At 49.9% G+C, this 57,671-nt stretch carries 41 protein-coding genes (1 of these 41 running past the window's edge); 20 read left to right on the top strand and 21 right to left on the bottom strand.

Annotation, left to right across the window (positions count from 1 at the left end; translation table 11 throughout):
* On the bottom strand, nucleotides 1-442 hold the 5' portion of the coding sequence (locus IYN85_RS17425; protein ID WP_196160215.1) for an SCP2 domain-containing protein. It extends 116 nt beyond the left edge of the window; 442 of the gene's 558 nt are visible here — the first part of the coding sequence; the start codon lies at nucleotides 440-442; its stop codon lies off the left edge, out of view.
* 126 nt (nucleotides 443-568) lie between these two features.
* Between IYN85_RS17425 and IYN85_RS17420 the strand changes: the two genes are divergently transcribed.
* Nucleotides 569-1,564, top strand: coding sequence for a peptidase U32 family protein (locus IYN85_RS17420; RefSeq protein WP_196160214.1), 996 nt, complete (start codon nucleotides 569-571; stop codon nucleotides 1,562-1,564).
* A 21-nt stretch (nucleotides 1,565-1,585) separates the two neighbouring features.
* The gene (locus IYN85_RS17415; RefSeq protein WP_196160213.1) at nucleotides 1,586-2,464 is read left to right on the top strand and encodes a U32 family peptidase; all 879 of its coding nucleotides are present in this window, start codon (nucleotides 1,586-1,588) and stop codon (nucleotides 2,462-2,464) included.
* A 664-nt stretch (nucleotides 2,465-3,128) separates the two neighbouring features.
* Here IYN85_RS17415 and IYN85_RS17410 read toward each other — a convergent pair.
* Nucleotides 3,129-6,383 (bottom strand): S8 family serine peptidase, encoded by a 3,255-nt coding sequence (locus tag IYN85_RS17410; RefSeq protein WP_196160212.1) that lies wholly within the window; start codon nucleotides 6,381-6,383, stop codon nucleotides 3,129-3,131.
* Nucleotides 6,384-6,848: 465 nt separating this feature from the next.
* Between IYN85_RS17410 and IYN85_RS17405 the strand changes: the two genes are divergently transcribed.
* Nucleotides 6,849-7,142, top strand: a complete 294-nt coding sequence (locus IYN85_RS17405; RefSeq protein ID WP_196160211.1) for a flagellar basal body P-ring protein FlgI — start codon at nucleotides 6,849-6,851, stop codon at nucleotides 7,140-7,142.
* 83 nt (nucleotides 7,143-7,225) lie between these two features.
* Here IYN85_RS17405 and IYN85_RS17400 read toward each other — a convergent pair whose 3' ends face one another.
* The 9 genes from IYN85_RS17400 to IYN85_RS17360 form a co-directional block, all read right to left on the bottom strand.
* Nucleotides 7,226-8,479: a 2-oxo acid dehydrogenase subunit E2 gene (locus IYN85_RS17400; protein ID WP_196160210.1), complete on the bottom strand. Its 1,254-nt coding sequence runs from the start codon at nucleotides 8,477-8,479 to the stop codon at nucleotides 7,226-7,228.
* Between the two features lie 74 nt (nucleotides 8,480-8,553).
* Nucleotides 8,554-9,531 carry an alpha-ketoacid dehydrogenase subunit beta gene (locus IYN85_RS17395; protein WP_196160209.1) on the bottom strand — a complete coding sequence of 326 codons (978 nt, stop codon included), beginning with the start codon at nucleotides 9,529-9,531 and terminating at the stop codon, nucleotides 8,554-8,556.
* Nucleotides 9,528-10,697 (bottom strand): thiamine pyrophosphate-dependent dehydrogenase E1 component subunit alpha, encoded by a 1,170-nt coding sequence (locus IYN85_RS17390; RefSeq protein ID WP_196160208.1) that lies wholly within the window; start codon nucleotides 10,695-10,697, stop codon nucleotides 9,528-9,530. The genes IYN85_RS17395 and IYN85_RS17390 overlap by 4 nt, the downstream gene beginning before the upstream one ends.
* Before the next feature lie 108 nt (nucleotides 10,698-10,805).
* Entirely contained in the window at nucleotides 10,806-11,711 is a 906-nt protein-coding gene (locus IYN85_RS17385) for a hydroxymethylglutaryl-CoA lyase (protein WP_196160207.1), read from the bottom strand.
* A complete protein-coding gene (locus IYN85_RS17380) occupies nucleotides 11,704-13,686 on the bottom strand; it encodes a biotin carboxylase N-terminal domain-containing protein (RefSeq protein ID WP_196160206.1) in 1,983 nt (660 codons plus the stop codon). Before IYN85_RS17380 ends, IYN85_RS17385 begins: the two co-directional genes overlap by 8 nt.
* The gene (locus tag IYN85_RS17375; RefSeq protein ID WP_196160205.1) at nucleotides 13,686-14,468 is read right to left on the bottom strand and encodes an enoyl-CoA hydratase/isomerase family protein; all 783 of its coding nucleotides are present in this window, start codon (nucleotides 14,466-14,468) and stop codon (nucleotides 13,686-13,688) included. The genes IYN85_RS17380 and IYN85_RS17375 overlap by 1 nt, the downstream gene beginning before the upstream one ends.
* 90 nt (nucleotides 14,469-14,558) lie before the next feature.
* Nucleotides 14,559-16,163 carry a carboxyl transferase domain-containing protein gene (locus IYN85_RS17370; RefSeq protein ID WP_196160204.1) on the bottom strand — a complete coding sequence of 535 codons (1,605 nt, stop codon included), beginning with the start codon at nucleotides 16,161-16,163 and terminating at the stop codon, nucleotides 14,559-14,561.
* The gene (locus tag IYN85_RS17365) at nucleotides 16,160-17,305 is read right to left on the bottom strand and encodes an acyl-CoA dehydrogenase family protein (RefSeq protein WP_196160203.1); all 1,146 of its coding nucleotides are present in this window, start codon (nucleotides 17,303-17,305) and stop codon (nucleotides 16,160-16,162) included. The genes IYN85_RS17370 and IYN85_RS17365 overlap by 4 nt, the downstream gene beginning before the upstream one ends.
* An 82-nt stretch (nucleotides 17,306-17,387) precedes the next feature.
* A complete protein-coding gene (locus tag IYN85_RS17360; RefSeq protein ID WP_196160524.1) occupies nucleotides 17,388-18,545 on the bottom strand; it encodes an isovaleryl-CoA dehydrogenase in 1,158 nt (385 codons plus the stop codon).
* Nucleotides 18,546-18,890: 345 nt separating this feature from the next.
* Between IYN85_RS17360 and cysK the strand changes: the two genes are divergently transcribed.
* The 3 genes from cysK (at nucleotide 18,891) to IYN85_RS17345 (ending at nucleotide 22,477) form a co-directional block, all read left to right on the top strand.
* Entirely contained in the window at nucleotides 18,891-19,826 is a 936-nt protein-coding gene (cysK, locus tag IYN85_RS17355) for a cysteine synthase A (protein ID WP_196160202.1), read from the top strand.
* 348 nt (nucleotides 19,827-20,174) lie between these two features.
* Entirely contained in the window at nucleotides 20,175-21,260 is a 1,086-nt protein-coding gene (locus IYN85_RS17350) for a hypothetical protein (RefSeq protein ID WP_196160201.1), read from the top strand.
* A 107-nt stretch (nucleotides 21,261-21,367) separates the two neighbouring features.
* Nucleotides 21,368-22,477 carry a hypothetical protein gene (locus IYN85_RS17345; RefSeq protein ID WP_196160200.1) on the top strand — a complete coding sequence of 370 codons (1,110 nt, stop codon included), beginning with the start codon at nucleotides 21,368-21,370 and terminating at the stop codon, nucleotides 22,475-22,477.
* Nucleotides 22,478-22,520: 43 nt separating this feature from the next.
* Here the strand turns inward: IYN85_RS17345 and IYN85_RS17340 are convergent, their stop codons facing one another.
* The 4 genes from IYN85_RS17340 to IYN85_RS17325 all read right to left on the bottom strand — a co-directional run bounded on the left by IYN85_RS17340 (nucleotide 22,521) and on the right by IYN85_RS17325 (nucleotide 28,786).
* On the bottom strand, nucleotides 22,521-22,946 hold the full coding sequence (locus IYN85_RS17340; RefSeq protein ID WP_196160199.1) for a DUF4124 domain-containing protein: 426 nt from the start codon (nucleotides 22,944-22,946) through the stop codon (nucleotides 22,521-22,523).
* An 88-nt stretch (nucleotides 22,947-23,034) separates the two neighbouring features.
* Nucleotides 23,035-23,457, bottom strand: a complete 423-nt coding sequence (locus IYN85_RS17335; RefSeq protein WP_230390830.1) for a hypothetical protein — start codon at nucleotides 23,455-23,457, stop codon at nucleotides 23,035-23,037.
* A gap of 54 nt (nucleotides 23,458-23,511) precedes the next feature.
* Nucleotides 23,512-26,580 carry an Ig-like domain-containing protein gene (locus tag IYN85_RS17330; RefSeq protein ID WP_196160198.1) on the bottom strand — a complete coding sequence of 1,023 codons (3,069 nt, stop codon included), beginning with the start codon at nucleotides 26,578-26,580 and terminating at the stop codon, nucleotides 23,512-23,514.
* A gap of 172 nt (nucleotides 26,581-26,752) precedes the next feature.
* Nucleotides 26,753-28,786, bottom strand: coding sequence for a hypothetical protein (locus IYN85_RS17325; RefSeq protein WP_196160197.1), 2,034 nt, complete (start codon nucleotides 28,784-28,786; stop codon nucleotides 26,753-26,755).
* Here IYN85_RS17325 and IYN85_RS26185 point away from each other — a divergent pair.
* The 6 genes from IYN85_RS26185 (at nucleotide 28,785) to IYN85_RS17300 (ending at nucleotide 37,584) form a co-directional block, all read left to right on the top strand.
* Nucleotides 28,785-28,916: a hypothetical protein gene (locus tag IYN85_RS26185; RefSeq protein WP_255533766.1), complete on the top strand. Its 132-nt coding sequence runs from the start codon at nucleotides 28,785-28,787 to the stop codon at nucleotides 28,914-28,916. The genes IYN85_RS17325 and IYN85_RS26185 overlap by 2 nt on opposite strands.
* Nucleotides 28,917-29,295: 379 nt before the next feature.
* Nucleotides 29,296-31,212, top strand: coding sequence for a diguanylate cyclase (locus IYN85_RS17320; RefSeq protein WP_196160196.1), 1,917 nt, complete (start codon nucleotides 29,296-29,298; stop codon nucleotides 31,210-31,212).
* 374 nt (nucleotides 31,213-31,586) lie between these two features.
* Complete coding sequence (locus tag IYN85_RS17315; protein ID WP_196160195.1) at nucleotides 31,587-33,734, top strand: cellulase family glycosylhydrolase; 2,148 nt, start codon at nucleotides 31,587-31,589, stop codon at nucleotides 33,732-33,734.
* Between the two features lie 254 nt (nucleotides 33,735-33,988).
* A complete protein-coding gene (locus tag IYN85_RS17310; RefSeq protein ID WP_230390829.1) occupies nucleotides 33,989-35,761 on the top strand; it encodes a carbohydrate-binding protein in 1,773 nt (590 codons plus the stop codon).
* 45 nt (nucleotides 35,762-35,806) lie between these two features.
* Complete coding sequence (locus IYN85_RS17305; protein WP_196160194.1) at nucleotides 35,807-36,592, top strand: peptidylprolyl isomerase; 786 nt, start codon at nucleotides 35,807-35,809, stop codon at nucleotides 36,590-36,592.
* Nucleotides 36,589-37,584 (top strand): HupE/UreJ family protein, encoded by a 996-nt coding sequence (locus IYN85_RS17300; RefSeq protein WP_196160193.1) that lies wholly within the window; start codon nucleotides 36,589-36,591, stop codon nucleotides 37,582-37,584. The genes IYN85_RS17305 and IYN85_RS17300 overlap by 4 nt, the downstream gene beginning before the upstream one ends.
* A 9-nt stretch (nucleotides 37,585-37,593) precedes the next feature.
* Here the strand turns inward: IYN85_RS17300 and IYN85_RS17295 are convergent, their stop codons facing one another.
* The gene (locus IYN85_RS17295) at nucleotides 37,594-38,652 is read right to left on the bottom strand and encodes a hypothetical protein (protein ID WP_196160192.1); all 1,059 of its coding nucleotides are present in this window, start codon (nucleotides 38,650-38,652) and stop codon (nucleotides 37,594-37,596) included.
* Between the two features lie 232 nt (nucleotides 38,653-38,884).
* Between IYN85_RS17295 and IYN85_RS17290 the strand changes: the two genes are divergently transcribed.
* A complete protein-coding gene (locus IYN85_RS17290) occupies nucleotides 38,885-39,781 on the top strand; it encodes a hypothetical protein (RefSeq protein WP_196160191.1) in 897 nt (298 codons plus the stop codon).
* Nucleotides 39,782-39,837: 56 nt separating this feature from the next.
* Here IYN85_RS17290 and IYN85_RS17285 read toward each other — a convergent pair whose 3' ends face one another.
* On the bottom strand, nucleotides 39,838-41,223 hold the full coding sequence (locus IYN85_RS17285) for a response regulator (protein WP_196160190.1): 1,386 nt from the start codon (nucleotides 41,221-41,223) through the stop codon (nucleotides 39,838-39,840).
* Nucleotides 41,224-41,619: 396 nt separating this feature from the next.
* On the opposite strand from IYN85_RS17285, the gene IYN85_RS17280 reads away from it, so the two are divergent.
* The 7 genes from IYN85_RS17280 (at nucleotide 41,620) to IYN85_RS17250 (ending at nucleotide 53,082) form a co-directional block, all read left to right on the top strand.
* Complete coding sequence (locus IYN85_RS17280; protein WP_196160189.1) at nucleotides 41,620-44,079, top strand: acyl-CoA dehydrogenase; 2,460 nt, start codon at nucleotides 41,620-41,622, stop codon at nucleotides 44,077-44,079.
* 861 nt (nucleotides 44,080-44,940) lie between these two features.
* Complete coding sequence (locus IYN85_RS17275) at nucleotides 44,941-47,067, top strand: choice-of-anchor B family protein (protein ID WP_196160188.1); 2,127 nt, start codon at nucleotides 44,941-44,943, stop codon at nucleotides 47,065-47,067.
* A gap of 87 nt (nucleotides 47,068-47,154) precedes the next feature.
* The gene (locus IYN85_RS17270) at nucleotides 47,155-48,078 is read left to right on the top strand and encodes a FixH family protein (protein ID WP_196160187.1); all 924 of its coding nucleotides are present in this window, start codon (nucleotides 47,155-47,157) and stop codon (nucleotides 48,076-48,078) included.
* 13 nt (nucleotides 48,079-48,091) lie between these two features.
* Nucleotides 48,092-49,336: a cytochrome-c peroxidase gene (locus IYN85_RS17265; RefSeq protein ID WP_196160186.1), complete on the top strand. Its 1,245-nt coding sequence runs from the start codon at nucleotides 48,092-48,094 to the stop codon at nucleotides 49,334-49,336.
* Nucleotides 49,337-49,744: 408 nt separating this feature from the next.
* Complete coding sequence (locus tag IYN85_RS17260; RefSeq protein WP_196160185.1) at nucleotides 49,745-50,203, top strand: hypothetical protein; 459 nt, start codon at nucleotides 49,745-49,747, stop codon at nucleotides 50,201-50,203.
* Nucleotides 50,204-50,261: 58 nt separating this feature from the next.
* Nucleotides 50,262-50,807, top strand: coding sequence for a hypothetical protein (locus tag IYN85_RS17255; RefSeq protein WP_196160184.1), 546 nt, complete (start codon nucleotides 50,262-50,264; stop codon nucleotides 50,805-50,807).
* 685 nt (nucleotides 50,808-51,492) lie between these two features.
* Nucleotides 51,493-53,082: an endonuclease gene (locus IYN85_RS17250; protein WP_196160183.1), complete on the top strand. Its 1,590-nt coding sequence runs from the start codon at nucleotides 51,493-51,495 to the stop codon at nucleotides 53,080-53,082.
* 360 nt (nucleotides 53,083-53,442) lie between these two features.
* Here IYN85_RS17250 and IYN85_RS17245 read toward each other — a convergent pair whose 3' ends face one another.
* The 4 genes from IYN85_RS17245 to IYN85_RS26475 all read right to left on the bottom strand — a co-directional run bounded on the left by IYN85_RS17245 (nucleotide 53,443) and on the right by IYN85_RS26475 (nucleotide 57,587).
* Nucleotides 53,443-54,441, bottom strand: a complete 999-nt coding sequence (locus tag IYN85_RS17245; RefSeq protein WP_196160182.1) for a transposase — start codon at nucleotides 54,439-54,441, stop codon at nucleotides 53,443-53,445.
* An 881-nt stretch (nucleotides 54,442-55,322) separates the two neighbouring features.
* Entirely contained in the window at nucleotides 55,323-55,619 is a 297-nt protein-coding gene (locus IYN85_RS17240) for a hypothetical protein (protein WP_196160181.1), read from the bottom strand.
* Nucleotides 55,616-56,488 carry an RHS repeat domain-containing protein gene (locus tag IYN85_RS17235; RefSeq protein ID WP_196160180.1) on the bottom strand — a complete coding sequence of 291 codons (873 nt, stop codon included), beginning with the start codon at nucleotides 56,486-56,488 and terminating at the stop codon, nucleotides 55,616-55,618. Before IYN85_RS17235 ends, IYN85_RS17240 begins: the two co-directional genes overlap by 4 nt.
* Before the next feature lie 13 nt (nucleotides 56,489-56,501).
* The gene (locus IYN85_RS26475) at nucleotides 56,502-57,587 is read right to left on the bottom strand and encodes a calcium-binding protein (RefSeq protein ID WP_196160179.1); all 1,086 of its coding nucleotides are present in this window, start codon (nucleotides 57,585-57,587) and stop codon (nucleotides 56,502-56,504) included.
* Between the last annotated feature and the right edge of the window lie 84 nt (nucleotides 57,588-57,671).

The following is a 57,671-nucleotide window of genomic DNA, read 5'->3' as shown; positions in this document are numbered from 1 at the left end:
CGACATCGCCTTCGATGGCAAGTTGGCGTTGAAAAAATAACGTATCAGGATCCGTCGTTTGACTGATTAATGCCAGAAAGGCTGGCACGGTCGCCCGAATAGTGACATCCGCCAGGCGGTCAGGGTGAACACTTAAACGTGCACCATCAAAACAGATATGCCATGCAAGATCGCGTTCTTTCAGAGCAATAGCACAACAATGATCTGCCAGAAAATCCAGCTCACCGTTGTCAATCAAGCCACGCATAGCATGATTCAAGATCGGCTCCAGCGCATTGGCCTGCAGGGAGTCGGGCACAAATCCTAACGCCATTGCCCCTCCCGTGGCCATTCGCTCAACTGGTCTCAGACTTTGGCTAAGTTTTCGGGTCGGCTCCTGTAGCGTGCCCCTCAGCCGATTGAATAGACTCTTATCTGGTCCATCTTGGTTAAAAGCTGTCATGTGCTCATCCGTATCGGTCTTTTGGCAGACCCTACCGGATTTGCGAAGAATGTTATTGACGGTTATCAAGTCGGTATCCCCATGACCTCGATACACTCGTGCTTTTTCAGACATAACGAGAAAAACATGGAATTAGTGTGTCCGGCAGGTAGCCTGAATGCGTTTAAAGCGGCCGTGGAGAACGGGGCAGATGCCGTCTATATGGGGTTTAAAGATGAAACCAACGCCCGCTACTTTGCGGGTCTGAATTTCAACGATAAAACAGCACTGAAAGCTCTTTCTGTGGCCCGGGACAAGGGCGTTAAACTATTTGTCGCGATCAATACGTTCGCCAATCAACAACATTGGCGGAAATGGCAACAGGCGGCCGATACCGCCGCCGAATTCGGAGCAGATGCTATTATCGCCGCAGACACCGCCGTTCTCGATTATGTCAGCCAAAAATATCCTCAGCAGCCTCTGCATCTTTCCGTTCAGGCTTCCGCCACCAACGCCAGTGCCCTGGCCTTTTACAAACGGCACTTCAATATTCGCCGAGCAGTCTTACCACGAGTGCTTTCCCTGCCTCAGGTAGAAGCATTGTCAAAATCCAGTCCGGTTGAACTTGAAGTCTTCGCTTTCGGCAGCCTTTGTGTCATGGCAGAAGGGCGTTGTTACCTCAGTTCATATCTGACGGGAGAATCACCCAACACGGTTGGCGCCTGTTCACCGGCGAAATTTGTGGAATGGCAAACAGAGGGCGATTTCCTCAACGCTCGCTTGAATGGCGCATTGATAGATCGCTATACCAGTGGAGAAACAGCAGGTTACCCCACACTTTGCAAAGGCCGTTTCCAGGCGCTCGGCAAACAGTTCCACGCACTCGAAGAGCCGACCAGTCTCAACACAATGGACATTTTACCCCGGCTGCATCAGGCCGGCGTGAAAGCTCTTAAAATTGAAGGCCGACAACGCAGCCCAGCTTATGTGGCAAAGGTTGTTAAGGTTTGGCGGCAGGCGATTGACCACTACCTGGACAATCAAGCAGCTTTCCAGATTGACCCACGATGGCAGGCGCAGCTTATGGACGTTTCGGAAGGCGCGCAGACCACCATTGGTGCCTACGAACGCGATTGGCAATAGCCGAACAGAGGAGCTTAACCAATGAACATTACCCTGGGGCCGATTCCCTTCTACTGGCCAAAACAAAACGTGATCGATTTTTATGAAGCCGCGCAAGATTGGCCTGTCGACCGCATCATTTTGGGCGAAACCGTCTGCTCTAAGCGACGAGAAATGCGCTTGAACGACTGGCTGGAGGTCGCACGAAAGTTGCAGGCCACCGGCAAGGAAGTTGCTCTCAGCACGTTGGCATTGCTGGAGGCTGAGTCGGAATTGAAAGCCTTGGCCAGCATCTGCGCACAGGATGAGTTTGTCGTGGAAGCCAACGACCTAGCGGCAGTTGAACTACTGTTTAACGCAGGCAAACCCTTCCTTGCCGGTCCTTACCTGAATATCTACAACCCGAAAACCCTCGAACTATTATGCAAAGATGGCTTGCGCAGCTGGACCTTGCCAGTTGAACTCAGTCAGGTGGAACTGGCTGATATGCTTGCGGCGATCCAGAACATGAACCTACATGTCAATACCGAGGTCATGGTACATGGCTACTTACCGCTCGCGCTTTCTGCGCGTTGTTTTACCGCCAGAGCACTCGACCGACCAAAGGACGAATGCAAACGCATTTGCATAGACTACCCCACCGGTATTCCAGTCGACAGCCAGGAACATCAACGTTTATTTACCATGAATGGTATTCAGACCCTGTCCGGGGACATTTTGGATTTGCGCCGTGAGTTACCCGCTATTCAAACGATGGGCGTTAGTTCTGTCCGTATAGTACCCAGCCAATATGATATGGCCAACATCATCAGTGCCTATGCTTCAGCCATCAAAGGCGACCTGATAACCGATATGCCGCCGTCGTCGGCCAGCTACTGCAATGGCTACTGGTATGGCGATGCGGGCATGGCCCACTGGTAGAACCACGCGGAATAGCGATGTGCGACCCCGGTGGTGCAAAGAACTCCATCGAGTACGAGGCCCGTGTTGAAACACAGGCCTCGTTCAACCCGTTACCTGAACAGACAAAGGTAATGCGAATTAAACAGAGTTGCCTTAACTGGTGATCCCCGCCACACCCTGAATCTGAAACCAACGATGCACTGACCGGGAGAAAGACGGTTACACACAGTTTCTGTGGATAACTTGTTGGATAAACTTTTAAGAAGTGCCTCCAAGCCAGTAAATATCAGCCTTGCAGCGATTGCATCAAAAACAATCAACAACAATCAATTCCAGAAAAATGAAATAAAATCAATCACTTAGAGTGCATATTTAATAAGAAATGAACGCCAGCAAGACTAACTGATTGATATTTGATCAGCACAAACCATGCGGTGGACAATTTCATCTTGAAACAGCTTGAAACCCCCTGTTTTTATCGACAAATATGAAAATCAACCTTTTTTAACACTTTTTGAACGTTAACAACCGAGCTTTGCAATCGGCAGGTTAAAATCTTGCGCCAGTTGTGCATACGCCAAGTCACTCTCGCTTGTCATCTGATCTTAGGCCCGCATCCTCAAAACCCAGGCATAAAAAAGGCCGCATATGCGGCCTTTAAAGGAAGTTAGGTTAGGTTTGCTTATTGGCGAACCAGGTCAACCTGAACTGTTCCCAGATTACCTGGGTTGGCAGAGTCAGTACCCAGCGCGAATGATCCGTAGTAACGGTCACCAGCAACAGAGCCTGGCAATACAAAACCAATGTTGGCGTCGAAAGCAACACCAGCAGGTTGTGCAAATGGCACATCGACAGTCATGTTACCTTCATCACCAGTTACAGAAGCAACATGCAGGGTGAACGCCTGAGGATCGACGTGACCGCCTTCCCAGTTTTCAACCACGACCCACATTTTGCCTGCTGGTGGGTTCGGAATGTTTACGTATTCCAAAGCGCCACCAGTGGCTGCGTAATCGATCAAGCTGCCGAATCCTGGAACTTCACCGAAGCCGACGAACATATCCAGGTCACCAGACTGAGATGCGCTGATTTCAGCAACGAAACGAGTTGCACCAGCCGGTACGTCAACAATGAATAACGCCTGGCCGTCAACCGCAGGGTCGAAACCACCGTCAAACGGATCGCCGTTTGTTGGGTCAGAAATAACCGCAGATTCAAAGGCTGTAGACTTCGCCAAACCAGTCACAACCAGATCAGCGCTGGTGATTTCGATGGCTTGTAGACCACCCAGAGTCACCACGTCAGATTCCATTGCCGCTGTAACATCAATGGCAGTTGGCAAATTAGACAGCGCAGACATAGCCGCAACCGGGAAGTGTGCGTCTGGTACACCTTTGGTTTTAGACTTAACAGGCACTTGATCGAACATCCAGTCACCAACAGTGACAGCGCTTACGTCGGCAACAAACGTTAACTCAATGCTTTCACCTGGAGCCAGCTTGAACTGCTTAGGCGATACGTCCACTTGAGCGGTAGATTTTGCCTTCCAGCGAGTGGTTTTGTCAGACACGTTCGTCAAGGTACGCGTCCAGGTACAGTTAACCACACAAGCAACTTCACCTAAGGCAGTCAGGTTCAATTGAGCAGGATTACCGCCCGCTAGTGGATCAGCGGCCAAGAAGTTATCCAGATTTTCATCAGCGATCAACGCAGCACGCGCCGCCATTGGCAGATCAATTCGGCCCGCACCCATATCAAATGGATCCGCTTGCGTTACGCCGTCTTCTTTCATGTGATTCAGGTTCGCAGTCGTCATCATGGCTGACTGAATCTGCATAGGTGTCCAGTCAGGATGCAACGCAGTTAACAGCGCACCCGCACCAGCAATGTGAGGGCTCGACATCGACGTACCCTGAATGATGTTGTAGTCCTGCTCAGCGTCAGAATAACCTTCATGGAACGCGGCAAAAATCGCACGACCAGGGGCGGTGATGTTTGGTTTCACGACACTTGGCACCGATGGGTTAACACCACGTGAACTGAAGTATGCCATGACGTCCGCATAGTCGTCCGCCAGCACTTGAGTGGTTCCGCTCAGCGTCGCCATATGACCAGTACCGGTTGCCAACCATTCACGAATGGTTGCCGCGTCAGTATACGTAATGTGTGTGGCAGGAATCACGTGAGTGTCCGCTTCCAGGTAACCAGAACCATCTGGAGTTGTTGGTGGACGAGTCAGAATCAGCGCACCACCACCGTTCGCTTGGACGTTGGCACCTTTAGCAACACGGGCAATCACACCAGCGTCACAAAGAACGATTTCACCATCGAACTTAGCGTTGAATTCACCTTCCAGACACATCGGGTTACCGTAATCAGCCGCGTCAACAATTGCCGCAGGACCATAGCCCGGTGCAATAGACTGGCCCACAATTTCAGGCAACGTATCACCTTCATTGTTCACCAGGCCAGAGACTGAGTTTTTGTAGAAATAGTTGTGCGAACTTGCCGCAACAGCAGTGATCCATGGTGCATCAGCTGGGTTACCCAGTGTCGCGAAGTCTGGACCAGAGTTACCTGCTGAAGTTGCCACGAAAATACCGGCATCCATTGCAGCTAGGAACGACAACGAATCTTGGTCAGCCCATGGATCAGAAGATCCACCACCAATCGAGTAGTTGATCACGTCAACACCGTCGATAATTGCTTGGTTGATCGCAAACAGGATCGCGCCCAGGTAACAACCTTCTTCAGAACACACGGTGTAGGCAATAACGTTAGAGCGAGGCGACACACCTGAAATGGTTTTGGTCACTTCAAAGCCCGTTGGCGCAGCAACGGTTGCATCATAAACCAGGTTACCCGCTGTTGTCCCAGCTGTGTGTGAACCGTGGCCATCCTGATCGCGTGGGCTGCCCTCATTGATGTAAGGAACGCCCCAGGCACCGATCAGTTTATCGTTACAAGGGAATGTTGGGTCGTATACGTCGCTGGACGCGTCACATACCCCAAAGTACTGTCCCTTAGGATTGGTGTGGCGATAACCGTCACCTGCCACTTCGGCAAATGAATCGGAGATCGGGTTGATACCGGTATCGATAATACCAACAACAACGCCTTCACCACGGGTAGGCTCCAGATCGGCAGAGCCGTACCAGATTTGTGGTGCACCGATCCACTGAAAACCACCTTCGTAGAAACAGCCCGCCATACCCAGCGTAGTTGCCAACATAGCAAACACAGCGCTGTTACGACCCAGCCATCCACGACGATAGGCAAAGAAAGCCATCGCGGTCAACAACAGTAAAGACAACGCGATAATGGTCCATGCGGTGTTGTTGCCACCATCGGTTGGCAGTGCATAACCACCTAATGTTTCAGTGGATTCAATTTGAAAAACTTTATCCTGAACGACACTGCGCACACCCTGGAGCTGCGCTACTTTCGCTGCTTCGGTTTTGGTCAGTTCAACAATCATCGCGTTGGTTGCGACCTGGAACTGGTCCAACGGCGTTACGGTGCGGCCTAATTGACGCTCCATTGCCTGTACAAATTTTTCTTGTGTAGTAGCCAGGTAACCTGCATAAGCGCGGGCGGCACTGGAACGAACATCCAGTTTTGATTTGCCGTCTGTGCTGGTCGCCTCATAACCATTTACGCCACCTCGGTAACGGGCAACAGAATCATCGACAAGACCAATGATGTAACGTTCGGTTGGTTCAATCGCAAACGCCCGGAAAGAAGAACGGGACATTGCGCTGGATTGTGAAGGCGCAATGGTTTTTTCGATCTTTGAACGTTCAATTTCGAAAGATTTGGTTTGCACAGAACTTTCAGCAGCAGCTCCGGTGCTCAACATCGCAGCGCCGACGGTAACGGCAGTAAAAGCGACACGGGCAGGCAAACGCTTAAGGTGATTAACCCTCGTTTGTTTCATAAGTTGTACCCTTTATTCAAGAAGTAAGTGAGGTTTTTTTTCGTTATTAGTATCGAGATTCGATTTAAATTTATGGGTAATAAATTTTTCACATACGGGACTGGAGACTGGGTACTACACACGAGGCGATTGCCTCTCTCAGACATGCCGACAACTTCCCTATCGTTTTGCGATTCAAAATATGAATCGGACTGCCAAGCTAAACAAGTCGGGTTAACGAATCAAGCGGACGTTGTGTCGATCACAATAAATTTGTGATGTGCGTCGCAAATATTGACGCATTAAAACACAATTGTATAAATTATCGTCGCCTTTAATGAAACAGCGTCAATGATGTGAAATTCTTTTCAGTTATTAAAACGACCAGTGTGATGCGTGCAACAGGCTATACTGACAACTTTGATCCACACTCCCGCAGAAAAGGGTTTAGCCATGCGTTTCTTAGTGATACTTTTGACGAGTTTAATGACGGCCGTTTTCGCTGCGCCGCTTGGGGATCTGGTGATCGTGAATGATGGTTTGGATGCGTCGAATCCTGAAACGATCCAGGATGATTATATTCGATTGACCCTGTCGCAACCGGGTTACCATCAGGTGGTTAAAATAAAACAGGCCATAGACGATTGGCTCGGTCCTGGGGTGGTTATTGTTGACAGTCAAGCCACACTGAAAGTGCAAGCGCCGCGAGCGTCAACAGAACGCATTGAGTTCTTATCGGCATTGCTTCAACTGCAAGTCGACTTACCGGTAACAGAGTAAAAAAGGCGGGGAAAACCCGCCAAAAACTCAGCAATAGAAATAACGGCACACCAAAACGGCGGAGCGCCAGGCGCGCCATAACATCACTTCAATCGCAGCAGCATTTGCTGAGGGCTTTCTAACAAACTCTTCCAACGATTATTGAAACGAGCAATCGTTCCGCCATCTAATACACGATGATCGCCAGACCAACTGACCGTAATCATTTCACGCACCACGATGTTGCCATCAACAACCCTGGGTAATGGTTGAATCCGGCCGATACCGACGATGGCCACTTCCGGTTTATTGATGATGGGCGTCGTCACCGTGCCGCCAATAGCACCAATGTTGGAAATGGTGATGGTGCCACCTTTCATATCGTCTGGTGACAAACGTCCAGCACGTCCGGACTCGGTTAACCGTTTCACTTCTCCGGCAACGTCACTCAATGACAGGCCATTAACACCTTTGATGTTTGGCACCAGTAACCCCATGGGCGAATCAACGGCCATGCCGATGTTATGCGCGGCGTGTTGGTGAATTTCATCGCCAGCGTCGTTCATGTGGCTGTTCACAATCGGGAACTCAGTCAACGCGACAGACAGTGACTTGATAAACAGGGCCATCAGCGTGAGTCGTGTGTCGGTGTCCGTCAACGTTGCGTTCAAATCTCGTCGCAATTCGTTACACGCGGTGATGTCAATCTCTTCGGCGTATGTGAAATGCGGAATCGTGCTGACTGATTTTTGCATTTGTGCAGCCATAACCGCCCGCACACCCTTCACGGGGATAACCTCAACCGCTTGTGGCGCTTGCCCAACAGGCTTAGTTGCTGTCGTCTGCGTAACGGGTGTCGACGACTCTGCACCTTCTTCATCCAGAAACCGCAGCATATCTTCCTTCAGCACCCGCCCAGACGGACCAGTCCCGGATACAGCACTGAGGTCAATATCATTCTCACGGGCAATACGGCGGACCGCTGGCGTTGCCAACACTTTGCGCGTCGCCTGTTCCGACGTGGCAATACTCTGGGTCACCTGTTCAACGCGGGTCGGTGTGGCACTTTGTTGTGGCGCAGGTGCTTCCCGGTTGTGGCTCTCTGTCGACTCGTCACTCTGGTCAGTGACTATCTGAAACAATGGCGCATGCACTTTGGCAATTTCGCCTTGCTTAACATACAGCGCTTCGACACGACCAGCATGTTTAGCGGGAATTTGCACCAAAGCTTTGTCAGTCTGCACATCGGCCACGGGTTGATCTTCTTCAACCATATCACCGACATTCACAAGCCATTCCACCAGCTCGCATTCCACAATGCCTTCGCCGATGTCCGGTAAAATAAAATCTTCTTTCATTTGGTTAGCTCTCCGTATCCCGACCGGTCCTGGGTAAGGACACATCGTCGGGGTTGCGACCGGTAAAAAAGTGTTCAGTAATGCACGCTGTGCTTGATTGCCTCGAACACCTTACTGGCATCAGGCATGTATTCTGTTTCATGTGCCAGCGGGTAAGGCACATCAAGCCCACAGACGCGCAGTATTGGAGACTCCAGCGACAAAAATGCGTGTTCCTGAACTGTCGCGACAATTTCCGCGCCGAAACCGTTGGTCAACGGGGCCTCATGAGACACCAGTAACCGACCGGTTTTCTGTACCGACTTCACCACCGTTTCAATGTCCCACGGCAGGATTGAGCGCAGGTCAATGACTTCGCAATCGATGCCTTCGTTATCTGCCATACTGGCCGCCTGACTGATGATTTCCATCTGCGCACCCCAGGCCAACAAAGTGATGTCTGAACCTTCGCGGACGATGTCAGCTTTGCCAATCGGCAACTCATAATCACCTTCAGGCACCTCGCCCACCGAGGCGCGATAAAGACGTTTCGGCTCAAAGAAAATCACCGGATTCTCATCGCGAATGGACGCCAGCAATAAACCCTTCGCCTGATGAGGATTCCGCGGTACCACAATTTTCAAACCAGGGGTGTGCGCAAAATAGGCTTCCGGGCTTTGTGAATGATAATGGCCGCCTTTGATTCCGCCGCCGTAAGGCGTACGGATAGTCAAACCGCCAACATTGAATTCATTACCACTACGATAACGGTACTTGGCTGTTTCATTCACGATCTGGTCGAATGCCGGGAAAATGTAATCGCCAAACTGAATTTCGGCGACGGGCTTATGCCCTTGCGCGGCAAGACCATTGGCAAAACCGATGATGCCCTGTTCGACCAGCGGCGTGTTAAAACAACGAGCACGACCGTACTTCTCCTGCAGATGACTGGTCGCGCGGAATACCCCACCAAAGAAGCCAACGTCTTCACCAAAACACACGACTTTTTCATCTTTGCTCATGGCGATGTCGAGGGCATTGTTAATGGCCTGAAGTAAATTCATGCTACTCATGCGTCGAGCCTCCCAGACGTTTTCGGATACTGATTCGGGTACTTACGCACATGCTGTTTCAATTCTGTCAGTTGCTGTTTCAGTTGTTCGGTGGGCTCGTCATAAACGTCGGTAATCAAATGATCTAACGTAGGCACTGGACGTTTTTCCGCGGCTTTCATCTGCGCCAGAATTTCTTCACGGTATTCGCTGTACAACGCTTTTTCCTTGTTGTCATCCCACCAGCCTTTTTGGGTTAACCAATGTTTGTAACGCAAAATCGGATCTTTCTTCGCCCACTTGGCTTCTTCTTCTTTCGAGCGATAGCCAGTCGGATCGTCTGACGTTGAATGCGCACCAAGGCGATAGGACATGGCCTCAATCAACACCGGCGCGTTGTTCGCCAACGCGTATTCGCGCGCCATTTGAGTGGCCACAAACACCGCCAATAAATCATTACCATCAACACGGATGGTATTGATGCCGTAGCCGATCCCCCGGCTAGCCACACCGTCGCCTTTAAACTGTTCTTCGGCGGGCGTTGATATGGCATAACCATTATTGCGACACAGAAAAATAGTGGGGCAATTCAAGACGGCCGCCATATTGAGTCCGGCATGGAAGTCACCTTCACTGGCCGCACCTTCACCAAAATAGCAGATGCTGACGGCATCATTACCTTGCAGTTTCTGACCGTAACTGTAGCCTGCGGCTTGTGGAATCTGCGTCGCAAGCGGCGAAGAAATGGTCATGTAATTCAATGCTTTGGAGCCATAATGAATGGGCATTTGACGGCCTTTGCCTAAATCCCGCTCGTTGGAAAAGCACTGATCCATAAATTGTTCTGCGGTGAAACCTCGAAAGCGCAATGCGCCCTGTTCGCGATACTGCGCAAAAATCATGTCCTGATCTTTCAATGCAGCCGTCGAGCCGACAGACGCCGCCTCTTCGCCTAATGAGGCCAGATAAAACGGTATCCGCCCTTGTCGTTGTGCATTGACCATGCGTTCATCCAACACACGGGTGAACACCAGGTCTTGATACAGCTTAACGGCAAAGGATTCGTCGAATTCAGGTTCTGCAGCGCCTTGGTAAAGCGTGCCGTCCTGTTTCAACAATTTGAACGTCGGAATATGCAGCGCGTCTTGGGCGATCAATTCCGGGGTGTGAACGGTTGATGGTCTCATGGTTCATTGTCCATTTTGTTTTTGTCATTTGATGGCATCTTCAGTCATCTTAGCCATCGGTGCAGTGAGCTGACCAGTTTTCTGGCCTTTTACTCACCGGATAAGCTGTCAGCCCTGCTTTCCAAACAGCGCCTGATTCACCCGCGATACTACGGGCTTACCCAGTTGTTGATACAGCCAATGGCCAGTATCCACTAACGCATTCAAGTTCACGCCTGTATCCAGACCTTCGCGTTCCAGCAGATAAACCACTTCTTCGGTGGCCACATTACCACTGGCGCCATTGGCATAAGGGCAGCCTCCGGCGCCGCCGACACTGGCATCAATGGTGCGAATGCCCAGCTCCAGCCCGGTCATCAGATTGGCGACCGCCATGCCATAGGTATCGTGCAAATGCAGGGCTAATTTTTCGGCCGGGAACTCGGCCAACAAAGCGCGCAACACGCGACGGACAGAGTGCGGTGTTCCCCGGCCAATAGTGTCGCCAAGAGAAACTTCATAGCAACCCAGTTCAAACAAACGACGCACCACGGGTATCACCTGCGCTGGTGAAATGTCGCCTTCATATGGGCAGGCCACCAAACAGCTGACGTAGCCACGCAGGGCAACGTTATCGGCGTGCGCTAATGCCTGAATGGCTTCAAAGCGTTGCAGGCTTTCGGCGATAGAACAGTTGATGTTTTTCTGGCTGAAGGTTTCACTGGCCGCCCCAAAAATGGCGACCTCGCGGGCTCCGGCTTCACGCGCGAGTTGATAACCCTGCACATTCGGCGTCAATACCGGCAAATGAACGTTGGCCATATTTTTTTTGGGCAACAGTGCCTGTAACACGTCTGCACTTCCCGCCATCTGCGGCACCCATTTGGGCGAAACAAAAGAGCCGGCTTCGATATGGCGCAGGCCAGCGTTGGCCAACCGTTCAATCAGTTCAACCCGGGTACTGGCTGACAACACCGTCGCTTCGTTCTGCAAGCCATCACGAGGACCCACTTCAACCAATTTCACGTCAGTCATCGTTCACCTCATCCGTGTCGATAGTAAACAACAGATCACCTTCAGACAGTTGATCACCCACTTGCCAGTCACATTCCTGCAGAACACCAGCCACCTCGGCGGTCAACGTGGTTTCCATTTTCATCGCTTCATAGGACAGCAGTTTGTCACCTACGTCCACGCGATCACCGGCCTTTTTATACAGCGCGGTCACCACTCCGGGCAGTGTTGCCACAACACGACCTGAGGCTTCAACATCGTGATCGTGCGCTTTGGACGCTAACCACCAGTTGACGTCGCATTTGCGATCTCCGTTGTCTAACCAAACTCGCTCCGGCGTGACGAAGGCATGCCATTCCACTGAAACACCGTCAACCTGGGCGCGTAACCGCCCCTGATGGTTTGCCATGGGCGTCCAACGGACCCGTTCAACGCCAATCTCATGCTCGTTCATGATCAGTCGATAACCTTCACCGTCTCGGATAACGCTGACCTGTTCGCTTTCGGATATGGCAAACAACCATTGCCGCTGACCTGTTGCCCGCCATCCTCGATGCCGTTGCCATGGGTTAACAGGCGTGGTTTGCGATGCAAACAACACAGACGCTAACGCCGCCCAACAGGGCGCACTGTGCAATTCACGGGCTTGATAAAATTCATCCTGATCATCCAGCCAGCGGGTATGCACGGTGAGGTCCGCAACTTCCGGCTGTTTGACCAACAACCGCAGGAACGCCAGATTCGTCGTCACACCGAAGCAGCGGGTGCTGTCCAGTACCCGCCGGAGTTTGGTTAACGCCGCCGGTCGATCTTCGGCGTGGACAATAATTTTCGCCAGCATCGGATCATAGAAACTGGATACCTGTGTTTGCTCATAAACACCGGAATCGATGCGGATGCCAGGTCCCGATGGAAAAGACAGTTGCTCAATTCGCCCCACCATCGGTGTGAAATTTTGCGCAGGGTCTTCGGCATACAAGCGAACTTCAATGGCGTGTCCATCAGGCTGCGCGGGGCGATCTACCGACAGGGGCTCACCTTGAGCCACTCTTAACTGCCAAGCCACCAGATCGAGCCCGGTGATGCATTCAGTGACCGGATGTTCTACCTGCAAACGTGTATTCATTTCCAAAAAATAAAACGCACCATCGGCGGACAAAATAAATTCGACCGTACCCGCGCCCACATAACCGATTTCCCGGGCCGCTGTTTCTGCGGCTAACCACATGGCTTCACGTGTCGACTGCGGCAAATTCGCAGCCGGGGCTTCTTCCAAAACTTTTTGGTGCCGTCGCTGAACGGAACAATCGCGCTCGAACAACGACAAGACTTTGCCATGTTCGTCGGCCAGAATCTGCACTTCAATATGCCGGGGTCTGACTAAAAATTTCTCCAGCAACAGGCGATCATCGCCAAACGAATTTTTGGCTTCCCGCTTGGCCGAATCGATGGCATCACGCAGCTCAGCGGCAACCTCCACAACGCGCATCCCCTTGCCACCGCCACCGGCAGAAGCTTTGACCAACAGGGGGTAGCCAATGTCACTGGCCTGCGCGGTTAACAAGTCAACGTCCTGATCGTCGCCGTGGTAGCCGGGAATCATGGGCACGCCTTTTGGCTCCAGGGTTTGCTTGGCCTGAGCCTTGGAGGCCATTGCACGCATGGCGGCCGGAGGCGGCCCGACCCAGATATGCCCGGCGTTGTTCACCTGTTCGGCAAAATCCGCGTCTTCGGATAAAAATCCGTACCCCGGATGCACCGCGTTCGCACCACTTTTTTGCATGGCCGACAGTATGCGTGCCTTATCGAGATAGGTTTGATTAACGGGACCGTCGCCTAAAAACACAGCGGTGTCGGCCAGCGCCACGTGTGGGGCATCGCGATCCGCTTCGGCAAAAACCGCCACGGTGCGTATACCCATAAGCCGGGCACTGTTGATGACCCGAACGGCAATTTCACCGCGGTTGGCGATCAATAGGGTGTGAATAGAGGCCATCAATCCTGCTCCGTCTGCCAGTTCGGTTTTTGTTTGTTAAGGAAGGCGCGGATGCCTTCCTGTCCCTCTGGGGAAATGCGTTGATTTGCGATCCGCCAAGATAAGTTTTCCATCAGCTCTGCGTTCAGTGCTCGTTCGCTGACGTCGTAAACCAACTTCTTGATTTTACGGTGTGACAGAGGACCACCAGCCAGTAACGCAGTGACAATAGCGTCCAAAGTGCTGTTGAGCTCCGCCTCGCTGACCACTTCATGAACCAGCCCAAGCGCGTGCGCTTTGTGAGCATCAAAACGCTCCCCGGTCAGCATGTAGCGACGTGCCTGACGTGCGCCAATGGCATTCACCACAAAAGGCGAGATTGTCGCCGGGGTTAACCCGAGCCGGGTTTCCGATAGCGCGAAAAAAGTTTTTTCACTGGCGATGGCAATGTCAGCGCAGGCAATGAGACCCACGCCACCACCCATCACGGCCCCCTGAACGACCGCAACCACCGGTTTGCGACAGAAATTAATCGACGACATCAATTCAGCCAACGCTTGTGCGTCTGCCACATTTTCGGCCATGGGTCGTTCTTTCATACCCAACATCCAATTCAGGTCAGCCCCGGCGCTGAAGTGTTCACCTTCACCGCGCAACACGACGACACGAATATCGTCCTGCTCGTGCGCGTGTTTAATGGCGTCGGTTAACGCTGCAATAAGTTCTGCGTTAAAGGCATTGCGAACGTCTGGCCGATTCAACGTCAGCGTTAAGACCTGCCCCTGTTGTTGTTTTTTTAACATCACGTTCTCTTTATTATTTTAGGTTGCCCAATGGAGTCAGCAAACGACTGGTTCACGTTCGTCCTGTGCGCGTCTGCACGTTCAGACACATCACATCCGGAACACACCGTAGCGGGTATCTTCCTGCTTGCCGTTGGCACAGACGTGCAACGCCAGGCTCAGAATGGTGCGCGTCTGCGCCGGGTCGATGATGCCGTCATCCCACAGTCGTGCTGTGGAATAGTAGGGACTGCCCTGCGTTTCATAACTGTCACGAATCGGTTGTTTGAACGCTTCCATCGCTTCCGCGCTGACCGGTTCGCCTCGCGCATGCATCTGTTCCGACTTCACCGTGGCCAATACCGTGGCGGCCTGCTCACCGCCCATAACCGAGATGCGAGCGTTAGGCCACATCCACAAGAACCTTGGGTCATAAGCGCGACCGCACATGCCGTAATTGCCCGCACCGAAGCTGCCGCCAATCACCACCGTCAACTTTGGCACTTTGGCACAGGCCACGGCGGTAACCAATTTGGCACCGTCTTTGGCAATTCCGCTGTTTTCGTATTTTTTGCCGACCATAAAACCGGTAATGTTCTGCAGGAACAACAATGGAATCCGACGCTGATTACACAGTTCAATAAAGTGCGCACCCTTCAACGAGCTTTCGGAAAACAAAATGCCATTGTTTGCGATAATACCGACAGGCTGCCCTTCAATATGAGCAAAGCCCGTTACTAAGGTGGTGCCGTAGTTCGCTTTGAATTCGTCTAATACCGAACCATCCACCAGACGCGCGATAATGTCGCGGACATCGAACGGGGTTTTCAGGTCATTGGGGAGAATGCCGTACAATTCTTCCGCTGGGTACAGTGGCTCATCATAGGTTGGCACGGCTGGCGACACCTGATGTGCATTCAGATGCCGGACAATCTGCCGCGTCTGCACCAGGGCGTGATCATCGTTATCGGCCAGGTAGTCAGCGACGCCCGAAATGTGCGTGTGCACCTCTCCTCCACCGAGCTCTTCTGCACTCACGTCTTCCCCGGTAGCGGCTTTCACCAAGGGCGGACCACCCAGAAAAATAGTGCCCTGATTTTTTACGATCACACTTTGATCGGACATGGCCGGAACATAAGCACCGCCTGCGGTGCATGACCCCATCACCACTGCAATTTGAGGAATCCCTTGCGCCGACATGTTGGCCTGATTAAAAAAGATTCGGCCAAAATGGTCTTTGTCTGGGAATACTTCATCTTGCATCGGTAAAAACGCACCGCCACTGTCGACCAGATAAATACACGGTAATCGGTTTTCCAAAGCAATCTGTTGTGCCCGCAAATGTTTTTTTACCGTCAGCGGGTAGTAGGTGCCGCCCTTGACGGTGGCGTCGTTTGCCACAATCAAACAGTTTACGCCTGATACGCGACCGATCCCGGCAATGACACCTGCACTGGGAACTGCGTCGTCATAGAGGCCATTGGCGGCGAGTGCTGCAATTTCCAAAAACGGAGAGCCGTTGTCTAACAGCAGCTCGACGCGTTCACGTGGCAAACGTTTGCCACGGCTGAGATGCTTTTCTCGCGCGCGTTCGCCACCGCCATCGTAGGTTTTCAGCAAACGCGCATTCAGCTCCTCAACCAACGCTTTATTGCCTGCGAAGCGTTGCAAAAATTCGTCACTGCGTGTGTTGACCTGGCTGTGAATAATACTCATGAAAAACGCCCTTCAATATCTCGTGCGATGATCATTTTCTGAATGTCGCTGGTGCCTTCGTAAATGCGCGCCACGCGGACATCCCGGTAAATCTGTTCAATCGGGAAATCGGTCAGGTAGCCGTAGCCGCCTAATGTTTGCATGGCTTCTGACACCACGCGCTCAGCCATTTCGCTGGCAAATAATTTCGCCATGGCGGCCTCGCGCAATGCTTTTCGCCCTTCGTCTTTTAATCGCGCGGCGTGCCAAACGAGCTGTCTGGCTGCTTCAATTTGCGTGTCCATTTCGGCCAACCGGAAACCAACCGCCTGGTGATGCATGAGCGTGTCACCGAACGATTCGCGCTCATTGGCGTAAGCCGCCGCCACATCGAAAGCGGCTTGCGCCATTCCCACACATTGCGCCGCAATACCAATACGACCGCCTTCCAGATTACCCAAAGCAATGGCATAACCCTGGCCTTCGGCACCTAACAGAGCATCTGCAGGTAATTCGATATCGTTAAACACCAATTGGGCGGTGTCGGAGGCGCGCTGGCCCATCTTTTCTTCCACCACCGGTACGGTGAAACCTTCCAGATGCGCAGGCACCAGAAAAGCACTGAGCCCTTTTTTACCCAGTGCCGGGTCAGTCACGGCAAACACAATGGCTAAATCCGCGATCGCACCGTTGGTAATAAATTGCTTGCTGCCGGACAAGCGCCAGCCGCTGTCGGTCTTAACCGCTTTAGTTTTCAACGCGGCCGCATCGGACCCGGCTTGCGGTTCGGTTAAGCAAAACGCCCCTAATGCTTCGCCGGTGGCCAAAGGTGTCAGCCATGTTTCTTTTTGAGCCTGAGTGCCGTACTGCGCGATGGGGGAACAGACCACTGAGTTCATCACCGAGGTGATGGTCGACAAAGCGCCGTCGCCCTTGGCAATTTCTTCCACCACCAGCGCCAGCGATAAATATCCGGCGCCACTGCCGCCGAATTCTTCCGAAACGGTCAGACCATAAAAACCCATTTCACCGAGTTGCTTAATCACCGCCACTGGATGTTCCGCGGACTTGTCCCATTTCGGTGAATTGGGTTTCAACTCGTTCTGGGCAAAATCACGCGCGGCGTCGCGCATCATAGTTTGTATGTCATTCAGTTGTGGCATTTGATTTTCCTGATATCAGAAAGCACGAAAGGCTCACGCACACGATGAAAGGCGTGCGCGCTCAGCGCCGGTTCAGCGACCGTCAACCTTCGTTAAACAGTTCACGGCCGATCAGCATACGCCGGATTTCACTGGTACCTGCGCCGATCTCATAGAGCTTGGCATCGCGCAGAAGGCGACCCGTCGCGTAATCATTGATGTATCCGTTACCGCCTAAAAGTTGCAGGGCATCCAGCGCGACCTGTGTGGCTTTTTCGGCGGCGTACAGAATGGCACCCGCGGCATCTTTGCGTGTAGTTTCACCGCGGTCGCAAGCCGCTGCAACGGCGTAAACGTAAGCACGGCTGGCATTAAGATTGGTGTACATATCTGCCAACTTACCCTGCACCAACTGAAACTCGCCGATGGCCTGACCAAATTGTTTGCGTTCATGCACATACGGTAAGGCGATATCCAGTGCAGCTTGCATAATGCCCAACGGACCGGCGGACAATACAACACGCTCGTAATCCAATCCGCTCATCAGAATTTTCACACCATCGCCTTCATTGCCCATCAGGTTTTCGACAGGAACCTGACAATTATCAAACACGAGTTCACAGGTATTGCTGCCGCGCATGCCCAGCTTGTCGAGTTTCTGAGCGGTTTTAAAACCGGGAAAATCTTTTTCGATCAAGAAGCAAGAAATACCACGCTTGCCGGCGTCAGGGTCTGTTTTAGCGTAGACCACCAACACATCAGCGTCAGGACCGTTGGTGATCCACATCTTGTTGCCGTTGAGCACATAATGGTCACCCTGTTTTTCAGCGCGTAATTTCATACTGACAACATCGGAGCCCGCATTCGGTTCGCTCATGGCCAGAGCGCCGACATGCTCACCGGACATCAATTTTGGCAGGTACTTGGCCTTTTGTTCAGCGTTGGCATTCTTGCGGATTTGGTTCACACACAGGTTGGAATGGGCGCCATAGCTCAGGCCGACCGACGCAGAAGCACGACTGATTTCTTCCATAGCGACCGCGTGTGCGAGGTAACCCAGACCGGATCCGCCCAGCTCTTCTTCGACAGTCATCCCCAGCAGGCCAAGTTCACCCATGGCAGGCCAGAGATCGCGGGGAAATTGATTCGTGGCGTCGATTTCAGCGGCGCGTGGGGCAATTTCTTTTTGAGCGAAGTCCTTAACGGCATCGCGCAACGCGTCCAGGGTATCCCCCAGACCAAAATTCAGGGAGTGAGTCATCATTAGCCTTTGGTTGTGTTGTATTTGTTATGGTGACCAAGGCTAAGTTACGTTGACGTTAACGTCAACCTGTAGAAAAGTAGGAGATGTCAGGGAATGTGTACGCTTTGCCGAACTCAGTCCTCCCTATCGTTCGGTTTCGGCTGTTTTTTCACCCATTTCATCAACAGCCAGACTTTCACCGCGACCAACACGAAAACGCCTAACGAGGCCCAAAATACGATCCAGAATAAGGACATAACCACCCTCCAACATAACTGAAAGTTACTCTAGCGTTATTTTTTATTATTAAACAGTCGTATCATCGGTAGGTACACTGACCCAACCGTGTTAAAGGAGACGTACATGAACATCGCAAATAACGTGACCGATTTAATCGGCAACACCCCGCTCGTCAAACTGAACCGCCTGACCGAAGGTTGCAAAGCCACTGTGGTGGCCAAACTCGAATTCTACAACCCAGGCAAATCGGTGAAAGACCGCATCGGTGCGGCCATGATCCAGGCCGCCGAAGAAGCGGGTGCGCTTAAGCCCGGCATGACCATTGTTGAACCGACTTCGGGCAACACTGGCATAGCGCTGGCCATGGTCGCCGCAGCCAAAGGCTATAAGTGTGTACTCACTATGCCGGAAACCATGTCGAAAGAACGTCGCTTGCTGCTCAAAGCCTATGGCGCTGAGTTAGTGCTCACACCCGGACCAGACGGCATGGGTGGCGCGATTGCCAAGGCAAAGGAGATCTATGAATCCGACACGTCGACTTACTTCATGCCGCAGCAATTTGAAAACCCTGCGAACCCGGCCATTCACTCAAAAACAACCGCTGAAGAAATCTGGGCCGATACCGACGGCCAAGTGGATATTTTAATCAGTGGTGTTGGCACTGGTGGCACCGTCACCGGTGTTGCCAGAGCGCTGAAAGCGAAAAAGCCTGAATTCAAAGCCATCGCCGTTGAACCGGCCGCCTCTCCGGTCTTATCCGGGGGACAAAAAGGTCCGCACCCGATCCAGGGCATTGGCGCAGGCTTTGTACCCGCGATTCTGGAAACGGAGTTGCTGGATGAAATCATTCAAGTCGAAAACGAGAATGCCTTTAAAACCGCACGCGCCATGGCCACCGAGGAAGGTCTGTTGGTTGGCATTTCATCCGGCGCTGCGGTATGGAGTGCACTTGAAGTTGCCAAGCGCGAGGAAAACGCAGGCAAACTGATTGTGGTCATTATTCCATCATTTGGTGAACGTTATCTGTCGACGGCATTATTTGCTGATTTAGCAGACTGACCCTCAGCTAACTAACACCCTAGTAACATCACGACAGCGCCACGCTTACCCGTGGCGCTTTTTTTGACCAGATCAAAATTTCATCGCACTCACGCAATTCAATTTTTTAGACACAGCGCACAAAGCAACATTGTGCTCGCAAATGATTATCAACACGCAGTAACAGACTGCTCTGCCCCGCCAGACATTAACGAAATATTTTCCCCAATCACGCGCGCGACTGGCTATTTGAAAACGCAGCGATTAGTTTCATCTGAAACAGATTAAAAAAACAACAATAGCTGTTAAAGGCATTCACGCCGAATGAACCGGACAAAGATCCGGCATCAGCGCTCGCTGGAGAGATACATGTTCATACGCGTCATAACGGCGGCCATATTATTGGCTGCTTTGGGTTTCGTTCTGTGGCTGAAACCATCGTGGCAACGCAACACGTTCGCACCACAAATCGTGCAGGTGGATCCGGTTATTCCGGTGCCGCCATTGGCCTTGCCTGTCCCCACGTGCCAACCAGACACTGGCAACACTCAGCCGGCACTCGCCATACCGGAAAGCGTGACCGAAGAAGCAATCGATGCGCAGTTTGCCGACATTGCCGATCAGTTTGCGGAACTCATTCAATACCCCACGTCTTCGCTGCCCATTTTCAATGCTGAGGCCGTGGAGAAATATCTGCCCAATCAATCTTTTCCCATTCGATTTGAAGAGAACGGTGTCACGCTCAGTTTGCGCAGTGAACGTCTGCAATACTCCCCCAACGAACCCATTCGAGGGGTTGTCAGTGTGGCCGGACTCGATCAAGTGCAGGGCACGTTACAGGTATTGCAAGCTGGCCAGACCATCGCCAACCTCTCTGTAACAGTTTCGTCCGGTCCGACGTCATTTGAAATACCGCCACTGGGGCAACGTTGGATGGAAGCGGAATTGCAATTGGTGGCCAGCGTAAAATCCGCCGAGCAGGAATGGACGGTTTCAACCCCAATCCAACGTTTCGACAGTGACAACGCCACCATTCAATTGCTGTCTGCCGAAAAAAGTTTTGTCGACGGTTCATGGTTGGTTATGCCTATGATTGTCGACGTAAGCCAACCCGGTTTTTTCCGACTGGAAGCCAATCTGTATTCCGCTAACTCGCGAAAGCCACTCATTCATTTAAGCGCTGAACAAGAACTCAACCGTGGCGAACAAACCCTGAACCTGGCTGCTCATATTTCAGCACTGAAAGCGATGAATGACCCCGGCGATTATCTGCTGCGTGACTTCGCGCTGGAACAAATGCCGGGACCACCGGATTTCGAAGCAATCAGCGGTTTAGTGGCCATCCCTGAGGCTAAGATATCCGGTCATCCGTTCGGTGAGTATGACGATGCGCCCTATGTCGATGACGAAGCATTGGCGCGTCTGGAATTTTTGCAACAGGTGACGAGCCGTTGAATTCATGAATCAGGTTGTCGTCTTTCGACGTGTCGACGCTGATAAAAAAAGGCAAAACCGAAGTATGCCAACCGAGAGTAAAACAATAACAAAAGGTATCCAACACAATGAATAAACTCGTACGACTGATCCAACTGTCCGCGGTCATGGGACTGTTTCTGCTTGGCGTTGCTCACGCGAATGTGGGTGGCAAAAACGTGATACTGATTCACGGTTTCAATCCGTTTCATATCATTTCACCACCGTCGGACAACGGCAAAGCCGACGCATTGAACTATTGGAAAAAAGTGAACCCCGCCTTCTTACGTCAAGATGGCGGTCAAACCAATATTATTCACTGGCCATCGCACAAACGCTTGACCGGATCTGGCGGCATTATCAGCATTGTGCAACCACAGATTCAGGCGCTGTTAAACGAAAACTATTGCGCGAACCAATGCATCATCGTCACCCACTCTACCGGAGACCTGGTTACTCGTTATCTGTTGAAAAACAAAAACTCGCTGTTTGGGTCGACGCAGGCGGCTAAACTGAAAGTCGCGGCAGTGATCGACCTGGCAGGCGCCGGTGGCGGTACGGAACTGGCAAACTTTGGTGTCGGTATCGCCAATGGCGTTAACTATGGCAGCAGTATCATCAGTGGCCTGCTCGAGTATGCGGGGTTCTATTTCAGCTTCGGTTTAAACGTTGGTGTCATGAATGACCTGCAAACCTCCGTTGCACGTAACCACGCCACCAACGGATTCCCATCCATTCCTCATTTGCGAGTGGCCGGCACCGGTAGTGAGATTTATGGATTCGCCACGCATGCGATCATCCACGGCGCCGATGATTCAGTGGTGCCTTTGCACAGCGCTTGCGGAGCTGCCTACGCTAACGGCTACGACAGTTGCAGCCGTGATACCCGAGTCGACGGTAAAGTCACCTCGGTCAGCAACGCACCCAGCAGCAGCCAGCTGTACGACTTTCATTACCCGATTGTGATGAGTGAAACACTCGCACATAACGAAATGCAATCGAACACCACCGGCAACACCATGACCTCTATCCGGTCGCTGGAGTCCGCCTATAAAAACAGCGCTGTGTACAAACAGGCTGTCGATATTGACGACTATGAAAAACGCGAATGGTGGGATTGGTGGTCGAAGTACCGTTACATTTCCGGCTCTAGCTCAAAATCGGTTTCTACGATGTTAGTAGATGCGGTGATCCGCTAAACACGGAGGTGACATTCAATAAAAAAGGGCCTGCGGCCCTTTTTTATTGACGACGTAATGTCTGTTCTATGCCACTGGTCTTCACCGTCATTTCGTTGCCGGTATATTCCAGAATCTCGATGGAGTAGTAGTCGAGAACAATGGTTTTATCATCTAACTTATAGGTGTCTGGGCTCAAGCGTCGATTCCCGGAAATCACCGTCATCTGGGTGGCGGAAAACTCCCAGAAATCTTCACCCATGGAATCGTCCACCGGTTCTTTGTTTTTCCCCAAAGCCACAATCTTCCACTTGCCCTGCAGGTGAATACCCTCCAGTTTGGATAGATCTTCCTTTATAGTTTCCTGCTCAGCATCGGCACAAGGTCGAGCCTGAAAACCGACGCTGCCATCAGGTTGAGTGCATTTATAAATCGCACCTGCCTGCGCCAGGGATGACACCATCAGCATCCCAATGATCACTAACCGCATAACACCTCCTTTTTTCATCTTGGCGGATAATACCCAAAGGTATGATCCAAAACAAAACCCACGTCAGCGCCCTGTAGGATTAACCGCCTTAACTGAACGTTTGTACCATCCATTCATAAAGCTGCTGCTCACTCACCTTATGCATTTTCATGGCCTCAAAGTCGACCTCTGGGTCAGTATTGCGTTGACCAAACTGATAGCGCACAAGATCTGGCGCATGATCATGCAGAATGATTAAAATCCGCCGATTGGTGCGTAGGCAATCGATGGTGATCGCATCGGCCGGAATGCCGCTGGCGCGCATTTGCCGATTGACCCCCACCACTGGGTTAATATCAGCATGTTCTTGTTGAATACGGGTATGCGCATTGGTGATTCGGTCAGACAAGATCTCAAGCGGGGTTTGGGTCATGGTGACTCCACGGTCGGCCAGGTTAACAACGATGCTGAGCATTATTGCGTTCACCGCCATGGCATGCAAACCCGGATCCGTCAGTGTCGATTTAAACAACAAAAAACCGGCTCGATGGCCGGTTTCTTGTGTTATTAACTCAGCATGATCGGATTATTCGAAAAAGTCGAAAACCACTTGATCGCCAAGCACGACTAATGAGCCAATCTCTACATCATGGAATAAAACTTTACCGGTGACTGTGCCATCCGTAGACATTTGCAAATGTAACGCGTCTTTATAAATATCGAGATTCCCCGGATACGTTTGGCTCACTGTCACCTTCTTATCATTCATGCTGAGGGTATAAAGTAAACCGCCGTTTGTTTCTTCCGCCTGCAGCAAATTTGTACCGGGATGTTGAACAAAAGTGGCAACACCCCGTTCAGAGAAGTCGGTAAACAAGGGTGTGCATTGCATGTCGAAATCGCAGGTGCCGGAATAAAAGGCTATGTCGCGAATAATGGCTGAATCTTGCTCAAGGGCAAGATTGTCTCGTTCATCTTTTATATCCAATGCAAAATCAAATTCCGCTTGCGCGGTATAGGCATCATCTTTCACGTCGATAGGCAGAAAAGCCGCACCAGTGAACTGATGATATTTGTCTAAGAAGGTGTTCTTAGTTTCCAGTGTGTTCGCGCCGATCGCGGAGCGAAACTCAAACGCTAGTGTTTCGGGTGGTGTTTCTATTATCTTACCTTCACTATCAAAGTACCCAGTAATCTCAGTGCGCGTGAATACACTATTTTCGAGATCGATGTTGAATTTCTGATCGTCATCATATCTGTCTTTTAATGAGAAATAGGTCGCGACAATATAAACGGAATTTTCTTCATCCCACGTCACCCGAATTTTATTTTCTGCCAATCCATCTTGATAAATTGCGAAAGTATTGGTCGCCAAGTCGAAACCGACTCCCGTTAAGTCAAATTCAATCCCAAATAAAGTTAGGCTCGGACTACCATTGAGCTCTGTTAACAACGCTTCAAAGGCATAGCTGGGTTTGTCAAAAAACGATATCGACTGTGAAGCACCAGAAAACCAATTAAAGGTACGGACTCCTTCAGTATTTTGACCTGTAGTCAGGTATATCGTTGGTACATGATCGAAGCCAATGGTTTCGGCGCTCATCGATAACTTAGCGATGCGCTTCCGAGTTACAAAGTTATCTCTTGTTTCCAACCACTCACTGGTATCATCCCCCACCCGATAACCCGTGGCATTCAGCAATTGCGCTTTCAGCTCAGTCGCAACAGGAGCCATATAATCGAGTGAAAACAGAGCCGCCTCTGCCCCTATGCTGCCTTGCAAAGCCAATTGTTTACGTACCAAACTATTTTCAAATAGGTCAGCTCTGTAATTGAGCACCCCAGATGCTAATGTTGTCGTTTGGTTGTTGTCTGAACTGAACTGTTCCGCGAGATAGTCAACCTGCAAAGAGCCCTCAACCTCATCCGTTGTGGGAAACGGCCACGGCAATCGCAAACCGTCTTCCGCACTCAATAACAGTATTCGCTTTGAACTTTGCTCATGGCTGAGCTCTAACATGTCAACCTGCCAACTTGATCCAGACTCAGACAAGGCTGGATTCTGCAAATATAAGCGTACCTGAACCACGTCCCCCGTAGCCATATTCACCAAACTTAAATTATTGCTTGTAATGGCCATGTGGCTGGTTCGAACTTCATCACCCGTTCTAGGATCCACCTCGATGTCTATCACCTCTTGCAGGTCGATAGTTCCTGCGAGAGTTTGAGACATATGCGCGTTGGCGTCGCTGTTTGTCGCTGGGTAGGAAGCCTCTGCCGCAAGAGCGTAGGTTTTAACATTCCCTTCCGTTCCTTTAACCACAAAACCGCTGATCGCCCGCTGCAAATGAAACAACAGGGCATCCAAGCTGTCTTGGAGTGCAGCGGTATCCTCGTTAAAATGCTGGTGCACGCTTTCCACCATCACAAAGTGGTCTGCTTGGTTTGCGACAATGTCTGGCAACGATTGCAACGAGGAAACCTCATTTATCGCAAGCTGTGCCGCTTCAATATCATTAGAACCAAACATGGTCACCACTGGGCTGGTAAAACACTCCGCAGCGTTGCAGGCGCTGAAATACAATTCAGGACGGCGTGTCTTGGTGTCCGTTATGGAATAGGAGTAGCGCTCGGCATCAGCGGTTGTAAAACTCACCTCAAAGTCATCGGTGGCTTTGTCTCGCTTAAAGAATGTGTATTCGTTAAACAGATCTACCTTATTCCAGGTAAAAGTCACCTTGTTAGCGCTCGTCGTAGCGTTGAAGTTAAGATCTTCAACCACCAGAGTATAAGCCAGCGATTTTTCGTGGTACTGATCAGTTCCCGGAGCAACAGCAGTGATGTCCGTACGGCCCACCGCAACGGGGGTCACCAGGCCATTCTCATCTACGGTTGCTATGTTCGGGTTGCTGCTGACATAGGTGACCGTACTCGCCCCTGTACTGACCGCAGCGTTGTTTAGCGCTACGCCGAGAATGGTCCCAAGTTGAGATTCTGGTTTAACGAAGATCAGCGTTTGTTCAACTCTGTCAACATTAACCGAGACTTTCGCCGAAGCCGCGGCATAGATGGGTGTTTCTGTTGCCCAAACCCTAATTTCCGCAGAACCGGCGCTCTGCGCAATCAGATTTCCACTGCTGTCCACAGTGACAACAGCTTCGTTATCGCTTTCAAAGTTCAATAGCCCAGGGCGATCTAGCTCTGCAACAATGCCCACTTCATCAAACACAGACAAGTTCAATTCGGTTGCGTCCAGCAGCAATGCAGATTGTCGCGGTTTCACCCTGACCGGTACAACCGCCTCCGCTGCGGCGTAGGTTTCATCCGCCGCTATGGTTGCCTTTAATTGCGTAGAACCTTTTCGTTTGAATAACAACGTTCCGGACTCATTAATGGTTGCGAGTTTATCATCAACCAATTCAAACCGAATTTGCCCAGTACCTTGGGCAGTGACCGTAACAACCCGCTCTTCACCGATTTCACCTTCGATACGTGTACTGGAGAAACTGAGTGACTGTTCCTGCAACACGGTTTGCTGATTATTGTTCGTGGTATTACCCGTGGTGTTTCCGTTTTCTGGGGGCGGTGGCGGTACCGAACAGGCCAGTAATAACATCATGCTCAACAGATAAGCAAGATTACGTAGATTTTTCATACAAGTATCCTTTTTGTATGTTAATACACTCATTAAAGAGAACGCAGAAATGAATACACTTTTTTGCCACGGTAGACTTCGTACAATAAAGCGGCGAAATGTTTTCAGGCTAAGCACTTGCGTACTTAGCCTGAAAGCGTTTTAACGATGAATTGCTTACGACAGCAGGGGGTTATTCGTTAAAGGTGACGGTGAGTTGTCCGTCGACTTCCGTGACACTGCCAACATTTGCATTGTTGTACAGTACATCGCCGGTCGTGGCCTCTCCCAGGTTCAACTGAATCGCCAACTTCCCGAACAGAATATCCAACGCATCGTCACTGTTTTGCGTGATCACCACGTTTTTGTCGTCTTTGCGGAGGGTATAGAACAGCCCCCCTTCAATTTCTTCGGCGTCAAACGTCACACCATCCTGTTCCAGCTGGAACTTAGCGACACCGAGCTCATCGAAGTTGAACTCAACAGGTGAACATGCCATATCGAAATCACAAGCGCCGGTATAAAAGCTCACGCTAGTAATCTTTTCAGAATCTTCAACACTTTGTAAGTTATCCAAATTCTCATTTTTAAAAGCAATATCGAATTCGAAATCTATCAAACTTGTGTAAGGGAGATCATCTAGACTAATTTGTTTATAACTTTTTCCAGAAAACGAATGATATTTGGTTAAACTAGCGTTTCTATCTGCTGCGTAATGATAATCAAATTCAAGTGAAACCTTTTCACTTTCAATCTCGCCCTCAGTAGATTGAGTGAAGGTCGATTTCGCCACCTGATCTGAAGTAGTGTTGAAATAATAATTAGCAAAGGGAGTAAATCGATTTGTAACATTTTCAAAGCGCAATAACTCGAAACGCTCCATGTTTGCATTCCAACGAATCACAAGACTTAGACCGTCACCCTCTGGTCCTTCGATAAAAACTTCATTTTCGGTCAGAAGCAGGTTTCCAATTCCAGAAACATCATAGCCTACGCCATATACTTCGATAACGGGACCTTCATTCAGTGATACCAACATATCTTCGAATAGAACACTCAAGCTATCATGATAAATGAAGCTGTTGAGTTCACCATCATACCAAGTAATTCTTTGCATTCTAAAATCTGGAGTCTCTCCCGTTCCATCAAGAAAGAACGCACTGTCGGATATAGATACATCATCAAACGAAACTTCAAGTACAGCATCGGTATCGGTACTTATCCGTTTATCCTTTACCGACACCCACTCACTGGCATCATCCCCCACCCGATAACCCGTGGCATTCAACAATTGCGCTTTCAGCTCAGAGGCCACTGTCGCCTGGTAGTCCAAAGAGAACAACGCTGACTCAGCCCCAATGCTGCCGTTCAAGGATAACTGAGTGCGTTTCAGGATGTCGTTCACCAGGTCGGCACTGTAGTTCAGTTCACCGGAAGCCAATGTGGCGGTCAGGTTTTCGTCTGCGAAGTCAGTTTCATACTGTTCAGCGCTGAAGGTGGCATTAAAGGTCAACACTGGAGTATCGACTTGCGCTGCGTTCAATGGTGCAGACAACGTAGCATTTTCGCCTTCGAGGAACAGTTTGCGCAGGGTATCTGTGCTGCTGAACTCAAACTGCTCAATACCAAAGGTCAATTCAAGTTGAGCGACGTCCGGTAACGCAAGGCGCATGTCGGTGGTCACAACGTTGCCAGAGACGATATCCGTTACGGTGAGATTGTCTGCGACAATATGATGCTTAGTGACTGTGGTTACTTCTTGGGTTTCAGGGTCGGTTACGTCTTCGGTGGTTTCAACCAATTTGAAGCTACCGGCTACCTGACTGTTACCAAACAGTGTGGAGTTGCCTATTTTTGCGGAAACCTCGGTTTCTGCGGCGGCAAACTGGTAGGTAATGGCTTCCGGGTCGTCGTCATTCTTGGTTACGAAGCCAGTAAGCGCCTGCTGAAGTGCCAGCAAGGTTACGTCCAGGGCACTATCGAGATTCGCGACATCATCTGTCAGCAGATCTTCCAACGCACGATTGGTCGCGCGAAACTGGGCTGTTTTGGTTTCCACCGAATCCAGCGGCATTAATCCCTGTAGATCCAACAATGCGGCTTTGGCCGATTTGACATTTTGGTCTTTGTCCGGGTCCGTGTTGCCACCGGGGTTTTTGGGGTCTGGGTTACAGGCAGTTAAAGCAAGTGGCAATGCTGCCACAGCGAACAGATGAGAAAGTTTCATGGATATCCTTATTGTGTTTCCTGGCCAGCGTCCATTGACCATACTTCAACGATTGGCCATACCATCCGGTAAAGCGACGCTGATGAATTTCAGCGCGCATCATACCGATAAAGCGGTCAGCAACCGGTAACAACGTCACACTTTTTAATCCACACCTTTGAGATTTGTGACGCCCTTCAATTTGTTGAACGTTCTTAAGGCAACTCGGGTTAGCCAAGTGTTTCGCCCATTTGGTTGGTTGCGCTGGTTTTGTGTTTACACGAAAACCACCAATCTGACTATTTTTTTACAGGTGAATTAAATTTTAAAAGCGGTCTTTTTCGTAGGGCGCTTTTTTTTTGAACTACACTTTTTTACGCCACTTAACGTTTTCCAACCCAGCGTTTTCGCACCTATCGAGACAGCGTAATCCCAGTGCAACCGCTGGACTGTGCCTGGGTTAGCGGTCAAAAACCGAAAATTTGCGAAGTGGCCAGAGCACCAGACTATTTACGGAGAAACAAACCTGTATGAATTTTAAACAAGTCAAGTGGAAACCCTGTCTGGCGTTCTGTTTGCTGACGCTGCTGGGCTCTACTTTCAATGGTGCATGGGCCGCGACTCTTTCGCCAGAACAGGTAAATGCACTGTTCGCCCGCATTATCGATCCTGTGGACATCAGCTACACCGAAACACTGGATGCACTGACCGAACTGGAAGGCAATATCCAGCAATACCCGGCGGACATCCAAATGATGTTTACGCGACTCTGGTGTTGGAATCAGGACAACGAGGATTTTCAAGACTACATCGCCTACGCCAATGAGGCATTGAACCGAGAACTGTTCGCCACCAATTTAGCCGCTCGCGCTGACCTCACCGCTTGCCGTGGATTTTATGCTTCTCTGGATGGAGATAATGACGCTGCGTTTCAGGATTTCGACACCGCTTTGGATCTGGCTCGGCGTGCCAACGATCCTTTACTTATTGCAGACGCTTATGCGCTGATGGCCGACCTGCAATCCTATCAGGGCGATATTGCCCGAGCGCTGACAAATTACAAAAACGCAGCCCAATACTACAACGAAGCCGGCAATGAATATTTCGGCAATGACATCCGCTCTTCAGTGGCGAATACCCTTCGGCGCATGGGCGACTTCAATAACGCCGAAACCTACCTGGCTCAACAATTACTCTATTACCGCGATAAAGGAGATGCCCTCTCCGAGGCTAACGTCGCTGTCGACTACGGCATTTTGTTTCTTGATAAAAATGAACTCGAAAGCGCCTTGGTTTGGTTGGATAGGGCGATCGCTTCGGTCGCGGGTTATCTGGAGAAAAAGCCATTGCAGGTTGATGAACGCCTGGACGCGGTTGCGTATTTGTTTAAAGCCGAAGCGCTTGGTCGTTTAGGCCGTGGTCTGGAGGCAGAGTCAGCACTCAAGCAAGCACTAGCTATTCAGCCTGAGATTGAGGACGACTATAACAAAGCAACGGTCAGTATGGTAAAAGCCTATATAGCTGGCGCACGTCGCGAGTATACCGACGCTATCACCTTAGCCCAAACCGCTGCAGATCTGTTTATAGAGGAAGGTAACGACCGGCTGTTGATTTATGCATTGGAACAATTGGCTAAATTTCAGGCGCAAACCAGTGACTTTAAAGCGGCTTACAGTACGATGCAGACGCTTAGCGACACCCGCTCAAAGTTTCGGTCACAGGTCAACGACCAGCTCGCCGAACGACTCAAAATTGAGTACAACCTCGCGCAGAAAGAATTTGAGAACAAAGAACTGACTTTGCGGAATGAAAATCAGCGCCTTGAATTGGAAGCCAAAAATCAACTGGGGCGCTGGCAATCGGTCACGCTTTTACTGGCTCTGATTTTGTTACTGTTTTTAGGTAACCGCGTCATGGTGCACGTCCGTTCCGGCGCACAGTTAAAAGCACTAGCCTTAACAGACCCTTTGACCCAGCTGGCCAATCGCCGGGCCATTGAATCCTTTGCGGAACAGTTGTATTCGCGCCCGGCTCAAACCGCTGAACCGGTTTCGGTGATCGCGTTTGATATCGACTTTTTTAAGAAGGTGAACGACACCTTTGGGCACGACGCCGGCGATACCGTCATCGTCAATGTCGCGCGACTGGCAAAGTCCTGTTTGCGCGCGCAAGACATGCTGGCGCGTTTTGGCGGCGAAGAATATCTCGCCATTCTGCCAGACGCGGATATCAACCAGGCGCATGCAGTCGCCAAGCGCATCTGTGACACCATAGCGCAAAGCGAACAAACGGTGAATAACCAACGCGTGAACGTTACGGTCAGCATTGGGGTCGCGCAAAAACGAATCACCGATGCCAGCCCGAGCCAAACCATCCGGCGCGCTGACACCGCCTTGTACGAAGCGAAAAACAATGGCCGTAACCAAGTAAAACGCGCCGTGGAATAAACCGCGCGATCCATCACACACAGGGTAATGGAAATAACAACACGCAAAACACCCGTATGAACCCCGTGCGTACAGACTCATTCCTTGCGCACTCCTCGATATGCTCACCACTTGCCCTGAAACACATTTGTGATGCACGTCTAAAAACTGAAATTTTCTCCCACCAAGCCCTACCCGGTCGCTGGCTCGACAAGCCTTTGATTTTATTAGACATGTAAAACCGAGCCCCCAACCCTTCTATAAAGCCCAACAATTATTCTAAGTTGAAATAATTCACGCAACATTCCAGACTGTTTGCCCGCGCATTTTCCAGGCCATTGTTTTCGCTGAGCATGCGCTACCGAAACACCTAACAACAAGAAAAAGGCAATCACATGAACATTCCGTTTCGACTTAAACTGGCAACGCTGGCATTGGCGTCCTGCTTCTCATTAACCCCCGCGCAGGCAGGAACACCCTTACCAGGGGACGATTGGTTGCACGTCGAGGGCAATCAGATCCTGGATCAGAACAACAACCCGGTATGGTTAACCGGGGTGAACTGGTTTGGTTTTAACGCCAGTGAACGTGTCTTTCATGGACTTTGGTCCGTCAACCTTGACGCGACCATGGCGGCGATAGCGCAGCGTGGTATCAATCTGATTCGGGTGCCGATTTCCACAGAGCTACTGAAGGAATGGAAAAACGGCATTTACAAAATGGGGAACGTTAATACCTATGTGAACCCGGAACTGGAAGGAAAACATTCACTGGAAGTATTTGACGCAATGCTTACCTCCGCCAAACGTCACGGACTAAAGATTCTGTTAGACGTACACAGTGCGGAAGCCGATAACTCAGGACATTATGAAAAACTCTGGTACAAAGGCGATATCACGTCTGAAGATTTTTACGACACCTGGGTCTGGGTGGCCGACCGCTACAAAAATGACGACACGATTCTCGCGTTCGACCTGGAAAACGAACCGCATGGCCAACCCTGGTCCGGTGCTTTTGCCAAATGGGATAACTCAACCGACGAACACAACTGGAAATACGCTTGTGAAACCGCAGCGAACCGGATTCTCGATGTTCACCCCAACATACTGGTGATGTGCGAAGGTATCGAAGCCTATCCGAAAGACGGCAAAACCTGGTCGTCACAAAACAAGAGCGACTACCATTCCATCTGGTGGGGAGGTAACCTGCGTGGCGTTGCAGATTACCCGGTGGATCTGGGCAGCCGCCAAAGCCAGCTCATGTATTCACCGCACGACTACGGTCCTCTGGTATTTCAACAACCGTGGTTTTATGAAGGCTTCAACAAAGACACGCTCTACACCGACGTATGGAAAGATAACTGGCTGTATATTCACGAGCAAAACATCGCCCCCTTGCTGATTGGTGAATGGGGTGGCTTCATGGATGGTGGCGACAATGAAACGTGGATGCGGGCAATTCGTGACCTTATTATCGAGCACAAACTCCACCACACGTTCTGGTGCCTGAACCCAAATTCGGGCGACACTGGCGGTTTGCTTCTCTACGACTGGACAAGCTGGGATGAAGAGAAGTACGCCCTCTTCGAACCCTCCCTTTGGCAAGATGCACAGGGAAAATATGTCGGCCTGGATCATCAGGTCATTCTCGGCAGCTCCGCCACCGGCACCAATGTCAGTGAGTATTATAACGGCTCGCTACCCGCTACGATTACCCTGACTTCGCCTGCGCCCAACCGTGTTTTTACCCCCGGCAGTGATGTTCTGCTGCAATACCAGATGAGCGGTGCCGCTGGTGTTAATGTTTATCTGGATAATCAGTTGCACACCCAATCGACTTCAACGTCGCAAGCCATTGTGCAAGCACCCGCAGTCGCCAACCAGCTATTTGTGGTGACATTGGTCGCTACAAACGCGCAAGGTGACGAAACCAGTGCACGTGCGCAAGTCACGTTGCAAACCGGTGACGTAAACCAAGATCCATCCATCCGCATCCTGCAACCGGCGACCCATGATGTGATCAACATCGGAGAGAGCTTTAACGTCGCGGTTGATCTGCAATTTGCTTCCGCGTTTTATGTGAACTGGAATGGCGACGAAGAATTCATCGATGCATCCAGTACCGTATTAACGGCACCGAACACGGCGGGTAATTACCTGTTGTCTGTCACGGCGGCCAACGCTGCGGGAGAAAAACTCTCCGCCACCGAGTCACTAACCGTCCGAGTAACGGAACCAACCTCAACAACCCTCAGCTGCGAACTTCCGACGGCCGATGCTTGGCCCGGCGGTTTCGTTTTAAACAATATCCGCGTAACCAACGAAGGAGCCGAGCCCATAACCGATTGGCAAGCCACGCTGACGTTCGATCAGAACGTGTCTGTGGTTAACGGCTGGAGTGGCGAATTTACTCAGCAAGCGAATCAGGTGACCGTAACGCCGGTTGATCACAACCGACAGTTGGCACCCGGCCAGACGGCCACGTTCGGATTCCAAGGTTCGCTCAGCGGTAGCACGCTTTCGGTTTCCTGTTCCGTCGAGTAGTCCTCGCACAGGGTTTGCCCCGAGCGATCGGGGCTTTTTTTTTGGCCAATCTGTTGTCACATTCTGTTTCAACACCGGCGAGCACAAAGTCAGCAGCGTTTCAACCTGTAAAATTAATCCACCCTGGAATATTCATTACTGCGATGACTTTCACAATACTGAAACGAACTCTGCATAAAAATGGAAGCGCTTTCAAATCGGGTTGTATGTAAAGCATAAAAATACAAATCAAAAAGACAACAAGGATAATCCGAATGAATTACCGGCTTAAGCTTACGGCCATTTCACTGGCAGTGGCATCAACCGCCTTGTGCACAGTTGCGAGTGCGCAACTGTTTCAAGCAGAAGACTATACCTGGTACAGCGACACCACCACCGGCAACAGCGGTAGGCAATACCGCAACGACAATGTCGACATCGAAAAAACCAGCGATGTTGGTGGCGGCTACAACGTGGGCTGGATCGCAAAAAATGAATGGCTTTCCTACGAAGGTTTGGATATTTCCGAAGCGGGTACCTATCGCATATCCGTGCGCACCGCCAGTCCCTATGGCAGCCAGCTGCGTGTGGAACTGAATGGTGGAAACATTTTTTTAGGCGACATCACCGTTCCTAAAACCGGTGGATGGCAACAATGGCAAACGACGCAACTGGAGGTCGACATCCAACCTGGTCAATACAGCTTAGGTGTGAAAGCGCTCGCCAGCGGATGGAATTTTAATTGGATTCAAATTGAAAAAGTTCGCACCGACCCACCGGCAACCAGCCGCATCGAAGCGGAAGACTACGACGCGTTTTACGATAAGTCCCTCGGCAATATCGGCGGCGCGTACCGCAACGACCATGTTGATATTGAAATCACGACCGACACGGGCGGTGGCTACAATGTAGGTTGGTGGCAAGCCGGTGAATGGTTGCGCTATAACGATGTCACGTTTCCCGTATCCGGTTACTACACATTTTCGGCGCGTGTTGCGAGCGAAGCCGGGGGTGGCGGTATCGAATTCGATTTAAACAAAGGTGCGATTAAATTAGGGAAAGTCGCTATTCCGTCCACCGGTGGTTGGCAACAATGGCAAACGGTGAGCCAATCGGTTTATGTTGCGGCTGGCACCTATCCAGTCGGCGTGTATGCAACCTCTGGAGGTTTCAACCTAAACTGGATCGACATAGTGCCCGGTGATGCACCACCCGTTGACGCACGATTTAACACCGATAAAAGCCGAGGCGAATGGACATTAGTCGTCGTTCCAGATACGCAGCACTATTCGCAAAACAGACCGAACGCACCTATCGCCCACATGCGCACCGCGTTCGACTGGCTTGTCGCCATGCGTGACACGTTGAACATTCAATTTGTTCAGGGTCTTGGTGACATCACCGAAACCTGGGATTCGGATTGGGAATGGCAGAACTCGACGTCCGCCTGGTACAAGTTATATGGCGAAATGCCTTTCATGCCAATTCAGGGCAACCACGACTCACCGCAAAGTTTAAATAAATACTTTCCGGTCAGCAGTTTTCAAAATGAGACTTGGTATGCGGGCGACTTTGGCGGTATCGAAAACAACTATGCATTGATGGATATTGGCAACGAGCGCTACCTGTTCCTGCAGCTGGAAGCGTACGATCAGTACTCGCCTTATCGCCCGGAAGGACTTGCCTGGGGGCAGCAGATTCTGCGTCAGTACCCAGACCGGAAAGTCATTCTGGCGACACACGATCTGTGGGCCACGCAAACCATCAAGAATAATATCCTGACCAAGTTTGATAACGTCATTCTGGCCAATGCCGGGCACGACTGTGTGCGCGAAACGCACTACACCACCCGTGGACCGAACGGAGGTCTGTCACATAACTTTGTGTCCGATTACCAGTGCGACGCCAACGAAGTAATGCTGCTGCGGTTTTACAAATTCAAACCATTGGAAGACAAGGTGGAGTATTACACTTATTCACCGGTGACCCATACGTTTGAAGTGGATGCGCAATCCGAAGGCGCCATCATTATTCCACAGGCAGACTAACTGACCTTGTCCGCTCGACAGTGCCCGCTTCAGGGCACTTTTTCCATGATTAAACAGAGTCAGAACAACATGAATATCTTTTTAAAACAGCCAGCTGTCCACTTCCTGTTGATCGCGGGTCTTATTTTTTGGGGCAGCCGTTTGTTGCCCAGTGAACAGCCGACGTTGATAATTTCCAAAGCGACCTATGAAGGTATTGTCTCGTTGGAACAAGCGCGGAAGGGCAGCACACTGACCCGCCAAGAAACGGATCAGGCCTTGCAAACTTACATCGATAACGAACTTCTGCTCACCGATGCATTAGCCTCTGGTGTGCATCGTGATACCACGCTTGCGCAAATGATTATCCGCAAGCATAAGGCCTTCCTCACCGCGACCTTGCCGATGCCCGAGGACGACGAACTGAAAGAATTTTTTGAACAAAACCGCGAACAATTTCGCGCACCCACTCGCTATTCCCTGAATTACCGATGGCAAAAAAACCAAACAGCCACATTACTGAAAACGTCGCAAACAGCAGACAACAACCAGTCCTCACAAACCGGTCATCTGGTGGACGTAACACAAGAGCAATTAAGCGCCTACTTTGGCACTGTATTGACTCAGCACATCACGCAATCCACGCCGGGCAGTTGGCATGGTCCATTTGTTGACGATCCACAACCTCCACTTTGGGTTCAGATCACCACAACATTGAATGGCGCAGATCCAGACTTCAACGAACAACGTGACTACGTGCTGGATGCCTGGCGCAAAGATCAGGCGACCCGACATCTGGAGTCGTACCTTCACCAATTAAAACAACAGACGCGGATCGAGGTCGAATCATGAGTCGCCGTTGCAGTGTGTGGAATCTTTTTTTCCTATTCTTACTCTTCGGAAGCACGCGGGTTTTTGCCCATGATGCCGGGTTAATCGACGTCCGTATTGAGCAAACCGCGCCACACCGTTTTACCATGAATATCCAGGGCAATTACGGTGACCTGTCCTTTTTATTGCCTGAATGGCCAGTCCACTGTCATTACGACAATCCGGCAACAACGTTTCAGATGCCCCGTCGCTTTCTGGTGAACTGTGATGAGGTGTTTTCACGTAGCGACCAGCTCAGCTTTGCTTGGCCGGTGGCGGGCCTTTACCTGCAATGGGACGCGGATAAACAATCGCATATTCGTGTATTGCAGCCGTCAAAAGAAGGTTTCGCCAGTATAGCTCTGCACGAACTGACGGGGACGCAATTTTCCTCTGTTTCAACCTTGATGACGTTTACCGGTATCGGTTTTGAACACCTGATGGGTGGATACGATCATCTGCTGTTTGTCTTTACTCTTTTCCTGATTTTAACCTCGACGCGGCAACTGCTCTGGGCGGCCAGTGCTTTTACACTGGGGCACAGCATCACATTGGCGTGCGCCAGTCTTGGGCTGTTCGCACCGGAGCCAAAACCGATCGAGACCTGTATCGCTTTATCCATTGTCTTCATGGCACAGGAAGCCTGCGTCAACAAACACCATTCAACCGCCACGAAGCGTTATCCGATGCTTTTCTGTCTGGTGATTGGCCTGCTACATGGCTTAGGATTTGCCGGTGCCTTACAGGATATCGGCATGCCGGAACATCAGCTACCCGCCGCGTTGGTCGGGTTCAATGTTGGAATTGAGATTGGCCAGGTCATGACTCTGTTAGTACTTTTAACGCTGCAGAATGCGTATCGGGCTTTTCGGTCCACATTCAGGTTTAACACGATGCGCTGGGACCAACGTTGGTTGACCTACCCGATTGGCATTGTGTCTTCCTACTGGGCAATCAGTCGATTTTTCAGCTGAGTCCTCCGGTCAGGGGAGATACCAGTGACCACTGTTGCGGTCAAAACGAAGATAAAGGTGGATGTCCTGAAACCGATCGTCGGCATTATCGACATCGGTGAATTCGGCGATGGTCTCATTCACGAAAAGACCTTTTTCCTGTAGCGCAGCGATAGCCGCGGGTGATCCTGCCACCCCATATTGGTACGCCAAGCGAGTCCGCTCCAGGTAACCGGTATCGGGTCGGATATCGTCAGCGTAACGATCCGCCAAATGCACCGCCCACATCTGCTCTGCAAGCGCATACATGTTGTCGTTACCCTGTTGCTGCAACACGTCAAAATACAAGCCGGGCTCCGGGTTATTAACCGCTTGATTCAAAAGAGTTTCCCTTCGCCCCCAATAGTCCACTTCCGCAGTAGCGGCTACCAGAGACGCAGGCACACTGATGACATTGTTCTTGGCAAACTGATCAAAAATCGCCAGAAAGGCTTCCGCCTCCTGCAGATGCAGTTTGTTTTCATACGACAATGTGATGATATGTCGATTGCGAATATGCAGATGCTCGGTGAGTAAATGCGCATTCGATTCATTGATTTGCTCTTTCAACACCGCTTGCAGATAACTGTCACGCTCTTCAGCCGCAGCTGCTTTTATAAACGCTTCCGGGTCATCCAAAAACCATTGTTTCAGTGCGAGCAACACCAATGGATTATCAACGACCACAGTTTGACTGATAGCGCCGTTCAATCCGGATTCGGTCACTTTGACGCCGTTCAGTGGGTACTTAAACTCGCGACGGATCTGCTGTAAGCGATTGTCGAGCGCGCGTTCGTCGGTTCCTATGCTCACGGCGGAACTGCGCTGGGCATCGGCAGGCTCAGCGATTTCGGCGATCACCGGGAGTTCCCGTTCAATCAAAGGGCTTCCTTCACCCACACGCGGCGGCCTCTTACCCTCGTTAACCACCGGTTGGGAATGATACCGACTCAACGTGAGCACAAAGCCCACGCACCCCACTGCGACGAGAACCGCAACACCAAACACAACTCGCCACACCAAACGTCCTCCGGTTGCATTCAACGCCATGAAGCCCCCTATCCGCCCAACAACACAGAGTTTTAGTTTAGATCATCTGATACGGGTCGCTGACAGGGCTGGATCTGCCCACATACTCACGAACATGGTCACAGCTCACAACTTGGACAATTATTTCGATACTTTGATCACACCCCGGAAACAAGCCAGGTGCCAACGGTTGCTGAAATTGATAACGTCATAACAGAATTTCGCTAAACGGATTTGGCACGAACACACGACAATGAAACTAATTTCTTTCTTCCGCACGACCCTACTTGTCATACTCATTCTGAGTTCTCTATTAGCCAGCCTGGCCTTTGGCTATTATCAATTTGGAAACCGTAACGCCATCCCTGAATGGGAATTCACGGTGTTCGGCTATCAGATAACAGCTGGCAAACCGCTCTTACAGATTGAAAAAGCACTAGAGAAACTCGACTTTCTGAACAGCCAGTTCAAACAACTTTCGCAGATTGCCAACGACATTAAACAGCAGTTCTTGGACATTCAAACTGGTTTCCAATCCACGGAAGCCACCGCCGAAGCAACACGCCTTGCCATAGCCAATGCCATTACTCGACTAAACGAACTGGAAACATCGCTGGCGCAACAGCAGTCCAACATGAAAGACAAGGAACTGGCGATAGAACGACAAGCCCGCGCCCTTATCGAGGCTGAAAAAACCATTAAAAATCTGCAGCGACAGCTGCGGGCGGTTGAGGTTGAGCGTTTAGACAATGACGCTCTGGCATTGGAATATGAATTGGCGCGTTTGTCGCGCGCACTCGCCGAATACCCGAGCGAGACGCAAATTATTCAGACCTCGGTACGTCGAGGCATTATCGTGCTTCTCATGCCGTGGGTACTTGACACCAGCCAACAGATTACACCAGCGGCCAACGACTTCTTAACCACGTTGGCTTACGTGCTTGAAAACCTACCGACGGCGTCCGTACACATTGTACAGATACCAACAGCATCAACCGAAGTTAACCGATGGCACAGTGACCACTCAGCGCAACTCGCTGAGAGACTGATCGACAGAGGTGTGGTTGCAGAAAGAATTCTGATCGCGAGTCAACCTGTCGACGCAGAGGTCGACAGGAAAAGCAGTATTGAAATCCGTATTCATTTGTAAGACATGGTCATTCTGTGAAAGCCGTTAACGCACTGTTTTCAATCGAGCTAATTCGTTTATGAATCCGTCGGCGTAATCGCCAGCGCTGCCTTGGGTGCTGAAGACTGTTGTATGAAGTCAAATTCCAATCGGTTGTTCACCGCCGCAGCGCGGTTCCATTCACCGGCAGATGGATTCAACGCCAAGTCAGGGTAATTTACGCGAGAAAATGAAGAGCCCATTGCGTCCAACTTAAGATCAATGCCCGGATAGTAAAGTGCCAGTACCGACAGATACTGCTCAAATTCAGGCAACTCCAACCATGGGTAAGTTGCGTCTTCAAGCGGCTCCAACTCGCAATCAGCGACCGCAGAGTCTTCTGGCGCCAAGTAACGAGCACCCCACTGAGTGTGCAATTCACAAAACTGGCCCGAGTGGACCTTGACCACCACCAACCCGGTAAAGTTATTTTGCTCAAGATGATCGAGTAATTCGGTCAAATAGTTTTTTGTTTGTGTCGACAGTATGCTGGATTGATAAGGTACCTGCCCATGCTGGTTGATTGCCCAGGAAAACGTCCCCAAGCCCAATTGGAAGTCGGTTTTCTCTAGCGCCGGTAACACTGGCGCCGAAGCCTGCGCTGTAAGAAGAGTGTTCTGAACATCCACCCATTGTTGCTGATACTGCGCTAACTGGTCGAAAACCGCCTTCTGGAAAGCTCGTTCCTGTTCAACGCGTTCAACCACTAAAAACCCCACCAGCCCGACAGCGACCATGGCCGCCGTCGCGGTTATCAAGCGCTTTCGAAACGTGGGTTTACGAGCACTTAAAACCATCGCCGGAACTTTTGCGGCAAGACTGTCGACAAGCTCATGCTGATCCTGCTTAATGGAATCGCGCTGTTCATTAAATAATTGCCGGAACAGATGCCGCATGGTGTCTTTTTCGAGCTCTTCGCTCGCACTGAGCGCCAACTCTTCAAGGGTATTTTTTGTTTTCGGCCGTGCGGTAATCTCTTCGGAGGGAATGGCAATGGGCTTTGGTTTAGAGACCACAGCAACGTCATCTTTGGATGGGATCAGTTTCAATTTCTGTAGCACATTCTCCAGCTGCACCGGCTTCAATTTTTTTGGCAAGACGCCGACAGCCCCCAAGGCCCTCGCCTGACTGACATACACTTCGCCATCTTTGGAGGTGTACATCATAATGGGAATCATGGCCGTTTTAGGATCGTTTTTAATTGCCTGAACGGCTTGGAAACCATCCATACCAGGCATCATATGATCCATAAAAATAACATCGGGTTTAAACGAACTTAACGATCCCAGCGCTTCTTCAGCAGACTCTGCCGTTTCAACCTTAATGTTATTCGCCATTAGCATTTCTTTTAACACATAGCGAGCGAGTTTCGAATCGTCTACAACCAACGCGGTTTTCTGACCCGGCAGAAAATCCTTCTTCATAGTGGCTTCTTCCATTCAATAGAAATCGCCTCACTATATCGAAACATTGCGTTTAACATCGCGATTCCGATCACATACTGATCGCATGGCAGCGTGCCATATTGAAAACGTATGCTATTAAGTTGTAATAAAATGTAGATCAAACACGCGCTTTAAATCGCACAGTCAGGCTGGTGGTTTTATGAAAAAAGTAACCGGCTCACCCTTGCCTCTTAGGAAACAATAGCCACCACAGCAGACCACTGATTCGCCGAGGAAAAAAATCACCGCCGATTTAAGCCTGCCAATGCAGAAAATAACGGTTTTCACCATCCAACGGGTTACTCTGCCCGTAGTGTCCAACACACCAAAACCAGCTACGCTGTAATCTGGATCACAAAGGAAAAGAGGTCTGCTATGTTAACGTTTATTATCTTCTTACTGACCCTGGCCGGACTCACTTGGGTAATGCGCCAGGAATTCGGTGCTCTGGCTGCCGTCGGCGTTTTTCTCTTCTTCGGAGCCCTGTCGATGGAACTGGCGTCACCACTCTATGGCGTGTTGATGTTCATCGCCAGTCTGGCCACGCTGATCATCGGGTTCGGTCCTGTCCGCCGACTTTGGCTGTCCAGCAAAGTTTTCGACATCTTCAAAAAAATCGCGCCCAAGGTCTCTGCCACTGAACAGGTCGCGCTGGACGCAGGCACCGTTGGCTGGGACGGCGAATTATTTACCGGCCGCCCAGATTACAGCAAGCTACTGGCGAACCGGCACACGGGACTAAGCGATGAGGAGCGGAGCTTTCTTGACCATCAGTGCGTGGATGTTCTGTCACAGTGCAACGGTTGGGATATTGCCGTGGAGCGCGCAGATTTGCCGCCCGATGTTTGGTCAACGCTGAAAAAAGAAAAGTTCTTCGGCATGATCATTCCCAAACGATACGGTGGCTTGGAGTTTTCCGCCAAAGCGCAATCTGCGGTGCTGCAGAAACTGGCTTGCAACGAAACCTTGATGGTCACCGTTGGCGTGCCCAATTCGCTCGGTCCTGGTGAATTGCTGCTGAAATATGGCACAGAGGAGCAGAAAAACCATTACCTGCCTCGCCTGGCCGACGGCCGTGAAATTCCCTGTTTCGGTTTAACCGGTCCACGCGCGGGTTCGGATGCCACATCATTGCCGGATACCGGCATCGTCTGCAAAGGTGAATTCAATGGTAAGGAAGTTATCGGCCTGCGCCTGAACTTTGAAAAACGCTGGATTACACTCGCCCCTATTGCCACTGTGGTAGGGCTGGCCTTCCGCATGTTTGACCCAGACAATTTATTGGGCAAAGGCACCGATCGGGGCATTACCTGTGCACTGATTCCTCGTGACACCCAAGGTATGGAGATCGGTCGTCGGCATTGTCCAATCGGCAGTCCCTTCCTTAACGGTCCAATTAAAGGAAAGGATGTGTTTATTCCGCTGGATTACATCATCGGCGGCGAGGAAATGGCCGGCGAAGGCTGGCGTATGCTTGTGGAATGCTTGTCCGTCGGTCGCTGCATTACGTTGCCATCCGGCGCGGCCGGTGCCGGTGCCTATGCGTTAGCAACGTCAGGTGGTTTCACACGGGTTCGCCGTCAATTCAACACACCCGTGGCTGAAATGGAAGGTGTGCAGGCACCGCTGGCGCGCATGGCGGCATACACTTACATCGCACAAGCGGCTGTACAGCAAACCGCCAACATGGTCGACGATGGTCAAAAACCGTCCGTGCCTTCTGCCATTCTGAAATACCATTTGACAGAAATGCAACGCGCCATTCTGACCGACGCTATGGATGTACACGGTGGTAAAACCGTAACCCTAGGGCCGAAAAATTATTTGGGCATTGGCTACAGCAGTTCGGCGGTGTCGATTACCGTAGAAGGCGCCAACATCATGACCCGCTCGTTAATGATCTTTGGTCAGGGCGCCATTCGATGCCACCCATATGTCCTGCAGGAACTCGCCGCCAAAAATAACAATGACGCCAAAGCGTTTGATAAAGCGGTGTTTGCACATGTCGGCCTGGTACTGGGTAACGCCACGCGTGCGTTAACCTTGGGGCTGGGCATTGCAAAACCGGCGGTCCCCTTTACCGGCCCGGCGAAACGATACGCACAAGCGCTCTCCCGCTTCAGTGCAGCCTTTGGTTTGTGCAGCGATGCGGCGATGGCAACCTTGGGCGGCGAACTGAAAATGCGCGAACTGATCTCCGCTCGCCTGGGTGACATGCTGTCGAATCTCTACCTCGCTTCCATGGTGCTCAAACGCTGGCAGGAATCTGAGCAGATTGAAGGCGAACAGGCGGTGATGGAATACAGTTTGCAAATTCTGCTGCACCGCACCGAACTGGCTTTATCTGAGTTTCTCGACAACCTGCCGGCACGATCAGTCGCCATAGCATTGCGCGCAGTTACCCTGCCGCTGGGTCGGCGCTGGAAACTGCCAGCGGACAATGACACGCGGAAATTGGCCAAAGCCGTTTCAACGGACAGTGCAATCCGTCGTCACTTGATCCAAACCATCTGGAACGATGAAAAAAATGTTGGCGTGGAAAATCCGGTTGCGCAGTACAACAGCCTGTTAAAAGACTACGACAAAGCCGAACCGCTGTACCGCAAAATCAGCAAAGCCTATGCGAAAGGAGAATTACCAGAGCAAGCGCTGCATCCGGAAGAACGTTTCACAGCTGCGGCCGATGCCGGTGTGATCACGGCAGACGAACTGGCGTTCATGCAAGATTATGAAGCGAAAGTTCTTAATATGTTGATGGTCGATGACTTTGCATTCGATGCATTCGCAAAAGACAAAGAAACGCTGATTCAACACAACGAAGAAAAGGCTGCCTAAAGTATTTAAAAAACAGACCTCGTTAGCCCGGAAATTCATCATAGGTCGAAAGCTGTAGGATGCAGCGATATTTTGATCGATAGGGTGAAATTTCCGAGCTAACATGAGAGGTCTTCACCTATTTCGGTAAGCACAAGAAGCATGACTTCAACCTTGATGAGGTCACCAACGTAATGACCAAGCGATCCATTGCTGGCATCACTGATCTACTATGGTCATTCAAATCGAACCCCTAAAAAACCAATCGTCAAAATTTTCAGCCACTCGCAAATACACATCTCGCTTCCATGCATAACAACACGTCACCGCGATGTCGAAAAATAAAAACTTCACAAGTGGACTCCCTGTTCACAAAAACAAACAGCACTGCGACACATTTTTTTGGATCTCAAAAAATAGTTATTCATTCACCATGGCATCGAATGGGCGATTACCATCACACCATTCCTTATTGTTACCTTTCGGGTATTTCGTAACACTTTTGTATCACCCTTACGCTCGCATGCTCCGTTAAGACGCACAACATCTGATTTTTTTTAGACACGGTTGGCAAAAAAACAGCCGTTCGATCACTGGTCTGTTAATTGCTTAACGAGCAGGCCTCCTCAACTTTATTCACAGTTGTATTTTAAGGGCACCTATTGAAAGTACGTCCGACTCTGGAATGGAACGCGACGTAGTTGATATAGGTGTCCTTGAATAAAGCAGGCGGTAAGGCTCGCCTTCAAGTACTCACGTGACTGAGTCGCGTGAACCAAACCATACCCTGGTTTGTGTTCACCTGACGCAAGAGAGTCTCAGCTCAGTTCACATTTGCAAGGTGCGCATAACTAAAAAAAGATACCAACAGGATCTAATAAAATGAATAACTGGATCAAAAGAACGACCCTAGGCTTAAGCGCCGTATGGCTATCGTCCTATCTGTTCGGACACAGCTCAATGTTCCCCGATGGTTTCGAATACGACGATACCCTCGAAGGATCACCTGCAAGTTCCGAACTGTTACTGGACTCAACCAATGCGATGGCCATACAAAATGCCACTGCAGCGACCGCCTGCACCAACGGCACAGCAGGCACTTACCCCTGTAAAGCCGTGGACCTGATGTCATTCGTGGCCAAAGGCAACATGGGTGGCGGCAGTGCCAATTTAAACGACATCTGGGGCTACACAGACCCAGTGACTGGTGATGAAATTGCCATTGTCGGTCGCACCAACGGTACGTCCTTTGTTAACGTCACCGATGCCGCAAACCCTGTTTACCTTGGCTTTTTACCCTCGCACAATAACGGCAGTGACTCCTGGCGGGATGTAAAAACCTATAACGACCATGCGTTCATTGTCGCCGATGGCAGCGGCAACAGCTCACACGGCCTACAGGTATTTGACCTGACAACACTGCGCAACGTCACACCGGGAAGTACGCTATCTGAAACGGCGCACTTAGGTGGCTTTGGTAATGCGCACAACGTTGTCATCAATGAAGCAACCGGTTACGCCTATGTTGTCGGCAGCAATCAGTGCAGTGGTGGCTTGTATATGGTGGACGTATCGTCACCTCAATCGCCTACATACGCAGGTTGTTTCTCGGGCGATGGCTACACGCACGACGCGCAGTGTGTCGTTTACAACGGACCAGACAGCGCCTACAGCGGTCGTGAAATCTGTGCCGCCTACAACGAAGATACCATTACCTTGGTAGACGTCACGGTAAAAACCAATCCACAACAAATTTCCAGAACCCCCTATCAGGGATCGCAATACACCCACCAAGGCTGGTTCATGGATGACACACACAGCATACTCATCATGAACGATGAGCTGGATGAGCAACGCAATGGCATTAACACCACATCTTACATCTGGGATGTAACCGATCTGGATTATCCCGTTGAACTGGGCCGTTACGTCGGACCTACTGCTGCGATCGACCACAACCTGTACACAAAAGATGGCTACATTTACGAATCTAACTACCGCGCTGGTTTGCGTATATTGGATGCATCGGATATTGCCAACGGTAACCTGACAGAAGTGGCTTACTTCGACACCATTCCCGGTTCCGATTCCGCTCAGTTCTCCGGCACCTGGAGTAACTACATCTACTTCGCCAGCGGCAATATCATTATGAGCGATATTGGTAATGGTTTATTTACCGTGAAGCCAGATTGGGACGCCATCAACAACCCTGACCCAGAACCCACAACTTACTGCGCCGCTCAGGGCAACGACGCAAGCTATGAGTGGATCAGCAACGTCGGTATCGGCAGCTTCAGCAATAGCTCTGGCAGCGCGAAGTACAGTGACTTTACCAGTCAATCCATTGCGCTGAATGTTGGCAGTACCGCTGTTAGTCTGGCGCCTGGGTTCGGGAGCAGCACCTATAACGAGTACTGGAAAATCTGGATCGACCTGAATGGTGACGGAGACTTCGACGACGCCAATGAAGAAGTGTTCAGTTCAGGGGGCCTGTCTAAAACCACGGTAACGGGTAATTTAACCATACCGACCGGCACGGCGCCGTTAACCACACGGTTGCGCGTCGTTATGCGCTACAACGCGGCGCCAGTCGCTTGTGGTAGCTTCAATTACGGCGAAGTAGAAGATTACACCGTCGTGATCACAGATGACGAACCGCCACCACCCAGCGACACCTACGAAAACACCGCAGACTTTGCCATTCCGGACAACAACAGCACCGGGATTTCCAGCCCGATTGTTGTAGACCGTACTGGAAATGCAGGCACCGTCAGTGTTGATGTCGATATCACCCATACCTATATCGGTGATCTCATCGTCGACCTTATTCACCCGGATGGCACGGTTTATAACCTGCACAATCGTTCCGGTGGCAGCGCCAATGACATTCAGCAAACCTACAGCGTAAACGTAGGCAATAAAGTGTCGACCGGCACCTGGTCTTTGAAAGTCCGAGACCTCGCTAACCGAGACATTGGCACGCTTAACCTGTGGCGCATCACGTTTTAATTTAACGTAGCACTCACTCAGAAAACACAGTGACGCCTTCGGCGTTGCTGTGTTTCATACGTATAAACAACCTATAAAATGGCGACTATGAATCGACTAACGAACCTGCTACTGATTTTATTCCTGGGCACAAATGTATTTGCCAGCTCAGAACACGCTCACTCACTTCTAGAACCTTCCGCGCTGCTGGAATCTGCCGGCTATACCTTAGCGCTCGCACAATCAACCGAACTGCGCGCTGTCGATGTCCTAAAGAATGCGAACAACTTGCGTAACACCGTGAATGAATTGCGCGCCAAGGAGTACAAAGCGGAAGACGATACCGAAAAGGAATTGCTGCACGCACAGGTTAACCTGCTAGCAGAACAACTGCAGCTGTGGCAAAACGAAGGCGCTCAGCTTAGGCAACTCGCTAATGAAATGAAGCATTCCGCTTCGGAACTGTTGCCCATTGGTTTTCAAGCCTTATGGCCCGACCAACTGAAGTTCGTTGGCGCTATGCAACTGGCTGGCAATGACCATGCCCCCATGGCCCACAACACAACGATACGCAGCGTACACCCGACCATGCTGGGAAAAATGACGGATGGAACCGTCACCGAGACAGCCGACGACATGACATTGGCCATGCCATCTATGACAGGGCAATCCGCACCCGAGCAACTTAACGTTTCCACCTTTCAGGTGTCACGCGAGTTACATTACTTTGCCCACATTGAACCGGCTAATTCAGACAGCCATACCATTCCCCTAAACACCATCCACCAATGGCATCTGTTTCTGACCGACCAAAACGGCATGCCTGTCAGCAACGCGCAGATTGAATTCAGCGGACACATGCCGGGTCACGTTCATGGTCTGCCAACCCTGCCCAGAGTCACGCAAGAAATGTCCCCCGGGCTATATCTTGTGGACGGCGTAAAATTTCAGATGAAAGGATGGTGGGTGATCGAATTTATAACCAAACAGGGTGACATCAACGACTCCATTCTGTTTAACTTAAACCTGTAAAGGACCCTTGCTTATGAAGTTCATACGTTGGGTTTTGCTCGCGCTGATTTCAGGTTTCACCACCGTCGCAGCCAACCCGAATCAATTCAGCCAACAGGATATCGCTTTGCTAAAAACCTTTACCCTGTCAGCGTTGGGAGCGTTGCCTGAGGCTCCGGACAATCGATGGGCAGACGATGACGCAGCCGCGTCTCTCGGTAAAGCCCTTTTTTATGATCCAGCGTTAAGCCGCAATGGTACTATTTCCTGTGCCAACTGCCACCAACCTGAAAAGTATTTCACCGATGGTTTGCCACAGTCTGTGGCGCTGGGTACAACCAAGCGAAACAGCCCATCGATCCCCAATGCCATTTACGGCCCCTGGCAGTTTTGGGATGGTCGAGCAGACAGCCTGTGGTCACAAGCCCTTAAACCATTGGAGGACGACAACGAACATGGTATCAGCCGAATTGCGGTGGCACAGTTAATCGCAGAAAAATACGCCACCGAATTCGCTGAGATTTTTGGTGACGAACAACGGCTCGCTGACATCCGTACCCTTGCCATTGACGCAAGCAAAACACCCGTCGTATCCCCCGAGCAGTCCGCTGCGGTGAATAAGGTGTTCAGCCACGTTGGAAAAGCCATCATGGCCTATGAACGAAAGCTAACCTTGACCGACTCGAAATTTGACCGGTTTGTTCAAGCACTGGAAACCAACGCCGGAAATGCGCTGGCGCAAGACACCTTCAATGAAACAGAAATCGCAGGTTTGCGGCTATTCATGGGCAAAGGAAATTGCGCCAGTTGCCATAACGGACCTTTATTCACAAACTTTGAGTTTCACAATATTGGTGCACCAGAACCGGATATAACGGACGTTGACCTTGGTCGTTACGCGGGTGTTGAAACACTGAGAAGCAGTGAATTTAACTGTTTATCGGTTTACAGCGACGCCGTACCCGAACAGTGCGACGAAATGAATTTTTTGAAAACACAGGGTCCGGAACTGGTTGGGGCGTTTAAAACACCAAGTTTACGCAATGTGAGCCAAACAGCGCCTTATATGCAATCTGGGCAGTTAGCGACACTGACCGACGTTGTCGCACACTACAATTCCCCAGTGCCGCCGTACTACGACCGAGAACAACACCCGAGCCGACCTCATTTCGACATTATTCCACTCAAGCTCACCGAGGAAGAACAGGCGCAATTAGTGAGTTTTTTGGAAACACTGGTTTCACCACTGCCACAAAACAACCCTTGGTGGTTTCCGTAGTGTGAAAACTGCAGGGATGAATAAAAAAACAGCAAAGGACTGCTGTCATGATAAAACCAAATACCTTTTTGATTTCTCGGCGCTCCGCCAACTAATAAATGGACTTATTTATTCCCGCTCAAGCCAGCCCTATCATCGCCAGCCCTAGCCTTGGCCACTATTTCTATATCCTTATTCATTGACCTCATCGTACCAGAAACACATTTTCGATAGCCATCACAAATCTGAATGTTTCTTTTCATTGGGAGAGGGAGCAAACCTAAAACTTGTGACGGCTCTCTAAAGAAGGCTGTTTACATAGCCTTGACCAAGGCGAACAATGCATTCGCTTTCGGAAGGAGCTGTAGCGAGAGCGGTTAAAAAAACAAATCTAAATGTTTCGCTTCATCCTGATATAGGAGATATCAAATGAAAGTTACTTTACTAAAAGCAGCAGTGATTTCTGGTTTCATTTTGTCAGCGTCCACACTGGTTCAAGCCTCGGACAGGTCTACTTACACAGCGTACACTTCTCAGCGTGGATCGACGGTTACCATCCCCGTCGCGCGTGTTGCCGAGCTTTGTGGTGATGCCGATGGTTGTGAAATACGAATGGGGATGTACAACTGGGACGGCACGGGTCGAACAGCGTCTCGTAGCTCCCTGTTTTATTACAATACAAGTAAAGGCACCTGGCGCGCCGAAAGAAATGATGCCGCTGGTACTACCGACAACAACACCACAGAGCATGTCATGAACGCATGGTCATGTTACTTCACTGATGGATACTACTCGAGCTGGTATAACCACGGCGACATTAACAAAGACTTTGGTGTGTTATCTTGGGATCAATACAATGCGACTTGTCGTGTCACGTTGATCGACTAAAGAGAGACTGGCCTGGCGCATGCGCCAGGCATTTTAACGTCTAGAACAGGCTCGCGTTATGAAATTTTTTGTATCTGCTCTGCTATCTCTCTTGGCTGTTACCGCATTTCTCTTGACGACGCATTCCTCGCAAGGCAATGAAGTTTTGTTGGATAGCGCGCAAGGTCATCACATCAACATCGAACCGGTTCACCTCATTCCATTAGGCAGCGAAATTCAAAATGAACGTGATGACATTTCGCGGAGCCATATCGTTAGCGATTTAAAAGACTCGTCCAATAATTTAAAAGACGCTACGCAATCCACTGAGCAACCCATTAACGTCGCAACGCTTGAAAAAACGGATATCAATTCTGTGATTATTGAACCGACACCGGACAACGCCGATCTGCTTGCCACGGGTGAGTTCGCAGACCAAGTGAATTTGCAACCACTGCCTTGCTCTTCCGATTGTGCCGATGACTGGGATGAATTCGCGCCGGCCACCGGCGAATATAGCAATCAAGTAAATTTATACCCCTCCTCTATTGAAGAAGAGCTACCTGAAGATGTTGATTTGGAGTCGCATCCATCGACAGTGACGGGCAGCTATATTGATGGATAGAACGCATAGGCTAGTGTCCTGAGTCAGAAGTTCGTATCGTTTCAGAGCTCATAGGAAGCGCTAGTACAAGGCGCTCTTTGTAGAGAATATCGAGATCTTTTCAAGAAGAGCAACGCCGTAATAATATTTTCCATGAGCTCCCTTTGGGCACGTCATTCAAGCTCTCTAGCGTTGTTCTGTCTCTTGCCAATGGAACAACCATTGACCGCGAGACACGCCTAGCTATAAAGCTTGAATGGCACGCTGAATTCTTGCGAACTTCTGACTCAGGACACTGGGGTTGATTTGTAATGATCGGCGGCATTGTCGACGTGCTCTATCCAGCCTCTTTGATGTCTATCATTCTGTCTAATTTGGCCATTAATGCCACAGGAAACCGCGCGGCAAGCACAATGTGAATCACCTTAAAAAAGCGATCGCTCCTTTCAAGATTTAGCTTTTGCGTGGTATGCCCTAATTCAGGATCTCCCCTGTCATAATGACGCTATACGTTTGTTCCAATACAGATCAAATCTGCGAAATTTAGGCTTGCTTCCAATCCATAAACCTTAAATAAATCAATTAGGCAAGATTTAAACAAAAAAATTTTGTGAACTGCGTCTTAAAAACACTGTTCATAATTTGACCTTTTGATCAATAAACATTCATATGATCTCCTTCTATCAACCCACGTAGTGAGACAACAATGAATAAAAAGCAAACGGGGTGGTTCGCAGGTATACTGCTACTGGCTCAAATCAGTGTCGCCGATGTCATCAACGGTGACTTCGAATCGTTCACCAATAACGTGCCTGACAACTGGACAACCATTGACAGTGGCATTTCTGTCTCTCAGAGCACCACGGCCTATCAGGGTAGTAGTGCCGCCAGCATCGTCGTGAACACCAGTACGCAAAGCTCAACCGATTTCTTGCAGTCCATCGCTGTCCGTTCGGGTGAATCCTATGATTTCAGTGTCTGGGTGTATCACACGGAAGGTAACGTACGTGCCCGACTGATTGTCGACGGTTATCAAAGTTTTTCCGACAACCAAATAACCCATCAATGGCAGCAACTCAGTTATCGCTACACCGCCAGCAGCAACGGGTCGATCAATGTCGGGCTCCGATTTTACGATGAAGCCGGTTTCGATGGTTCCGAAGAAGTCATGGTCGACCTGTTCGAACCCACTTCCGGAAACCCATCCTGCGCTAATAATCTCAATGTTTCGCTGCTGACCGACAATTATGGATCGGAAACCAGTTGGACGCTGATGAGCGGAAATACACAAATAGGCAGCGGAAACGGCTACAGCAGCAACACCCAGTACAGTGACGACTTTTGCCTCAGCAACGGCAATTATGTGTTTACCATTCAGGACGAATACGGTGATGGAATCTGTTGTAATTACGGCTCCGGCAATTACCAGCTGACGGTCGACGGGACCACACTCGCCAGTGGTGGGCAATTCAACAGCGTGGAAAGCGTCAGCTTTACCCTACCGTCATCAGGTTCCGGGAATGATTACGACGGTTACTACGAAAATGCCACCGGCCTAAACGGCTACGCGTTGAAGACTGCCTTGCACACTATCATTAGCGGTCATAGCACTCAAAGTTATTCCAGCCTGTGGACTTTTTTCTCATCGCACGAAAAAGACAATTACTACGAAAATGACGGCACTATTCTCGACATCTATTCTGAAAACCCGAGCAACAGCGATCCATATAATTACACCGCGACTAACGACCAGTGTGGTACTTATGTTAATGAAGGGGATTGCTACAACCGCGAACACGCGTTTCCTCGCGCCTGGTTCGGTGGCGCCGTAGCGCCGATGAATACCGACATACACCACATTTTTGCGACCGACGGCAAAGTCAATTCGTACCGAAGTAACTACCCGTTTGGTACCGTGGGTTCGGCCAGTTTCACTAGTCGCAATGGCTCGCAACTGGGCTTTTCCGATGCTGGTCTTGGGTATTCAGGAACTGTTTTCGAACCCATTGATGAGTTCAAAGGCGACCTATCCCGTGCGTATTTCTACATGGCCACGCGATATCAGAATGAGATCGGCAACTGGGAGAAAAACACAACCAATTCCGACGCCGTTTTAAATGGCACCAGCGATCAAGTCTTTGAAAATTGGTTGTTGGTCACGCTTAAAAAATGGCACAGCGATGATCCGGTCAGTCAAAAAGAAATCGATCGTAACGATGCCGCTTACGCCTTTCAAAACAACCGAAATCCGTTTGTGGATCACCCTGAATTTGTAACGATGATCTGGGGAGACTGATCGCTCTAATCTTTTAACCATTTTCGCCAGATCTACCCAGCCAATTGAACCATGCTTGTCCTCTCAGAACTAGCATGGTTCGGTTAATCAAAAACTTCTTTTGCCCATGGTTTTATATTGCACGTGTAGATGAATGAGGTGTTTAAAGGGCTTTCCCATTTGCGAGCTACATGGACGCTTTACAAAGATACTGGACAGGCACCTTAAGGAACACAACTGAATCGTACACCAAACCTTGTTTGTGTTGGTCTCCTTTCCAAGATTTTAATCGAATTTATCTGTGTATCGTCGTGTTTCTGGTTTTGCGGGCATACAAATTCATCAGCAGATGCTGATTGTTCATATTCTCAAATTAATTCTCTATGCGAGTAATTCGTTTGTATTGGGCAAACGCTGATAACCTAGCTTCTTGCAGGTGTTTTTTATTTTATCAGCCGTACCGGCAAATTGCTTGAATGATGATTCAAAATACTGAGCGCTATAAATCCAGTTTTTAGGTTCGATATTTAAGCGGCTTAGTATCGGTGGCAGCTTTTGATGAATGGCTCCACGTTTATCGTCTCTTAGAATACGCCCGGTCCAATCGAGTAATTCCAGATAATCTTCGAGCTTAAAAGGTAAGCCTTGGGGCATGACTTGTTTGGGATTACCTACAAATGGCATGAGCGTGCGTGGCTGAAAAGGTGCGGGAGTATGAGTTGGCGTCTTTTGGGCTTCTTTTATGCGTTTTTGCCCGGATGTGTGGTTGGACGTTTCGGGCGAAGCTGCCATGTTTGCGCGAACGGGGTTCAAATCAACATAGGCCAAACAGGCGGCCAGTGCTTGTTCATCCAGCAGTGCCTGAGACTTGAATCCCTGGTCCGCATCCGGCTCCCAGAATTTCCCAGTGCATTGATCTTCAAAGTTCGCTTCTTTGGCGATGCCTTCATTCAGCACTTTCATAAACCAACTTAAACTGCCTAAGCGTTCGCGCCATTGCTCGGCAATCTCTTCAATAGCGCTTAGCTCTGCGTCACAAAGCGGCTCGTTCTGCAAAAAACGACTCACTAGGTGATTGCCTTTAAATACGGTATGCCAGCGCTCTAATACTTGTTGAGTGCTTAAACTGGCTTGCCGTTTTGTGTTGATGTGCAAAACAACGTGATAGTGATTGGACATGACGGCATAGGCGCAAACATCGATACAAAACAACTGACCGAGCTTTAATATGCGCTTTTCAACCCAACCACGGCGATGTTCGTAATTCTGGCCATTGTAGGCGTCAACGCCACACAAAAACGCGCGGCGAACACAACGTGAAACGCAGTGATAGTATGGGGTTGCCTCTATCGAGACCTGACTTTTCCTTGGTTTAGGCATAAACGAATCCTTGGATATGCAAACATACTGATCATATAACCAGCATCATGCGAAATCGTCAACCCTTGAGGTGCCTGTCCATTTAAGTCCGAAATCGTCAACCCTTGAGGTGCCTGTCCATTTAAGTCGGGATTCAGATCTCCTTTTCTCCATTTAATACCCTTAAGGTGCCTGTCCATTTAAGTCGTAATTCTGGCCATTGTAGGCGTCAACGCCACATAAAAACGCGCGGCGAACACAACGTGAAACGCAGTGATAGTATGAGGTTGCCTCTATCGAGACCTGACTTTTCCTTGGTTTAGGCATAAACGAATCCTTGGATATGCAAACATACTGGCTTTTAACCAGCATTGTGCGAAATCGTCAACCCTTAAGGTGCCTGTCCATTTAAGCTAGTTAAGTCGTTAATACGTTAAGGTGCCTGTCCATTTAAGTCAGATTTAAGTCGTTAAGGTGTCTGTCCATTTAAGTCTGAAAAAACAAAAGCCCCGATCCGAAGATGGGGCTTTGTAGTTTGGGACAAAGTGGCGGCTTAAAGTGTCTGTCCATTTAAGTTAATTAATGGTTAAAGTGCCTGTCCATTTAAGCTAACAAGGTACATACACAGCCAAACCAATACAGTAATTTTTACGACCCACAAAATTTTCAGCGCTACCTTATAAAGCATGAAGAATAAGACTCCTATCAATGTTACTCGTTCGCAATTTTGGATTCTTCATACGATTAATGCTTAAAGTGCCTGTCCATTTAAGCTAAAAGCGCGAGCTACATTTAAGCTACATTTAAGCTATGGGTAATCTTTCGGATGGTAAAGAGTGAAAGAGAAAAACCCCGATCCGAAGAATCGAGGCTTTCTAGATTTAACTGAAATCCATTTAAAGTCATTTTGGAGGCGGATTGAATACGGGTAAAGCTCTTCGATACAAATAAGTGTAAACGACAACTAGCCAAGGAATGGATACAAAGAACTGCACCTTGTCACTTCCTATATGCTGAAGTACAGAAACAAACAGGATGAAGTTCCCACAAAACAAGCACGCGCCAACAATCTTTAGAGCACCAGGAAGATTGATTCTTCTAAGTAGTTCTATTTTTTTAATTGCCAATTCAAAGACAAAAACAGTAAGGCTTATGCTCATAAGAGTAAGCACAAAACTTTGAAATAAAGGCTCAATCATTGCTGACATCCGCAAGGATCACTCGGCTCAAGATACGCACCAATTCCTCCCTGAGTAATTCCTCGCAAAGTTGCCATTGGAGCAAGGAACGAAGTTGCAAAGACCGTTTGGCTAATAGCTGTAGTACCCATATTCCCCCACTTAGCTGCGCTAGCAACATTAAAGAAATACGTAGGTCCAGGTACTGCACTTAAGCACACTTGAAGCAGCGAAAATTTAGCGCATGGATCATATGTCATTGTTAACAATTGTCCTGCTGCGTTAGTTCCGGCAGCTACAGCGCTGGAAGTAACCCAAGAGGCTGCAACAGTTCCAGATACTGAAGGATTTAATGTAAGGGCTCCAATTCCACCACCAAGGACTCCTCCCCAAAACGTCGACTTTGCTAATGTCCAGCCTGATTGACCACCCATTTTTGCAGAGGTGTAAGCACCTAAAGAGCCAGAGACAAAACCAATAACCGCACCACCACACCAAGGGCAAAGGCCGTAGGGGTCATCATATATTATTGGATTTCCCCCAACATACCCATAGGTATTTAACCCGCCACCAAGCCCAATCGGATCACTCTGGATATACCTTCCCAAACTCGGATCATAATCCCGGTAGTAGTTGTAGATATAGCCAGAGCCGCTATCAGAGTATTGACCAGGAAAGCCAGCAGGAAATCCACTAATGGAATCTATCTGTGCGTTCGTTTCACCAAAAGGTTGGGATTCTACCTGCCAAACGACAGCTTGGTTTGAATCCGTTAAAGCTTTGGGTGTGCCTAGGTGATCGTTGTGTACAAAGTACATGTTTGAGTTGGCGCTTACACTTAACGATGTCAATCCAACCATTAACAAGAAAATCCATTGTATATTTTTCATTTGTTTGTTCCTTTTAGTTGGGTTCAGTCAGGACTGGATTTTGTTGAAACGTGTCTGCGGGTGTTGAAGTTCCATCTGCAAAGACAAATTCGTCAACCTGATAGTTAACCGAACTAAACCAGCTCTTAAACAGCATCTGATCGGTTGTCGAAGTCAGTTTGATAATCAAATCGTTACCTGACTTCAAGAACGTCACTTCATTTACAGCAATGTCGACAAATAACACCTGGTCGACTGCCGATGAGCTTGACTCATATTGATTGACCGTATCCTGCCCCATGCCAGCTTCGAACACATAGACATCGCTGCCTGTATCTCCACTTAAGATGTCATTACCAGCGCCACCTTCTAGTGTGTCATTGCCAGTGCCGCCATTAAGATTGTCATCGCCTCCGTTACCTTCAAGAACATCATTACCGTTACCGCCATTGAATGTATCAACTCCGGAGCCACCGATCATGATGTCATCTCCGGTATAACCATTGGCGGTGTTTGCTGTATCAGTAGAGCTAAAATCTGTCATTACTGGATTGTTCGTAAAGAAATCAGACACTTTGTGCTTGATCTCTCCAAACACGAATTCGTCAACCTGATAGTTAGTCGAACTAAACCAGCTCTTAAACAGCATCTGATCGGTTGTCGTAGTCAGTTTGATGATCAAATCGTTACCTGACTTCAAGAACGTCACTTCATTCACTGTAACACCTACGAACAGTACCTGATCAATAGCCGTTGAGCTTGTCTCATATTGATTGACCGTATCCTGCCCCATGCCAGCTTCGAACACATAGACATCGCTGCCTGTATCTCCACTTAAGATGTCGTTACCAGCGCCACCTTCTAGTGTGTCATTGCCAGTGCCGCCATTAAGCTTATCTTCGCCCGCTCCACCTTCGAGTACGTCATTACCGCCGCCTCCATTTAAGGTGTCAATACCAGCTCCGCCTTGCAGGGTATCATTACCATTGTTACCACTTAGTGTATCCGCACCAGAGCCACCAATCATAAGGTCATCACCCGCGGTACCACTGGCGGTATTTGTTGTATCGCTACTACTTAAGTCCGTAACAACGACGTTAACTGCGAAGAATCCAGTCACTTTGTGCTGAGTGGCAAGCCCCTAGTTTCTTAGACACTCATTAGCTTCTCAAAATACTGTTTCTCGTACTCGACCGGAGACAGT

The organism is Reinekea sp. G2M2-21 (genome assembly GCF_015687175.1).
GTDB lineage: Bacteria > Pseudomonadota > Gammaproteobacteria > Pseudomonadales > Natronospirillaceae > Reinekea.
The sequence above is the reverse complement of the archived record's forward strand: the minus strand, read 5'-3'. Positions and strand labels throughout refer to the sequence as shown.

Excerpts from the sequence above, each read along its gene's own strand:
- IYN85_RS17380 (WP_196160206.1), bottom strand. The coding sequence starts at position 13,686 with ATGGCCTCTATTCACACCCTATTGATCGCCAACCGCGGTGAAATTGCC.
- IYN85_RS17340 (WP_196160199.1), bottom strand. The coding sequence starts at position 22,946 with ATGCGGTTAGTGATCATTGGGATGCTGATGGTGTCATCCCTGGCGCAG.
- IYN85_RS17405 (WP_196160211.1), top strand. The coding sequence starts at position 6,849 with ATGACGGCCGTTTTCGCTGCGCCGCTTGGGGATCTGGTGATCGTGAAT.
- IYN85_RS17420 (WP_196160214.1), top strand. The coding sequence starts at position 569 with ATGGAATTAGTGTGTCCGGCAGGTAGCCTGAATGCGTTTAAAGCGGCC.
- IYN85_RS17260 (WP_196160185.1), top strand. The coding sequence starts at position 49,745 with ATGAAAGTTACTTTACTAAAAGCAGCAGTGATTTCTGGTTTCATTTTG.
- IYN85_RS17390 (WP_196160208.1), bottom strand. The coding sequence starts at position 10,697 with ATGAGACCATCAACCGTTCACACCCCGGAATTGATCGCCCAAGACGCG.
- IYN85_RS17375 (WP_196160205.1), bottom strand. The coding sequence starts at position 14,468 with ATGTTAAAAAAACAACAACAGGGGCAGGTCTTAACGCTGACGTTGAAT.
- IYN85_RS17310 (WP_230390829.1), top strand. The coding sequence starts at position 33,989 with ATGAATTACCGGCTTAAGCTTACGGCCATTTCACTGGCAGTGGCATCA.
- IYN85_RS17360 (WP_196160524.1), bottom strand. The coding sequence starts at position 18,545 with ATGACTCACTCCCTGAATTTTGGTCTGGGGGATACCCTGGACGCGTTG.
- IYN85_RS17345 (WP_196160200.1), top strand. The coding sequence starts at position 21,368 with ATGAATAAACTCGTACGACTGATCCAACTGTCCGCGGTCATGGGACTG.
- IYN85_RS17265 (WP_196160186.1), top strand. The coding sequence starts at position 48,092 with ATGAAGTTCATACGTTGGGTTTTGCTCGCGCTGATTTCAGGTTTCACC.
- IYN85_RS17415 (WP_196160213.1), top strand. The coding sequence starts at position 1,586 with ATGAACATTACCCTGGGGCCGATTCCCTTCTACTGGCCAAAACAAAAC.
- IYN85_RS17305 (WP_196160194.1), top strand. The coding sequence starts at position 35,807 with ATGATTAAACAGAGTCAGAACAACATGAATATCTTTTTAAAACAGCCA.
- IYN85_RS17315 (WP_196160195.1), top strand. The coding sequence starts at position 31,587 with ATGAACATTCCGTTTCGACTTAAACTGGCAACGCTGGCATTGGCGTCC.
- IYN85_RS17400 (WP_196160210.1), bottom strand. The coding sequence starts at position 8,479 with ATGAAAGAAGATTTTATTTTACCGGACATCGGCGAAGGCATTGTGGAA.
- IYN85_RS17245 (WP_196160182.1), bottom strand. The coding sequence starts at position 54,441 with ATGCCTAAACCAAGGAAAAGTCAGGTCTCGATAGAGGCAACCCCATAC.
- IYN85_RS17395 (WP_196160209.1), bottom strand. The coding sequence starts at position 9,531 with ATGAGTAGCATGAATTTACTTCAGGCCATTAACAATGCCCTCGACATC.
- IYN85_RS17285 (WP_196160190.1), bottom strand. The coding sequence starts at position 41,223 with ATGAAGAAGGATTTTCTGCCGGGTCAGAAAACCGCGTTGGTTGTAGAC.
- IYN85_RS17325 (WP_196160197.1), bottom strand. The coding sequence starts at position 28,786 with ATGAAACTTTCTCATCTGTTCGCTGTGGCAGCATTGCCACTTGCTTTA.
- IYN85_RS17295 (WP_196160192.1), bottom strand. The coding sequence starts at position 38,652 with ATGGCGTTGAATGCAACCGGAGGACGTTTGGTGTGGCGAGTTGTGTTT.
- IYN85_RS17290 (WP_196160191.1), top strand. The coding sequence starts at position 38,885 with ATGAAACTAATTTCTTTCTTCCGCACGACCCTACTTGTCATACTCATT.
- IYN85_RS17280 (WP_196160189.1), top strand. The coding sequence starts at position 41,620 with ATGTTAACGTTTATTATCTTCTTACTGACCCTGGCCGGACTCACTTGG.
- IYN85_RS17240 (WP_196160181.1), bottom strand. The coding sequence starts at position 55,619 with ATGATTGAGCCTTTATTTCAAAGTTTTGTGCTTACTCTTATGAGCATA.
- IYN85_RS17255 (WP_196160184.1), top strand. The coding sequence starts at position 50,262 with ATGAAATTTTTTGTATCTGCTCTGCTATCTCTCTTGGCTGTTACCGCA.
- IYN85_RS17365 (WP_196160203.1), bottom strand. The coding sequence starts at position 17,305 with ATGCCACAACTGAATGACATACAAACTATGATGCGCGACGCCGCGCGT.
- IYN85_RS17410 (WP_196160212.1), bottom strand. The coding sequence starts at position 6,383 with ATGAAACAAACGAGGGTTAATCACCTTAAGCGTTTGCCTGCCCGTGTC.
- IYN85_RS17300 (WP_196160193.1), top strand. The coding sequence starts at position 36,589 with ATGAGTCGCCGTTGCAGTGTGTGGAATCTTTTTTTCCTATTCTTACTC.
- IYN85_RS17250 (WP_196160183.1), top strand. The coding sequence starts at position 51,493 with ATGAATAAAAAGCAAACGGGGTGGTTCGCAGGTATACTGCTACTGGCT.
- IYN85_RS26185 (WP_255533766.1), top strand. The coding sequence starts at position 28,785 with ATGGATATCCTTATTGTGTTTCCTGGCCAGCGTCCATTGACCATACTT.
- IYN85_RS17350 (WP_196160201.1), top strand. The coding sequence starts at position 20,175 with ATGTTCATACGCGTCATAACGGCGGCCATATTATTGGCTGCTTTGGGT.
- IYN85_RS17385 (WP_196160207.1), bottom strand. The coding sequence starts at position 11,711 with ATGACTGACGTGAAATTGGTTGAAGTGGGTCCTCGTGATGGCTTGCAG.
- IYN85_RS17270 (WP_196160187.1), top strand. The coding sequence starts at position 47,155 with ATGAATCGACTAACGAACCTGCTACTGATTTTATTCCTGGGCACAAAT.
- cysK (WP_196160202.1), top strand. The coding sequence starts at position 18,891 with ATGAACATCGCAAATAACGTGACCGATTTAATCGGCAACACCCCGCTC.
- IYN85_RS17275 (WP_196160188.1), top strand. The coding sequence starts at position 44,941 with ATGAATAACTGGATCAAAAGAACGACCCTAGGCTTAAGCGCCGTATGG.
- IYN85_RS17235 (WP_196160180.1), bottom strand. The coding sequence starts at position 56,488 with ATGAAAAATATACAATGGATTTTCTTGTTAATGGTTGGATTGACATCG.
- IYN85_RS17320 (WP_196160196.1), top strand. The coding sequence starts at position 29,296 with ATGAATTTTAAACAAGTCAAGTGGAAACCCTGTCTGGCGTTCTGTTTG.
- IYN85_RS17330 (WP_196160198.1), bottom strand. The coding sequence starts at position 26,580 with ATGAAAAATCTACGTAATCTTGCTTATCTGTTGAGCATGATGTTATTA.
- IYN85_RS17370 (WP_196160204.1), bottom strand. The coding sequence starts at position 16,163 with ATGAGTATTATTCACAGCCAGGTCAACACACGCAGTGACGAATTTTTG.